The 57,145-nt window shown below is 66.8% G+C and carries 52 protein-coding genes (1 of these 52 cut by a window edge); 26 read left to right on the forward strand and 26 right to left on the reverse strand.

Going from position 1 to position 57,145, the window contains the following annotated elements:
- The 8 genes from Q8K49_RS05340 to Q8K49_RS05375 form a co-directional block, all read left to right on the forward strand.
- Positions 1-225 (forward strand): OmpA family protein (locus tag Q8K49_RS05340; protein WP_305304621.1); only part of this gene is annotated, 225 nt, incomplete at its 5' end.
- Positions 226-384: 159 nt separating this feature from the next.
- Positions 385-1,296, forward strand: coding sequence for a sugar nucleotide-binding protein (locus Q8K49_RS05345; protein WP_305304623.1), 912 nt, complete (start codon positions 385-387; stop codon positions 1,294-1,296).
- Positions 1,296-2,333: a hypothetical protein gene (locus tag Q8K49_RS05350; protein ID WP_305304624.1), complete on the forward strand. Its 1,038-nt coding sequence runs from the start codon at positions 1,296-1,298 to the stop codon at positions 2,331-2,333. The genes Q8K49_RS05345 and Q8K49_RS05350 overlap by 1 nt, the downstream gene beginning before the upstream one ends.
- The gene (locus Q8K49_RS05355) at positions 2,320-4,284 is read left to right on the forward strand and encodes an SLBB domain-containing protein (RefSeq protein ID WP_305304626.1); all 1,965 of its coding nucleotides are present in this window, start codon (positions 2,320-2,322) and stop codon (positions 4,282-4,284) included. The genes Q8K49_RS05350 and Q8K49_RS05355 overlap by 14 nt, the downstream gene beginning before the upstream one ends.
- Complete coding sequence (locus Q8K49_RS05360; protein WP_305304627.1) at positions 4,281-5,384, forward strand: hypothetical protein; 1,104 nt, start codon at positions 4,281-4,283, stop codon at positions 5,382-5,384. Before Q8K49_RS05355 ends, Q8K49_RS05360 begins: the two co-directional genes overlap by 4 nt.
- Positions 5,381-6,331, forward strand: a complete 951-nt coding sequence (locus tag Q8K49_RS05365) for a glycosyltransferase family 2 protein (RefSeq protein WP_305304628.1) — start codon at positions 5,381-5,383, stop codon at positions 6,329-6,331. The genes Q8K49_RS05360 and Q8K49_RS05365 overlap by 4 nt, the downstream gene beginning before the upstream one ends.
- Positions 6,332-6,374: 43 nt before the next feature.
- The gene (locus tag Q8K49_RS05370; RefSeq protein WP_305305161.1) at positions 6,375-6,752 is read left to right on the forward strand and encodes a GtrA family protein; all 378 of its coding nucleotides are present in this window, start codon (positions 6,375-6,377) and stop codon (positions 6,750-6,752) included.
- Entirely contained in the window at positions 6,749-8,089 is a 1,341-nt protein-coding gene (locus tag Q8K49_RS05375) for a hypothetical protein (protein WP_305304629.1), read from the forward strand. Before Q8K49_RS05370 ends, Q8K49_RS05375 begins: the two co-directional genes overlap by 4 nt.
- 14 nt (positions 8,090-8,103) lie before the next feature.
- On the opposite strand, the gene Q8K49_RS05380 is transcribed toward Q8K49_RS05375, so the two are convergent.
- The 9 genes from Q8K49_RS05380 to Q8K49_RS05420 form a co-directional block, all read right to left on the reverse strand.
- On the reverse strand, positions 8,104-9,081 hold the full coding sequence (locus Q8K49_RS05380; RefSeq protein WP_305304630.1) for an NAD(P)-dependent oxidoreductase: 978 nt from the start codon (positions 9,079-9,081) through the stop codon (positions 8,104-8,106).
- Positions 9,082-9,083: 2 nt separating this feature from the next.
- A complete protein-coding gene (gene rfbH / locus Q8K49_RS05385; RefSeq protein WP_305304631.1) occupies positions 9,084-10,421 on the reverse strand; it encodes a lipopolysaccharide biosynthesis protein RfbH in 1,338 nt (445 codons plus the stop codon).
- Positions 10,422-10,436: 15 nt separating this feature from the next.
- On the reverse strand, positions 10,437-11,510 hold the full coding sequence (rfbG, locus tag Q8K49_RS05390; RefSeq protein ID WP_305304633.1) for a CDP-glucose 4,6-dehydratase: 1,074 nt from the start codon (positions 11,508-11,510) through the stop codon (positions 10,437-10,439).
- Entirely contained in the window at positions 11,507-12,274 is a 768-nt protein-coding gene (gene rfbF, locus Q8K49_RS05395) for a glucose-1-phosphate cytidylyltransferase (RefSeq protein ID WP_370867744.1), read from the reverse strand. Before rfbF ends, rfbG begins: the two co-directional genes overlap by 4 nt.
- Positions 12,275-12,300: 26 nt before the next feature.
- Positions 12,301-14,058: a thiamine pyrophosphate-binding protein gene (locus tag Q8K49_RS05400; RefSeq protein ID WP_305304635.1), complete on the reverse strand. Its 1,758-nt coding sequence runs from the start codon at positions 14,056-14,058 to the stop codon at positions 12,301-12,303.
- Positions 14,055-15,134 carry a 3-dehydroquinate synthase family protein gene (locus tag Q8K49_RS05405; RefSeq protein ID WP_305304637.1) on the reverse strand — a complete coding sequence of 360 codons (1,080 nt, stop codon included), beginning with the start codon at positions 15,132-15,134 and terminating at the stop codon, positions 14,055-14,057. Before Q8K49_RS05405 ends, Q8K49_RS05400 begins: the two co-directional genes overlap by 4 nt.
- Positions 15,118-15,834, reverse strand: a complete 717-nt coding sequence (locus Q8K49_RS05410) for an SDR family oxidoreductase (RefSeq protein WP_305304639.1) — start codon at positions 15,832-15,834, stop codon at positions 15,118-15,120. The genes Q8K49_RS05405 and Q8K49_RS05410 overlap by 17 nt, the downstream gene beginning before the upstream one ends.
- A 57-nt stretch (positions 15,835-15,891) precedes the next feature.
- Positions 15,892-16,677 carry an aldolase/citrate lyase family protein gene (locus tag Q8K49_RS05415; RefSeq protein ID WP_305304640.1) on the reverse strand — a complete coding sequence of 262 codons (786 nt, stop codon included), beginning with the start codon at positions 16,675-16,677 and terminating at the stop codon, positions 15,892-15,894.
- A gap of 231 nt (positions 16,678-16,908) precedes the next feature.
- The gene (locus Q8K49_RS05420) at positions 16,909-21,426 is read right to left on the reverse strand and encodes a M10 family metallopeptidase C-terminal domain-containing protein (RefSeq protein ID WP_305304642.1); all 4,518 of its coding nucleotides are present in this window, start codon (positions 21,424-21,426) and stop codon (positions 16,909-16,911) included.
- A gap of 259 nt (positions 21,427-21,685) precedes the next feature.
- Between Q8K49_RS05420 and Q8K49_RS05425 the strand changes: the two genes are divergently transcribed.
- Positions 21,686-22,693: a M48 family metallopeptidase gene (locus Q8K49_RS05425; protein WP_305304643.1), complete on the forward strand. Its 1,008-nt coding sequence runs from the start codon at positions 21,686-21,688 to the stop codon at positions 22,691-22,693.
- Here the strand turns inward: Q8K49_RS05425 and Q8K49_RS05430 are convergent.
- Entirely contained in the window at positions 22,653-23,258 is a 606-nt protein-coding gene (locus Q8K49_RS05430; protein WP_305304644.1) for a hypothetical protein, read from the reverse strand. The two genes, Q8K49_RS05425 and Q8K49_RS05430, sit on opposite strands and share 41 nt — an antisense overlap.
- A 74-nt stretch (positions 23,259-23,332) precedes the next feature.
- On the opposite strand from Q8K49_RS05430, the gene Q8K49_RS05435 reads away from it, so the two are divergent.
- From Q8K49_RS05435 to Q8K49_RS05445, 3 genes are all read left to right on the forward strand, one after another.
- Complete coding sequence (locus Q8K49_RS05435; protein ID WP_370867733.1) at positions 23,333-24,982, forward strand: alpha-glucosidase; 1,650 nt, start codon at positions 23,333-23,335, stop codon at positions 24,980-24,982.
- Between the two features lie 854 nt (positions 24,983-25,836).
- Complete coding sequence (locus tag Q8K49_RS05440; RefSeq protein ID WP_305304648.1) at positions 25,837-26,859, forward strand: UbiA family prenyltransferase; 1,023 nt, start codon at positions 25,837-25,839, stop codon at positions 26,857-26,859.
- Positions 26,847-27,779 (forward strand): DUF3298 and DUF4163 domain-containing protein, encoded by a 933-nt coding sequence (locus Q8K49_RS05445; RefSeq protein WP_305304649.1) that lies wholly within the window; start codon positions 26,847-26,849, stop codon positions 27,777-27,779. The genes Q8K49_RS05440 and Q8K49_RS05445 overlap by 13 nt, the downstream gene beginning before the upstream one ends.
- Before the next feature lie 22 nt (positions 27,780-27,801).
- Here the strand turns inward: Q8K49_RS05445 and Q8K49_RS05450 are convergent, their stop codons facing one another.
- Genes Q8K49_RS05450 through Q8K49_RS05460 form a run of 3 tightly spaced genes read right to left on the reverse strand, consistent with a single transcriptional unit; the run spans position 27,802 to position 29,379 of the window.
- A complete protein-coding gene (locus Q8K49_RS05450; RefSeq protein ID WP_305304650.1) occupies positions 27,802-28,746 on the reverse strand; it encodes an alpha/beta fold hydrolase in 945 nt (314 codons plus the stop codon).
- Positions 28,747-28,777: 31 nt separating this feature from the next.
- Positions 28,778-28,975: a helix-turn-helix transcriptional regulator gene (locus tag Q8K49_RS05455; RefSeq protein WP_305304651.1), complete on the reverse strand. Its 198-nt coding sequence runs from the start codon at positions 28,973-28,975 to the stop codon at positions 28,778-28,780.
- Positions 28,975-29,379, reverse strand: a complete 405-nt coding sequence (locus Q8K49_RS05460) for a hypothetical protein (protein ID WP_305304652.1) — start codon at positions 29,377-29,379, stop codon at positions 28,975-28,977. The genes Q8K49_RS05455 and Q8K49_RS05460 overlap by 1 nt, the downstream gene beginning before the upstream one ends.
- A 107-nt stretch (positions 29,380-29,486) precedes the next feature.
- Here Q8K49_RS05460 and Q8K49_RS05465 point away from each other — a divergent pair, with 107 nt between their 5' ends.
- From Q8K49_RS05465 to Q8K49_RS05485, 5 genes are all read left to right on the forward strand, one after another.
- On the forward strand, positions 29,487-30,419 hold the full coding sequence (locus Q8K49_RS05465) for an IS1595 family transposase (RefSeq protein WP_305304653.1): 933 nt from the start codon (positions 29,487-29,489) through the stop codon (positions 30,417-30,419).
- A 168-nt stretch (positions 30,420-30,587) separates the two neighbouring features.
- Positions 30,588-31,346: a hypothetical protein gene (locus tag Q8K49_RS05470; RefSeq protein ID WP_305304654.1), complete on the forward strand. Its 759-nt coding sequence runs from the start codon at positions 30,588-30,590 to the stop codon at positions 31,344-31,346.
- A 323-nt stretch (positions 31,347-31,669) separates the two neighbouring features.
- On the forward strand, positions 31,670-32,644 hold the full coding sequence (locus tag Q8K49_RS05475; protein ID WP_305304655.1) for a fatty acid desaturase family protein: 975 nt from the start codon (positions 31,670-31,672) through the stop codon (positions 32,642-32,644).
- A gap of 214 nt (positions 32,645-32,858) precedes the next feature.
- Positions 32,859-33,107 carry a hypothetical protein gene (locus Q8K49_RS05480; RefSeq protein WP_305304656.1) on the forward strand — a complete coding sequence of 83 codons (249 nt, stop codon included), beginning with the start codon at positions 32,859-32,861 and terminating at the stop codon, positions 33,105-33,107.
- A gap of 92 nt (positions 33,108-33,199) precedes the next feature.
- Complete coding sequence (locus tag Q8K49_RS05485) at positions 33,200-34,045, forward strand: neutral zinc metallopeptidase (protein WP_305304657.1); 846 nt, start codon at positions 33,200-33,202, stop codon at positions 34,043-34,045.
- Here Q8K49_RS05485 and Q8K49_RS05490 read toward each other — a convergent pair.
- The 4 genes from Q8K49_RS05490 to Q8K49_RS05505 all read right to left on the reverse strand — a co-directional run bounded on the left by Q8K49_RS05490 (position 34,042) and on the right by Q8K49_RS05505 (position 39,569).
- Entirely contained in the window at positions 34,042-34,998 is a 957-nt protein-coding gene (locus tag Q8K49_RS05490) for a pepsin/retropepsin-like aspartic protease family protein (RefSeq protein WP_305304658.1), read from the reverse strand. The two genes, Q8K49_RS05485 and Q8K49_RS05490, sit on opposite strands and share 4 nt — an antisense overlap.
- A gap of 45 nt (positions 34,999-35,043) precedes the next feature.
- Complete coding sequence (locus tag Q8K49_RS05495) at positions 35,044-36,030, reverse strand: protein-L-isoaspartate O-methyltransferase (RefSeq protein ID WP_305304659.1); 987 nt, start codon at positions 36,028-36,030, stop codon at positions 35,044-35,046.
- Complete coding sequence (locus Q8K49_RS05500) at positions 36,027-38,543, reverse strand: hypothetical protein (protein ID WP_305304660.1); 2,517 nt, start codon at positions 38,541-38,543, stop codon at positions 36,027-36,029. The genes Q8K49_RS05495 and Q8K49_RS05500 overlap by 4 nt, the downstream gene beginning before the upstream one ends.
- 204 nt (positions 38,544-38,747) lie before the next feature.
- Positions 38,748-39,569, reverse strand: coding sequence for an LD-carboxypeptidase (locus Q8K49_RS05505; RefSeq protein ID WP_305304661.1), 822 nt, complete (start codon positions 39,567-39,569; stop codon positions 38,748-38,750).
- Positions 39,570-39,637: 68 nt separating this feature from the next.
- Here Q8K49_RS05505 and murC point away from each other — a divergent pair, with 68 nt between their 5' ends.
- Together murC and Q8K49_RS05515 are read left to right on the forward strand one after the other, a co-directional pair.
- Complete coding sequence (gene murC / locus Q8K49_RS05510) at positions 39,638-41,047, forward strand: UDP-N-acetylmuramate--L-alanine ligase (protein ID WP_305304662.1); 1,410 nt, start codon at positions 39,638-39,640, stop codon at positions 41,045-41,047.
- A gap of 89 nt (positions 41,048-41,136) precedes the next feature.
- Complete coding sequence (locus tag Q8K49_RS05515; protein ID WP_305304663.1) at positions 41,137-42,756, forward strand: ATP-binding protein; 1,620 nt, start codon at positions 41,137-41,139, stop codon at positions 42,754-42,756.
- Positions 42,757-42,939: 183 nt separating this feature from the next.
- Here the strand turns inward: Q8K49_RS05515 and Q8K49_RS05520 are convergent, their stop codons facing one another.
- The 6 genes from Q8K49_RS05520 to Q8K49_RS05545 all read right to left on the reverse strand — a co-directional run bounded on the left by Q8K49_RS05520 (position 42,940) and on the right by Q8K49_RS05545 (position 46,417).
- Positions 42,940-43,566: a DUF4126 domain-containing protein gene (locus Q8K49_RS05520; RefSeq protein ID WP_305304665.1), complete on the reverse strand. Its 627-nt coding sequence runs from the start codon at positions 43,564-43,566 to the stop codon at positions 42,940-42,942.
- 122 nt (positions 43,567-43,688) lie between these two features.
- Positions 43,689-43,976, reverse strand: a complete 288-nt coding sequence (locus Q8K49_RS05525) for a GNAT family N-acetyltransferase (RefSeq protein WP_305304666.1) — start codon at positions 43,974-43,976, stop codon at positions 43,689-43,691.
- 114 nt (positions 43,977-44,090) lie between these two features.
- The gene (locus Q8K49_RS05530) at positions 44,091-44,510 is read right to left on the reverse strand and encodes a hypothetical protein (RefSeq protein WP_305304668.1); all 420 of its coding nucleotides are present in this window, start codon (positions 44,508-44,510) and stop codon (positions 44,091-44,093) included.
- Between the two features lie 12 nt (positions 44,511-44,522).
- On the reverse strand, positions 44,523-45,179 hold the full coding sequence (locus tag Q8K49_RS05535; protein ID WP_305304670.1) for a hypothetical protein: 657 nt from the start codon (positions 45,177-45,179) through the stop codon (positions 44,523-44,525).
- 71 nt (positions 45,180-45,250) lie between these two features.
- The gene (folB, locus tag Q8K49_RS05540) at positions 45,251-45,643 is read right to left on the reverse strand and encodes a dihydroneopterin aldolase (RefSeq protein ID WP_305304671.1); all 393 of its coding nucleotides are present in this window, start codon (positions 45,641-45,643) and stop codon (positions 45,251-45,253) included.
- A 3-nt stretch (positions 45,644-45,646) separates the two neighbouring features.
- A complete protein-coding gene (locus tag Q8K49_RS05545; protein ID WP_305304672.1) occupies positions 45,647-46,417 on the reverse strand; it encodes an SDR family oxidoreductase in 771 nt (256 codons plus the stop codon).
- A gap of 152 nt (positions 46,418-46,569) precedes the next feature.
- Here Q8K49_RS05545 and Q8K49_RS05550 point away from each other — a divergent pair, with 152 nt between their 5' ends.
- The 3 genes from Q8K49_RS05550 to uvrC are packed head-to-tail and all read left to right on the forward strand — an operon-like array spanning position 46,570 to position 49,408.
- Positions 46,570-47,043, forward strand: coding sequence for an NUDIX domain-containing protein (locus Q8K49_RS05550; RefSeq protein ID WP_305304673.1), 474 nt, complete (start codon positions 46,570-46,572; stop codon positions 47,041-47,043).
- A 9-nt stretch (positions 47,044-47,052) separates the two neighbouring features.
- The gene (locus Q8K49_RS05555) at positions 47,053-47,499 is read left to right on the forward strand and encodes a DMT family transporter (protein WP_305304675.1); all 447 of its coding nucleotides are present in this window, start codon (positions 47,053-47,055) and stop codon (positions 47,497-47,499) included.
- 16 nt (positions 47,500-47,515) lie between these two features.
- Positions 47,516-49,408 (forward strand): excinuclease ABC subunit UvrC, encoded by a 1,893-nt coding sequence (gene uvrC / locus Q8K49_RS05560; RefSeq protein WP_305304676.1) that lies wholly within the window; start codon positions 47,516-47,518, stop codon positions 49,406-49,408.
- A 94-nt stretch (positions 49,409-49,502) separates the two neighbouring features.
- On the opposite strand, the gene Q8K49_RS05565 is transcribed toward uvrC, so the two are convergent.
- Positions 49,503-52,412, reverse strand: coding sequence for a PAS domain S-box protein (locus tag Q8K49_RS05565; protein ID WP_305304677.1), 2,910 nt, complete (start codon positions 52,410-52,412; stop codon positions 49,503-49,505).
- Positions 52,413-52,495: 83 nt separating this feature from the next.
- Between Q8K49_RS05565 and Q8K49_RS05570 the strand changes: the two genes are divergently transcribed.
- The 4 genes from Q8K49_RS05570 to pgsA are packed head-to-tail and all read left to right on the forward strand — an operon-like array spanning position 52,496 to position 54,525.
- Positions 52,496-53,131, forward strand: a complete 636-nt coding sequence (locus tag Q8K49_RS05570; protein ID WP_305304679.1) for a carbonic anhydrase — start codon at positions 52,496-52,498, stop codon at positions 53,129-53,131.
- A 37-nt stretch (positions 53,132-53,168) separates the two neighbouring features.
- Entirely contained in the window at positions 53,169-53,414 is a 246-nt protein-coding gene (locus Q8K49_RS14825) for a type II toxin-antitoxin system Phd/YefM family antitoxin (RefSeq protein ID WP_370867734.1), read from the forward strand.
- Positions 53,414-53,893 carry a PIN domain-containing protein gene (locus Q8K49_RS05575; protein WP_305304680.1) on the forward strand — a complete coding sequence of 160 codons (480 nt, stop codon included), beginning with the start codon at positions 53,414-53,416 and terminating at the stop codon, positions 53,891-53,893. Before Q8K49_RS14825 ends, Q8K49_RS05575 begins: the two co-directional genes overlap by 1 nt.
- Positions 53,890-54,525, forward strand: coding sequence for a CDP-diacylglycerol--glycerol-3-phosphate 3-phosphatidyltransferase (pgsA, locus tag Q8K49_RS05580; protein ID WP_305304682.1), 636 nt, complete (start codon positions 53,890-53,892; stop codon positions 54,523-54,525). Before Q8K49_RS05575 ends, pgsA begins: the two co-directional genes overlap by 4 nt.
- A gap of 73 nt (positions 54,526-54,598) precedes the next feature.
- Here the strand turns inward: pgsA and Q8K49_RS05585 are convergent, their stop codons facing one another.
- The gene (locus Q8K49_RS05585; RefSeq protein WP_305304683.1) at positions 54,599-56,677 is read right to left on the reverse strand and encodes a S46 family peptidase; all 2,079 of its coding nucleotides are present in this window, start codon (positions 56,675-56,677) and stop codon (positions 54,599-54,601) included.
- 193 nt (positions 56,678-56,870) lie between these two features.
- Positions 56,871-57,145, reverse strand: the end of a protein-coding gene (locus Q8K49_RS05590; protein ID WP_305304685.1) for a S46 family peptidase. The gene runs 1,795 nt beyond the window's last position; the window shows 275 of its 2,070 coding nt (coding positions 1,796-2,070); the start codon falls outside the window, past its right edge; the stop codon is at positions 56,871-56,873.

Genomic DNA, 57,145 nt, shown 5'->3' on the forward strand with positions numbered 1-57,145 from the left:
ATCCTGGTCGTCGGTCACGCCGACACCTCCGGCTCGGCGGACTACAACATCGGCCTGTCGAACCGCCGCGCGCGGACCGTGGCTGATGCTCTGGTCGCCCAGGGCGTCAACGGCGGCGTGATCTCGCTGGACGGCAAGGGCGAAACCGCCCTGGCCCGCCCGACCGCAGACGGCGTGCGCGAGCCGCTCAACCGTCGCGCCACCATCGGCATCAACTTCCGCTAAACCCGGAAGGCCGAAGGCCCGCAACACAGAGCCGCCGCCTTCCGAAAGGGAGGCGGCGGTTTTGCCTTGGGGGAGAGGCTCGTTCGCCGCTGGCGAGTGTTCCTTGCCGACCTGCCGTTTGCTAGAGGTCTGGCGGCGGCGTCCGTCCCGGAGGAAGTATTGAGCAGGATCCCGATCCTCGTCACGGGCGGCGGCGGTATGCTCGGCTCAGCCATCGCCGAAATCGCGGCGGCCAGTCCTCATTTCGTCCCTCACGCCCTTTCGCGTCAGGACCTTGATGTTCGCGATGAGGCGGCGGTGATGAAGCTCGCCGATCTCGTCGGCGGCGGGTGGATCGTTCACTGCGCCGCCATGGTGGATGTAAAGCGCTGCGCCGCCGACCCCGCGGCGGCGCGAGCCGTCATTGTCGATGGGACCCGGAACATCGCGGCCCTTGCGCGGACCTCGGGCGCCCGACTGTTGTTTCCCCAGTCGTTCCTGATCTATGGCAGCGGCGACGGACTGATTGATGAGGCCGCTCCACCCGATCCGCTGTCGCTTTACGGGGCCCTGAAGGCGGAAGCCGAGACCGTCGTTCTCGGGACCCTCGAGGACCCGCTGGTGATCCGCATGGCGGGGTTCTTCGGAGGCGGCCCGCTCGACAAGAATTTCGTGGGACGGATCATTCCTGCCATGCACCGGGCGATGTCGAAAGGCGACGCCGTCTTTCCCGTCGGTGATCGCGTCTGGCAGCCGACCTGGACAAGGGATCTGGCGGAGAACACCCTGCACCTGATGCGCCTGAACGCCGACGGCTGTTATCAAATGGCCTCGCATGGGGAGGCGGCCTTTCACGAAGTGGCGGCCGAAATCGCCGCGGCTCTGGGTTGGGATGGGCGGCTTCGTGTGGAACCTGTCGCGGCCGCCCTCGTGGCGCACGAGGAGACCGGCCCTGAAAGGCGACCTGACAGGGCCGTCATGGCGTGCGAACGTCTGCGTCGAGAAGGCCGCGACCTGCAACGCGACTGGCGTGCGACCCTCAACGCCTATCTGACCCATCCCCATTTCGACCAGTATCGCCCCGGAGTCTGATGTCCCCCCTCCTGACCCCGCTTGCCTCTCCGTTTTTCGAGGCCCGAAACCGCACGGTCATGTCCGCCATGACGCGCGGTTTCGCGGATCACGATCACTGCGCCACGCCGGAGATCGCCGACTACTACCGTCGCCGGGCCGAAGGCGGCGTGGGACTGATATTGACCGAGGGCGTGGTCATTCACCCGACCGCCGACGGCTACAAGGACGTTCCGCGGATCGCCACCGCGCAACAGGCGGACAGTTGGCGTCCCGTCGTGGAGGCGGTTCACGAGGCCGGCGCGAAGATCGCCTGCCAGCTGTGGCACTGTGGACGAATTTCCCATTCCGATTTCACGGATGGACATGTGCCCGTCAGCTCAACCGCGCGCGCCGCGGAAGGCGTCAATCGCCAGAACGACAAACCCTATGGCGTCCCCCGGGCGCTCACCGCCGATGAGATGCCGGAGGTCTACGGCCATTTCGTTGATGCCGCGCAGCGGGCGCTGTCCGTCGGTTTCGACGCGGTGGAGCTGCATCTCGGCCACGGCTATCTGGCGGACCAGTTTCTGGATTCGCGGGTCAACGACCGGACGGACCGCTACGGCGGCTCGGTCGAAAACCGCTGCCGGTTCGTACTGGAACTGCTGGATCGGGTGTTCGCCGAGGTCGAGCCGAGCCGGGTTATGGCGCGAATTTCCCCATCCCGATGGATGGGCGGCCCCTACGACTGGCCGGACCTTGACGAGATGCTGGCCTACCTGATCCCCGAGATGTGGGGCCGGGGTCTCAGAATCCTGGATATCAGCTGCGCCCAAGCTGACTATTTCGCCACCTCGGGCCGTATCGTCCGCTCGGTGCGACCGAGCTGGAACGGTGTCTTGCTGGGCGGCGCGTCACTCAGCCAGAATGACGCGGAAGCAGAAGTTCGCAGCGGCTGTCTGGATATGGTTACGTGGGGCCGATCGTTCCTGGCCAATGCCGACTTGACCAGCAGGATTGAACATGGCGCGGCCTGGCGGCCCTTCGAAAACGAGATGCGAAATGTCCTTGCCTGATCGCACCTTTGGCGGATCGAGCGATTCCGTCCCGGCCGCCTGTCCCCGGACGCGGGGGAGAATTTTCGGTCGCGCCCTGCTGTTCGCGCTTCTGGGCGCCCTGATAGGATTCTCGGCGCCGGCTCAGGCTCAGGACCCCCTGGGCGATATGATGGGCGGAAATCCGCCAGTCCGGGACACGCAGCCCTCTCCGGATGAGGACTGGAGTGACGGGTTCAGTGAGCCGGTGGAGCCGGAGCCGGTCTACCGGCCTGTGGTGATCGAATCGGAGCGGACCGTTCGGCCCGCCGACGACCGTCGTGACGCAGATCGCGTCCGGCCCCGTCAAAGGCCTCCCGCCCAGCCGGGAGAATTCGAGCGTTTCGTCGCCGCCGTGCTGGGGTATCCGCTTCCCCGTTTCGGCTCGACTCTTGTCGGCGACACGCGCGCCTTTGCACCATCGACCAATGCGACGGTACCGCCCGATTACCGGATCAACGCCGGGGACACCGTCTCCCTCGGCCTGACCGGCTCGGTCGAAGGCGCGCTGCAACTGACGGTCGACAGCAACGGCCGGATTTTCATTCCCCGCATCGGCGCGGTGAACGTCGGCGGTGTCCGATACGGGGAGCTGGAAGGCGTGCTGCGCGGGGCGGTGGGGCGCGAGTTCCGCGAGTTCAACGTATCGGTCTCGGTCGGCGAACTCCGCGGACTGCGCGTCTACGTCACGGGCTTCGTCGCAAGCCCTGGCGCCTACACCGTGTCCAGCCTGTCGACCGTCGTGAACGCCGTTCTCGCGGCGGGGGGACCCAACGCTTCAGGCAGTTTCCGCAATATTTCGCTCCAGCGGAACGGCCGGACTATGACGACGCTGGACCTCTATGATCTGCTGCTCAACGGCGACAAGAGCAGCGACGTCGTCCTTCAAAATGAGGACGTAATCTTCATTGGTCCGGTGGGCGATCAGGTCGCCGTCACCGGCAGTGTCAACAACCGCGGCATCTTTGAAACGGCGCCGGGCGAAAGCCTCGCGGACCTGTTGCGCTACGCGGGCGGACCCAGTTCGGTCGCGGATCGGGATCGCCTGCTGGTCGCCAATGTCTCGAATATCAACGAATCCGGCTGGGAAAGCCTGACCTGGTCCGACGCCGTGACGACGGCGCCTGAAGCCGGGGGGATTGTCCGTGTCCTTCCCGCCGTCGGCCTCACACAGCCGCTCGAACGGCAGGCTGTGCTGGTGACCATCGAGGGCGAGGTCGAACGGCCCGGCAACTACTATCTTCGTCCGGGCTCAACCATGGCCGACCTCCTCACCCAGGCCGGCGCCTTTTCCCCGCGCGCCTACCTCTACGGCACCCGGGTTCTGCGGGATTCGATCCGCGTCCAGCAGGAAGAGGGCTTTGCGCAGGCCATTTCCAGCCTTGAGCTGTCGCTTGCCGCCGCCCCGATCACCGACCGCCGCTCCCGGCCCGCCTCGGAAGCCCAGGAAGATCAGGGTTTCGCCCGCGCGATCATCGAGCAGCTCCGGACCCGGCGTCCTGACGGCCGGATCATCCTCGACATCGGCGCTGACGGCGCGGGTTTGCCAATGGCGCTGCTGCTGGAGAATAACGACCGGATTTTGATCCCGCCGCGACCCGTCACCGTCGGCGTGTTCGGCGCGGTGTTCCAGCCGGGCTCTTTCGCCGAAGCCCCCGGAGACCGGATCGGCGACTATCTCGCCAAGGCCGGCGGACCGACGCGGATCGCCGACCAGCCAGGTCTGTTCGTGGTGCGCGCGAACGGATCGGTCATCTCGCGACAGCAACGCGGTCGCGACAATGTTCTCAACGACTACGCCATGCCGGGAGACATCATCTTCGTACCCGTCCAGACTCGCGGGAACAGCCTGCTGGATCGCGTCATCGAGGTCGCGACCGCCATCTACCAGGTTTCGCTCGGCGCGGTCGGCCTGAAGGTCCTGACCAAGTGATCCCCGACTCCTGGACGTCCTCCGCGCGGGGGATCGCGCAGAACCGGGCCCTGCGGCGCGCCCTCTATGCCGCGGTGGCGCTGGCGGCCGTGCTTCTGTGTCTGTTCCCCCGCCCCCATGTCGCGCGGGTGAAAATTCTGCCGCAGGGCAGCAACAGCGGCTCCGGCGCCCTGATCTCCGCCTTGGGCGGGGGCGGCGTACAGAATTTCGCAGCCGTTCTGGGCGCCCAGAAGACCAACTATCTGATCATCGGCCGGAGCCACGACGTTCAGCAGGACGTCGTGGAACGCCTTGATCTGGTCGATGTCTGGAACAGCGCCGATCAGTCCGCCGCTGAGCGGAAGCTCGGCAAGATGGTCGATATCCAGTTGCTGACAGGCGGCGTGCTCGAAGTGACCGCGCGGGACACCGACCCTGCCTTCGCCCAACGCCTCGTCGAAGGTTTCACCGCAGCCATCAAGGCGCGGCTGGCGGGGCTGGGTCTCGAGCTGGTCCAGACCAAACGCGAGATTGTGAAGGCCCGACTGGCCGAGGCGAACACCGCCCTGGAAACCGCCGAACGCGACCTGAACGCCTTCCGGATTCAGAACAACCTGCCTTCGCCCGAGGCCGAACTCGGCGCGGCCGTGAGCACGCGCCTCACGCTCGACGCCCAAATTCGCGGCAAGGAAGTCGAGATTGAAACGGCCCGTCAGTTCCAGACCGACAACAGCATACGGGTCCGCACGCTGGTCAGCGAGCTCATGGCGCTGCGTCGCCAGCGCGCCGAGGCAGACCAGGCCAGCAACGGTGAAAACGCCCTCGCCCTCTCATCTCAGACCGCGGAATATGTCCGCCTCTATCGGGAGCAGCAGTTCGCGGAGACCATCGTCCTCGTCTATCGCCGCTTCTTCGAGGAGGTGAGCGTCGAGGCCCTGTCCGCGGAGAGCAACGTCCAGATCATCGAACGCCCGCACGTCGATCCCGACCGCCACTTCAACCTGTCCGGCATCGCCCTGTTGCTGCTGACCCTGCTGGCGGCCGCCTTTACCGAGATCTATGCCCCGATGACCGGATTGACCCGCCGCCTGCGGAGGCCGGGCCCACAGGACCCGCGATGACCCGGTCGGCCGCCGCAGCGGAGCAGGTCAAGCCCGAGGTCTCGGTCGTCATCCCCTGCTTCAACGAAGAGGACAATGTCGTCGCCATCGCCGGGGCGGTCACGGCTGAGCTGGCGGCGCTGAAGGCGGCATACGAAATCATCTTCATCGACAACGCCTCGACCGACGACACCGTCGAACGGATCATGGTCCTGTGCGCGGCCGACGCCCGGATCAAGCTGATCGTCAACAATCGCAACTACGGCCAGATGCGGTCGCCGACCCACGGCATCTATCAGGCAACCGGGCGGGGCGTGATCGCCATGTGCGCCGACTTCCAGGATCCCCCTGCCTTGATCGGTCGTTTCGTGGCCCGCTGGCGCGAGGGCGCTTCGATCGTCCTGGGCGTGCGCGCCAGCGAGAAGACCTCCGTCGGCCTGGGCCTCGCGCGCCGGTTCGCCTATCGCTTCCTCGGACAGTTCGCCGACTATCAGGTCATTCCCGGCGCGACAGGGTTCGGCATCTATGACCGGCGCGTCGTCGACACCCTGGCGCAATGGCGTGAACCGGAACCCTTCTTCCGCGGCATGCTGGTCGAGAGCGGCTTTCCCATCGAGGTCATTCCCTACGATCGGCCGCTCCGCGCCGCCGGGCGGTCCAAGAACAATTTCGCCACCCTGTTCAGCTTCGCCCTCTCCGGCCTGGCCAGTTCATCCCGGAACCTGCTTCGTCTGCCGTTCTACGCAGCGGCGGTGATGCTCGGCCTGTCCGGGTTGACGGTCGTCGGCCTCCTCCGGGCCTGGATCACCAGCGCCGGCGTCGGGCTGTGGCTGATCGCCCTTCTGGTCGAGCTGACCGCTCTCGCGAGCTTCATCTTCCTCGGCCTCATGGGCGAGCAGATCCGGCTCATCGCCGAGCGCGGACGCAACACGCCGCTCGTCGTCGAAAAGGCGCGGGTCAATTTCTAGAGCCGATCCGTTCCGTCGCGCCGCCGCCGGCTGGCGGACCGGGCTGCGGCGCTTTGATCAGTTCTGGGCCTATGTCCGCGTCGGCGTGCTCAATGCGGCCTTCGGCTACGGCGTCTACGCCCTGCTCCTGTTCGTCGGGGTCAATCTGTTCGCCGCACAGATCATCGCCCACCTGCTCGGCATGACCTTCAACTACTTCATGTTTCGTCGGCATGTCTTCCGCGACTCCCGCGCCGCCGTGGCCCCCTATATCGCCGCCTACGCCGTCAACTACGCCCTGAGCCTGGCCACATTGGCGGGGCTGAATCGGGTGTTGGCCTCCGACTATCTCGCCGGCTTCCTGTCGATCGTGCTCGTCGCCATGGTCAATTTCGTCGTGCTGAAATTCCTCGTCTTCCTGCCAAAGTCGGCCGGCCAATGACCGCGACGAGGACGAGCGGCCGCCACTGGAGCTTCGGATTCGAAGTCCTGCTCGCACTCGTCGTCGTCGGCAGCGTCGTCTGGGCCGTCTGGCGGCTGACCCAGGACGGGCTCCTGCCGCAGCCGTTCTTCTGGGTCGTATCCGACACCCTCATGGACTGGCACAACCCCGCATACTGGGCGCACAACTCGGGGGCCTACGAGGTCTGGCGGTCGGTCTATCCGCCGCTGTCGTTTGTCTTCCTCAAGGTCTTCAGCACCGGCGCCTGCTACGTCAACGACCCCTTCGCGGGCCGCGACTGTGATCGCTGGGGCCAGATTTCACTGGTCGGATTCTACCTGCTGAACGCAGTCCTTCTGTACCGGCATTTCCGCTCGATCGATCCCCGCACGGCGGTCGTTCGCACCCTCGTCCTCGTCGTCGGCATGCCGATGCTGTTCGGCCTCGAGCGCGGCAATCTGATCATTCCCTGCTTCACGGCCTTCATCCTCGGCCACAGCCGGCTGTTGAAGTCGGCCCGCGCGCGCTGGCTGGCCCAGGCGTTCGCCATCAACTTCAAACCCTATCTGATCCTGACCCTCATTCCCTTCCTGGTCCGCCGGCGCTGGCGCTGGTTTGAGGGGGCCGGGATCGCGACCCTGGCGGTCTATCTGGTCACCCTCGTCCTGATCGGCGGCGGCACCCCGATGGAAATCGCCCGGCACACAGGCGAGCTCGCTGCCCTCCAGGTGGGCTCGACATGGTCGGACCTGTACTACGCCACCTCCTGGGCGCCGCTCGTGCGGTTCCTGAACTCAGACTTCCCCGTCATGGAATACGTGGGATCGCGGCCAGTCGAAATTCTGATCCTGAGCCTGCCCTTGCTGACCATGTTCGGACAGATCGGCGTGGCGGTCGCCGTCGGGGCCGCATGGATCAAGCGGGCGGCTGTGCCGATGCAGTGGATGAACGGCGCCATCTGCGCCCTGATCCTGAGCAGTTCCCAGCCCAGCGCCTATGCCCAGATATTCATGCTCTTCTTCGTCTTCATGGAGCCGTGGAAGGGGTCGACCCGGATCATGATGCTGGTCTGCGCCTACGCCCTTAGCCTCGTCGGCGACTACACCCTGTTCGACATTCCCCAGCTGCCGATGGAATCCTGGTTGAGCGGGCGCGAAGTTCTGCCGTCCGTCGGCGTCGCACTCGGCCAGTTTATTCGTCCGGCACTGGTCCTGCTGATCCAGTTCGGATTTGTCGGGCTGATCCTGCAGCGGGTGTTGCGGCCTGCGCCGGACTCTGCCGGCCCAATCGAGGAGACCGACGCCTCACAACAGCCGGGACCGCTGACCGCGTCCTGACGGCTCGCAGCCGATCAGCGCCCGCAGAGGCTGGCGATCGAGTCCGAGACGATCGCCTCAATGCCGATTGGCGTGAGTCCGAGGCCCCGGGCCGCGGCCTGATAATCGGCGCCATCGCCGACATACCGGCTGACCGGCGCCTCGGGATCCTGCCGCCGGACAATACGGGCCGGATCCAGTTCCAGCTGTGCGCACACCATCCGGGCCAGATCGCCGATCTCGACGACCTCCACACCGGCGCTGTCGAACGGCCGCGACGGACCCGGCGCCGCTGACTGCGCCTGCCCGACCAGCAACGCCATCAGCTCTTCGACATGGACATATGAGCGGAGCACCGGGCCTTGAGCCCGGATCGGGATGTCGCCACCCGCCAGCGCCGACCGGATCAGGGATGAGAGTGCATAGAGGTCCAGCTTGTTGCCGTACGGTCCGCCGACATTGAAGACCCGGCATATCGTCAGCGGAGCTAAGTTGGTTCCGCACCAGTCGGCGAGTGCGACCTCGTGCAGACCCTTCGTGTGACCATAGGGCTCATCGGCCAGCGACGGCGGCGTTCCGTTCGGCCCGTATACTGCTCCGGAAGACGCGAAAATCAGCCGCGGCCGGTCCGCGCGCGAGATCAGACGCAGAGCCGCCCGATGCAGCGCTTCGCTCTGCGCCACATAGTCGGCGGTCGACAGGTCGACGGTTCGTTCCTTTCCGAGAGCCGCGAAATGGGCGACTGTCCAGCCCTCTCCCGTCAGAGGCGCCGCGTCGGCGAGCGCCTCCAGATCCAGGGTCGTCCCGCCCTCAAGCACAAGGCGGCCCGGTTTTGATGCAAACGCCCTCAGCCGCCCGTTTTTCGGGCTCAGACCCGCGCGCGCGGCCATCTCCACGAGGGCCTTACCCAGCCACCCCGTCGCGCCCGTCACCGCCAGCCGGGTCGCCGGAGGACTGAGGGCGCGCTCGAAGACCGTCTGAACGGCCCGGCGATGCTCGGGAAGGCGATCCAAGATCAGACCCGCGCCGGCCGGTCACGCAGGAACTGCCGGATCATGTCGCAGGCATGGGTCAAATGATCCTCCGTCAGGCCGGGATACAGGCCGATCCAGAAGGTGGACGTCATCACCTTGTCCGACCGGGTCAGGTCGCCGGACACCCGCCACAGGCGGTTCTTCATATACGGCTGACGGATCAGGTTGCCGCCGAACAGAAGACGCGTCGCCACCTTCTTCTGGTTGAGGAACTGGACCAGATCGTCACGCAGCCCCTCTTCGTCGCTGCGCAGGGTTAGCGGGAAGCCGAACCACGACGGCTCCGATCGGGGCGTCGCCTCGGGCAGGATCAGCTGATCCTCCAGGTCCATCAGGCTGGTTTTCAGGAACTCAAAATTGGCGTTCCGGACACGGATGAAATCCTCCAGCCGGTCGAACTGGGCCAGTCCCACCGCCGCCTGCATGTCCGTGATTTTCAGATTATAGCCGAGGTTCGAATAGGTATATTTGTGGTCATAGCCGCGCGGCAGGTCGCCCAGCTTCCACTTGAACCGCTTGTTGCAGGTGTTGTCCTCGCCGGGCGCGCAATAGCAGTCCCGACCCCAGTCGCGGACCGACTCGATCAGCCGCTTCAGGTCGCCGCGATCCGTCCAGACCGCGCCGCCTTCGCCCATGGTGATGTGGTGGGCGGGATAGAAACTGACTGTGCCGATGTCCCCGAAGGTGCCGACCAGCTGCCCGTCATAGCGGGCGCCCAGGGCGTCGCAGCTATCCTCGATCACATAGAGATCATGCTTCCTGGCCACCCGCATGACCTCGCCGAGATCGAACGGATTGCCGAGGGTGTGGGCCAGAATGATGGCGCGCGTCTTGTCCGTCATGGCCGCCTCGATCCCGGCCGGATCGATGTTGTAGGTGGGCAGGTCCACATCGACGAAGACCGGCACCAGCCCGTTCTGGATGGACGGGTTGACGGTCGTCGGGAAACCCGTGGCGCAGGTGATGACCTCGTCACCCGGCTTCAACGCCTTGCCCCCGAGCATCGGCGAGCAGAGCGCCGAGGTCGCGGCGAGGTTGGCCGAAGAACCGGAATTGACCGTCAGGGCAAACCGCACTCCGAGATACTCCGCCAGCCGGGCCTCAAAGGCGGTGTTGAACCGGCCGGTCGTCAGCCACAGGTCGAGAGAGGAATCGATCAGGTTCCGAAGCTCGGGAGCGCCGACGACCTTTCCGGACACCGGCACCGGCGAGGCGCCGGCCACGAAGGGCGCCGGGGCGTAGGCCAGATCGGCATACTGGCCGGCCAGCGCCATCATCTGCGCCCTGAGGGCCGCCAGTTGATCCGTCTTACTGAGCATTCGAAAACCTCGCCATCAGGCGGAAACATAGTCCGAGAGTTGTTGTTCGCAGACGGCTTGCATGTCGTCCCCCGCCCGGTGCGCGCGATACCAGGCCGCCGTCTTCGCAAGCGTGGTCGCGAGAGACCATCGCGGCCGCCAGCCCAGATCCGTCCGTGCTTTCGTGTGATCCAGGGTGAGCAGCGTCGCCTCGTGCACCGCGTCCGGATCCTGCCGCACCTCATAGCCGGCCTGCTCGCCCCAGGCCGCGACCAGCCCGGCGGCGATGTCGCCGACCGCGACATTGCCCTCCGCGTCGGGACCGAAATTCCACGCCGGCGGGCTTGCAGCCGGCGTCCGGCAGATATGTTCGACCGCCAGCAGATAGCCGCAGCAGGGTTCAAGGACGTGCTGCCACGGCCTGACAGCGTCGGGATTGCGCAGGATGGCGAGGCGCCCTGCCGCAAACGCCTGCATCAGGTCGGGCACGAGCCGGTCCGGCGACCAGTCGCCACCGCCGACGACATTGCCGGCCCGGGCCGAGGCGACGGCCGGGCTTCCGGCCTTGGAGAAATACGACCACCAGTAAGACTGGGTGACCAGTTCGGCGCAGGCCTTGGAGTTGCTGTAGGGGTCGCGGCCGCCCAGACGATCGGTCTCGCGGTAGGGGGCGGTCTGCTCCAGATTCTCATAGCATTTGTCGGTCGTGACGATCAGCGCGCCCTCGACCCCCGGCGTGCGCCGGACAAGATCCAGCACATGGGCGGCGCCCATGACATTGGTCGACCAGGTCTCGAGCGGGTCCTCATAGGAACGCCGCACCAGCGGCTGGGCCGCCAGATGCAGCACGATGTCGGGCTGAAAGTCCCGAAACGCCCGCTCCAGCGCCGGCAGATCCCGGATGTCGCCGATAATCGAGCGGCAGACCTCGCCGATCCTCGCTGTCTCGAACAGGCTCGGCTCGGTCGAGGGCGAGAGGCTGTAGCCGCACACCTCGGCGCCGAGCGACCGCAGCCACAGGGTCAGCCATCCGCCCTTGAATCCCGTGTGACCCGTCAGGAAGACGCGGCGACCGCCCCAGAACGCCTCGGCCGGCAGGGCGTCCGTCACCAGGATTTCCAGGGCGCGCCCGCGGCCCACATCTCTTCGAGATGGTCCTTGTCCCGAAGCGTATCCATCGGCTGCCAGAAGCCGTCGTGGCGAAAGGCCATCAGTTCGCCTTCCGCCGCGAGCGTCTCAAGCGGGCCTTTCTCGAAGACGGTGTCATCCCCCTCGATCAGGTCGAGCACCGAGGGCGCGAGGACGAAATAGCCGCCGTTGATGTAGCCCGCCTCATTGTGCGGCTTTTCGACGAACCGGGTGACCGCGTCGCCGTCCATATCCAGCGCCCCGAACCGCGCCAGCGGGGTGGTCGCCGTGACCGTCGCCTTCCTTCCGTGACCCTCGTGGAAGGTGATCAACCGCCCGATATCCACGTCGGAGACGCCGTCGCCATAGGTCATGCAGAAGTACGGATCGTTGCGGACGTAGCTGGCGATCCGCCCGACCCGGCCGCCGGTCAAGGTGTCCTGACCGGTGTCCACCAAGGTGACCCGCCACGGCTCGACATTGCTCTGGTGAATGGTGACGGCCCCGCTTTCAAGGTCCACCGTCAGGTCGGCGTTCTGGTAGGAATAGTTGAGAAAATACTCTTTGATCTTGTGGCCCAGATAGCCGCAACAGATCACGAAGTCATTCACGCCATAGTGGCTGTAGCTCTTCATGATGTGCCACAGGAGCGGGCGGCCGCCGATCTCGACCATGGGCTTGGGTCGGACCGCCGTTTCCTCGGCGATCCGGGTTCCTTTGCCCCCGGCAAGTATGACGGCCTTTATGGTGTTCGGCTTCAAGGCGTGTCCTTTCAGGCCGGCAGGTAGGCGCCGATGCGCGCGAGAGTTTCGTCGGGCAGTGGCGGCGTCATCCGGTGCAGCGGATTTGACACCATGCCGCCGCCTTCCACCATGCGGCTGGTGATGCGGGGGAAATAGGTCTGCTGCGGGTCCACCGGCACGATGAAGGCCTGAACGCCCCGGTCGTTGAAGCGATCAAGGAACGCCGGATCGGACTCGAAGCCGTCAGCCAGGGTCATACAGGGCACGTCCCAGACGTCGAACAGCCGGGACCAGTCGGGCAGACCCAGCCCCGTGGCGCGATCACAGCCGACATACCGGCCCTGGAAATAGTTCACCTGCACCGACCGGATCGAGGCGTAGCCGTTGTCGTCGAAGATGAAGATCTTCAGGTCCAGATCATTCACGGCCGCCGTGCCGATCTCCTGCAGGTTCTGGGAGAAGCCCCCGTCGCCTTCCACAAGAATGGTGCGGCGTCCGGAGGCGATGGCGGCCCCGATCGCGCCGCTCAGCCCGTACCCCATGGACGCCAGCCCCTTGTTGGTGACCATCCGCTGACCGGATTGCATTTCGAAAGCCTGCATCATCACCGTGAACGCCCCGCCGCTGCTGCAGGGGATGATGATGTCATCGGGCGTGCTCAGCGCGCCGAGCGTCGTCGCCACAACATATGGCGACAGGAAGCCCGGCCCGGTCGTGTTCGCCTCAAGCAGCGGCACGTCTCGCCGAACCTGCCGGCAATAGGTCAGCCATCCGCCATGCGCGCCCAGATCCCGTTCGAGCAGCGCTTCCAGCAAGGCGTTGGCGTCAGCGTAGATCGGCCAGGCCGTGCGCGGGTGGCCCTTGGTCAGTTCCCTGTCATCGATATCGACATGGACGACCTCGCCGGTCGGCACGAACTCCTGCCAGTTGAACCCGCTTTGCTGGTAGCCCAGACGCGTGCCCAGGGCGACCAGCAGATCGGATTGCTGGACGATCAGATTGGCCGAACGTTGGCCCCAGGTGTTGGCCCGCCCGACATACATGGGGTGGTCGCGGCCGATCCGGTCCGCCCCGTTCCACGTCGTCGCGACCGGAATGCCGGCGGCCTCCAGGGCGCCTCCCAGCCGCTGCCCCGCGTGGTGATCGACGCCGCCCCCAAGAAGGAAGAGCGGGCGCTGGCTCTGCCGAACCTTCGTCGCAAGCGCATCAATATCCGCAGACTTGATCTCCGGCGCGGGCGGCGGCGCCTGCACCAGGCCGCGCAGGGCGGCCGGGTCCACCTCTCGGCCCTGGATGTCGAGCGGCAACTCAAGGAACACCGGCCCGCGCCGCCCGTGGCTTCCGGCCTGGGCGCGCTCGACGAAGGCGCGCTGGTCCAGCACCTCTTCGATGGTCGAGGCGTGGGCGGTGATCGACTTCACGATCGAAACGCCGTCGATCTCCTGGATGCCGCGTTGCCGGACCTCGCCACGGCTCAGATCGGGCGTCTTGACCTGCCCGCCCAGCACCAGCAACTCCCGGCTTTCCAGCCAGGCCCCGGCGACGGCTGTCACCAGATTGGTCAGCCCGGGTCCCGCCGTGACCAGAGCCAGGGCGCGTCGGCCATCCCCGACAGCGTTGAAATATTCGACAGCCACCCCCGCCGCCACCTCATGCACGGTGGCGATGCAGGTCATCTTCCGGCTGCAGCTGTCGAGGAGGTGCATGATATTGCCGCCCCCGACGTAGAAGCAGTGGGTGTAGCCCAGCTCAACCAGCCAATCGACGATCTGATCGCTGTATTTCATGAGGCGTACCAGACTTTCATATGGGCGAACGCGCGCTCGACAAGGGCTTCGGTTTCAGGGCTTCGGCTCAGGGCGATCCGCTCCACACCGCCCTCGGGTAGCGGCAGCACGACGGCGAAGGTGTCGGCTGTGTGCTTCTTGTCCCCCCGAAACGCCACCATCAACCTGTCGGGCGACAGATCGGCGACCAACGGTCCGAGGTCGGGTTTCTCAAGCAGCAGGCCGTGGATGTGGGATTCAAACCGCGCCGTCGGGCTCTCGTCAGCCTCGACCCGCCCCAACGAACGGGACATGGCGCCGGCCGCCATCATTCCCAGCCCCACCGCGATCCCGTGCGACAGCCGGAAATCCGAAGCGGACTCGATCGCATGACCGAACGTATGCCCGTAGTTGAGAAGCAGCCGCTCCGCCTGATCGAACTCATCGATCTCCAGAAACCACTTCTTGGACGCCAGACTGAGGGCGATCACCTCGCTCAGTTCCGCGGGCCGGGCCGCAACGCCCGGCTCCAGCGCCAGATAGGCCTCAAACGCCTCAGGAGAGCGGGCGAAGCAGATCTTGGCCGCCTCGCACAGGCCGGCGATCCGCTGGTCCGCCGACAGGGTCTCGCACAGACCGGGATCGATCAGGATCGTCTGTGGGGGATGGAAGGTGCCGACGAGATTCTTGTACGGTCCGACGTTGATGGATGATTTTCCGCCGATGCAGCTGTCGACCATGGCGAGCAGGGTCGTCGGCGCATAGTCCCACTTCAGGCCCCGCATATAGATGGAGGCGACAAATCCCGCGACATCCTGAACGATGCCGCCCCCCACCGCGATCAGCCGGGTACGGCGCGACGCGCCGGCCTCCCGCAGGGCCAGAATCACGCGCGGAATCTCGTCCAGGCTCTTGGTGGTTTCGAGCGCGGGCAGGCAGATCACGGGAACGCCGCGTCCCTCGAACCGGTCGGCGAAATATGCGTCGCACAGGACGACGATGTCCCCGCCCCGCTCAACCACCTGTTCCAGCGACCCCGCCTGGATGCGTGCGGTATAGGTCCCGCTCGCCGCCCTGATCTCAAACGAGGCGGACATTGCTGAACCCCAGATCGGCTGTGATGGACTGGCCGGTGACCACGGTATTCTGATCCGAACACAGGAAACCGACCAGCCGCGCGATCCCGTCGGGCGTCGGAAGTGCATTGAACGGCGTCGCCCTCGCCACCCGCTCAACCTGTTCGGGCGCGAGCGCCGCATGGGTCATCGGTGTATCGAGAACCCCCGGCAGCACCGCATTGATCAGATGGCCGTCCGCGGCCAGATCGACGCTCGCTGACCGCACGAAGCCGCCGAGGGCGGCCTTGGTCATCGTATAGGAGAGTTTGGACTGTCGGGCCCGCTCCTGCCAGATCGAGCTGACTACGCAGAGGCGCGCCCCGGCGGGGCTGAGCAGGTTCGCAGCCAGCAACTCATTCAAACTACGGGCGATGTACAGGCAGTTGGCCTCATAGAGTTGCGCGCTCGCGGTCGCGTCGAAATCCATCACGCTGTCCTGCCGGTTCGCGCCCTGCGCCCAGCAGACGGCGTCAAACGGCCCGCGCAACCCGAAGTCAGCTGTCGAAATGCCGGCCCCGGCTGGATCGTACTGCACCCAGGCCCGGTCAGCGGTGTCGGGACGCTGCGACCGGGACACCGCCGTCACAGACCAACCCAGGGCGCGGGCCCTGTCGCCAATCGCCTGCCCGATCGCTCCGGAACCGCCGAACAGCAGAAGGCGCCAGCGAGACGTGTTCAACTCAGCGGGTTCCAGGTCGATCTCTCCCTCGAGCAAGGCGGCGTCCGATCGTCGCCGTCAGCCCGCGATCCGCTCCCGATCATTCGAGGCGAGGCGGCGCTCAATCATCGTGATCCGCGCGGCGTCTTCCTCGGCGATCAAGCCGTAGTAGTCGCGCTTGTTCTTCAGCCAGGCCAGTTCGAACAGCACCGCAGTCTCAATCCCTACGGCGACGTTCGGCCGGGTGACAGCCTCGCCGTCGAAAATGACCTTTCTGGTCTCGAAGCGATCCAGCCGGACGGCGCGTATTTCACGAAGGGCAGGCAGACTGCCCGTCGATACCGACCCGCCGACCACCAGCTCCAGATCAAGGTCCCGCGCCACCTGCGCCACCTGAAGAGCCGCATCCGTGACCCCCCGCGTATCGATGTCGCCTCGGGGCAGGCCACAGGAGAGGGTAAAGTCGACCCTGCCGAAGACGATCCCGTCCAGATGGCCCTTGGCGTCCCGCGCCATCACGTCGAGGTTCCGCAGGGTCGTTTCGGTTTCGAGATTGAAGAGGAACGAGGTCTCGGACTGATCTTCGGCGTTGTACGTCTTGTCCTTCGCCTCGATGAATTTCGACAGCGCGTAGGGCGTCTCCACCATGGGCGCGATGACGTAGTCGACCCCGTACAGGCGGCTTGCCAACAGATCGCTCACGGCCTCGCAGCCCCCGATCTTGAGCGCGACCTTCAGGTCAGCCTTGCGCGCGATCTCCAGGAGCCGGAGAAACTCGTCGGGCCGGGCGCCCTCGGCCTCGAACTCAGCCTTTACGGCGACCACCCCATGGTCCCCGCGGCCGCGCCGGAGCAACTCAAGCATATCGCGCTCAACGAGATTCAACGGTAATCCTCACACTGGTCGTAGCGATTTCACGCGGCCACCAGATGCCTACGCGCTGATTGCGCACGACATTGCTGGCGGACATTCAACAGTCAGCGGCACAGGTCAACCCAATACAATCCTTGCCGGGTCTGCTGCCATCCTCCGGAACAAGCCCGGACCGCGGAAATCGCATGGTCCAGGCCGCCTGCAAACTCCGCGGGACGCTCCTTACCCCCAGACATCATTCCTGGATGGCGAGGCGATCCCGGACCAGTCGTCGGCCAGTGTCAGGCTGTCTCCGGAGACGCCAAGGTGCAGCGGGTTTTCGTGGGCCATGGTCATCAGCAGTTCGCGGGTGAGCTCCAGCTCCGTGATGGACGACAGACCGGTGTCGAAGTCGCCTGTCGAGGCCGGCATGACAGGCGGCAGGTCGTCGAACTTGCCGGTAAAGACGAACCCGTCGTCCATGGCTGGCAGAACCTGGGGCGAGCCCCCGTCGTTCACCGTCGCGAACAGATAGCCATCGTCCGCCGGCAAGTCGGCGAACACGGAGAGGGTCTGCGCCATGTCGCCGTCGCGCGGCGCGAAGTCAGTCGCCGTCAGCCAGTCGCGCACCAGAGCCGGGAACCCGTCGTCGATGCCGGACAACGTCTGGGGTCCGTCCATCCCGGCCTTGTCGCCGGTGGTGCCGGGTAGAATCTCGGGTCCGGTGACAGTCTTGTCAGCAGCCAGCGCCGGCAGAACCTGCGGCGCGGCCGGGGCCGCGGCGGGCAGAGCGACCGTCGAGCCGTCGCTAAAGCGCAGGGTCTCGATCCCGCTCAACAGGTCCGATCCGTCTCGCCCGGTGACCGCGTCCGTCACCCGGTACCCGCCAACGACCGCCGTGATGGTGTAGTCAGCCGCCAGGCCCCGCAACTCCACGAGATCCGTTCCCGTGCCACCGTCGATGACGTCGTCGCCGCCATTGCCCTTGATGATGTCGTTGTCGTCGCCGCCTGACAGGAAATCAGCCCCCTCGCCGCCGACCAGCAGGTCGTCGCCGCCGCGGCCCTCGAAGGTCACCGGCGCCAGAATACCCAGCGCCACAATGGCGTTGGCACCGGCGCTGCCATAGGCCAGCCGGGCCCCGCCGCCGGCTTCGACCGAGCCGTCGAACTGCACGTTCTCGATCGAGTTAACGCTGATCGCCACCGCGCCGGCGGAGCCGCCGTTGATGGTCAGGTCGATACTGGCCCCGCCGCCGCGGAGGATGATGGTATCCGTGCCCGCGCCGCCGTACACTTGGGTCGAGCCGCCCGGCTCGCCGACGGCGAACAGGAAGGCGTCGTCGCCATCTTCGCCCAACAGAATGTCCGAACCGCCGTCGCCCGAGATGACATCATTGCCGGTCCCGCCATAAATCCAGTCAGCCCCGAGGCCGCCGAGCAGATGGTCCGCGCCAATGCCGCCTTCGATGGTGTCGTTGCCATCCGCGCCGTTGATGTTGTCGTTGCCGTCGCCGCCCCGCAGGGTGTCGGCTCCTGATCCGCCGATCAGCAGGTCGTCTCCGCCCCGACCCTCGAAGGTCACCCCCGCGAGAATGCCCAGCGCCACGATCGCATTGTTGGCCTCGTTGCCATAGGCCAGCCGCGCGCCGCCGCCGGAGTCTACCGAGCCGTCGAACTGGACGTTCTCGATCGAGTTGACGCTGATCGCCACCCCGCCCGCCGAGCCGCCGTTGGTGGTCAGGTCGATGCTCGCCCCACCACCGCGCAGGATGACCGTATCCGTTCCCGCGCCGCCAAACGCCTGGGTCGAGCCGCCCGGCTCGCCCACGGCGAACAGGAAGGCGTCATCGCCGTCGTCGCCGTGCAGCACATCCGAGCCGCCGTCGCCCGAAATCACGTCATTGCCGACGCCGCCGTGCACCGTGTCGTTGCCGAGACCTGCCGCGAGGGCGTCATCGCCGTCCCCGCCGTCGATGACATCATCCCCTGCGAGGCCGTTGATCACGTCCGCACCGGGAGTACCGTTCAGCGTGTCAGCCCCGGACGTGCCGTTGATCACACCACCCGTCAGGGGCGCGCCCGCCGCATCGAACAGCCCGTCGGCGAACTGCAACCGCTCAACGTTGCTAACGGTGTCGGTCCCGTCCGGACCGGCCACCGTGGTCACGCCGCCCGAGGCGCTAATGGTGTAGGCCGCGCGGTTGCCGGAATAGACAGCCGTATCCGTACCGTCTCCGCCGTTGATCGTGTCGTTGCCGCTGCCGCCGGTCAGGGTGTCGTTGTCCGCGCCGCCGTTCAGCGTGTCAGCCCCGGTTCCGCCGTTGAGCCGGTCGGCGCCGGCGTCCCCGTTCAGGGTCGAGCCGAGCAGCGTGATCGGCACGGGAGTCTGGCTGGGGCTGGAGACATTCAGCCGGTAGGTCCCTCCCGCCGCCGGGGGACCGGAAGTGAAGGTCGCACCGACATTGGTCAGCCACTGTGCGACCTGGACATAGTAGGTCCCGGCGGTAGCGAAGGTGTGGGTCAACATCGAATCTGTGGCCGAGCCGCCGTCTGAAGCACTATCGTCATTGTTGGCCAGCTCGTCGCCCGCGGCGGTCATCAGACGCAGGGTGCTGTCAAAGCTCGCGTTGTCGATATCGAAGGTCACCGTCTCGCCTGCGGTCACGGTGATGGCGTAGTATTCGACGCCGCCGTGGGTCGTGGCCACCACGGTCGCGTGCGGGATGGTGGTCGAACTGGCGACGGTCGAGTCGGCGCGCAGATCGAAGGCGCCGGTCAGGGAAACCGCCGTGGCGATGCTGCCGTTGGCCGAGCTCTGGGCCTTGACGACATCCGGAGCTCCGCCGCTCTCGCCGGGCGCGCCGGCGTAGAGTTCGTCGCCGCCGCCGCCGCCGCTGAGAGTGTCGATGTCGCCGCCGCCGCGCAGGACATTGGCGTTCGCATCGCCCGTCAGGGTGTCGGCATAGGCGGTTCCGGTCACATTCTCGACGCCGGACAGGGTATCGACGCCGCCGCCGCCGCCGGAGGAACCGGTAGTCAGGTTGACGGTCACCCCGGCCCCCGCCCCGACATAGTCGGCCGTGTCGTTGCCGGCTCCGCCGTTGAGCGCATCATTGCCCAAGGCGCCGATCAGGATGTCGTCGCCGTCGCCGCCGTTCAGCGTGTCATTGCCGGAGCCGCCGTTCAGATTGTCATTCCCGGCCAGGCCATCGATGGTGTCGACGCCGCCCAGACCGCCGATAACGTCCGCCAGCGCCGTCCCGGTAATGGTCTCATCGGTGATGTCGCCGCCGACCACCAGGCCGCCCGTCGGGGTCGCCGCTATGGTCTGGTCCGTGAACTGCAGGGACTCGACATTGGTCACGGTCACATTCTGGCCGTTGCCGACGACCGTGCCGGTCTGTCCGGTCCAGGTGATGGTGTAGGCGGCGCGCGCGCCCGAGAACACGACCGTATCGATCCCGAGACCGCCGTCTACCACATCCGTACCGGCGTTCGGGGTGAAGCGGTTATTGGCCGAGTTGCCGCGGAAGGTGTCCGAACCGCTACCGCCTATGGCGTTCTCGATCACCGCACCGATGGCGATCGAGACGTTGCCGATCAGGCCGCCGACGCTGGAGAAGGATCCTTGGCGCAGGTCGATGATCTGGCCGTTGTTGGAATAGCCCGAGAAATCGAACGTGTCCGTTCCCCCGGCGTCCCAGGCGCAGAAGATCAGGGCGCTGAGCGCGGTGTTTGCGTTGAACCACACCTGGCCGGCGTTCGAGTTGAAGCCGTAGGTGGTGTCGCCCGTACGGGTCGACATGTTGGCGCCGTACAGGCGCTGGGCCGCCGAGATGTCGTCCAGCAAGGGCGCGGACGCATAGCGCCTCGACCCCGCGCCGTTGGTGCGGAAATCGGCGCCGGTATTCACCTCGTTGAAGTAGCTCATCACCGAATACTGGAGAGAGTCCTCGTAATAGATGGCGCTGCCGGCATAGGTGATGCCGCCGCCGGCGCTGGCGTTGTAGGGTGCCGGGTGGCTCAGGCCGATGGCGTGGCCGATCTCATGCAGCAGCGTCAGTTGGCCGTAGCCCTGTTGAACCGGCGTGGCGTTGTTGGACAGCGAACTGTTGATCCACACATCGCCCTGGGTCTGACTGGAGCCGGTCGCGCCGGGCATGCCGCCGGGCAGATAGGCGAAGGCTGCCGCGCCCTCCTGACCGGAACTGTAGTTGCCAAGCAGGATGGTGGCGTTGTTCGAAAACTCGCTGCCGGCGTTCTGCACGCGCTGGAAGGTGACGTTCGCCACATCAGACCAGGCGGCGAACGCCAGAACGCCCGCGGCGATCTGTGCGGCGTTGAACTGCGAAAAGCCGGCTGTATCGGTCGGCATGGTCGTGATCGAGTCACGGAAGGCGTAGGTCACGGTCGCGGCTGTGCCGAGTGCCGTGGCCCAGCTCTGGTTCGCGCGGGTGATCTGGGCGCCGGCGTCGGTTGAGCTCAGCGAAGGCTTCCCGTTTGGACCGAACACGCCGCGATCATCGGCGTTCAGGCCGAAGAGCGGCCCGCCGGCGCCTTCGGTCGTCGGGCCATGGAAGCGCGCGCAGCAGGCGCACACCTGATAGCTGGCGATGGCCCCGAACGAGGCGTTCTCCACCGGCTCCACCGCCTCGCCGACACCTGCGAACCGCTGGGTCTGGCCTGTAAAACCTTCAAACGCCTCAAGAGAGGCGCTGGAGTCGCCGCTGGAGCGGTTGCTGATCAAGTCGAAGAACATGGGGCCACCGTCGTCGATGAACTATTGGAGACGACCACCGTAACGCTACCTGCCGAAACGACAAGCTTAATGCAATCATGGTGTAATAAACATTCCGGGATACACTTAGAGGTTGTCGCACGTTTCACGCTGTTATTCCTTGGTCGCGGGTCGGGTCGTCCTCTATCGTATGGTGATACGTCCCTGAACTCCCGCGGGACGCAACGTTCATCCCCGTTTCAGACTTGGCACGCCAGGGACCCCGACGCATGGTGCGGCCATGTTGAACCGCCCCCCCGCCCTCGTCGCGGCCTTCCTGCTCCTGACCACAGCCCTGTCCGCATGCGGCTCAAAGCTTCCTGTGGCGCTGGCGGGTCTGGAGATTGCGGCCCCTGCGGAGCAGCGGCTGATCGCCTTGACGGATCTGGACCAGCGGGTCGCGCGGGTCGGCTATCGCCTTTCAGGGGCCAATGCAGAGCTCTGCCCGGCGGTGCGGAATTCGGCCGGCTGGCTGCTGCACGCCGCGAGCCAGTACAGCCCCGAACTGCGCCCCTACGCCGAGACCCGGTTCGGACTGGACGGAGACCTGCCCGGCCTGCTGGCGGTTCCGCAAGGGTCCGCGGCCGACCTTGCCGGCCTGCGCCGGGGCGATCTTCTTCTCAGCGTCAACGGCGAAGCCCTGACGCGTGGCGCCCCCCGCCGGGCGGCGGCCTATGAAGGCGTTGAGGCCAATATCCAGCGGTTGGACCTCGCCCTGGCCGCCGGGCCGATCGAGATCGGGTTCCGCCGGGACGGAAACGACCACACCGCCCGGATCACGCCGCAACGCGCCTGCGGCTACGACGTCCAGCTGGATCCATCCGACGAACTCAACGCCAGGGCGGACGGGAAACGCCTGTTCATCACCACCGCCATGGCCGGTTTCACCGCGACCGACGACGAGCTCGCCCTCGTGCTCGGGCATGAACTGGCTCACCACGTCCTCAGACACCGGGGCTGGCATGAGGCCGAGACGCGGGGCCGCCAGACCCAGACCGTGCCGGCCCTGTCCGGCACGGCGGGCGGGGCCGAGCGGCAGGCGGATCGCGTCGGCCTTTATCTCGCTGCCCGGGCCGGGTTCGACAGTTCAATCGGTCCCGCCTTCTGGCGGCGGTTCGGAGCCTTCGACTGGCGCGTCCGCTATCCGCAGTGGGGACACCCCTCGGCCGAGGCCCGCGCCCGCGCCCTGGAACAGGTTCAGGCTGAGATCAGCGACCGCCGGGCGTCGGGACAGCCGCTGGTTCCGTGACGCCGGCCGGCGTCGCCTCGGGGACGACCCGGTCCTCCCGCCACGCCGCCTGCGGATTAAGCGCCGCGGTCGCTTCCAGAAACGTGCCCGGCTTCATCGACGGCTCGGCGGCCGTCTGCAGTCCGGCCACGCGGGCCAGATCGGCGATGAAGGTGATGCAGTTGCGCCGCCGCAGGTCATACATCCAGCCTTCCGGAGTGTTCCACCAGTCGGCACGGGCCCGCACTGCGCGATAATCCGCGTCGCTGACCGTCAGTCTCAGATAGGGTTTGCCTTCCCCGACATAGCGGGGGTTCGGAAGCTCGACCACGCCGTCCCCGCGGGCGAACAACAGATGCGGTCCGGGATTGCGGGCGGTGAAACCGGCGGCCCAGTCCACGGTCTCGCCCGTCTCGTCCAATGTGCCTGTGGCCTGCAAAAAGGCATGGGGGAAGAGCAGATTTCCGTCCCGCACCCTCGCTCCGGGATGAGCGTAGAAGGTCAGGGTCACCTCGGCCCAGGCCGATCCCGCGATCAGGGCCAGCAGCAACCCCAGCAGTCCGGCTCGCCTCATCGTATCGATCATCCTTCGGGCTCCGCCATCCGTCCACCTATCGCCCGGCGATCGGGCGTTGCAAAGTCCCGACGCATCCCCCGGCGATGTATCGCATCAGAAGGCCGCGTGTGACCGACAAGGTTCCAGACCCGCCAACCGTTTCCTCTGCCGACTGGTGGCGGGGCGCCGTCATCTATCAGGTCTATCCGCGCAGCTTCGCCGATGCGAACGGCGACGGCGTCGGCGACCTGGCGGGGATCACGGAGCACCTCGACCACATCGCCTCGCTCGGCGTCGACGCGGTCTGGCTCAGCCCCTTCTTCACCTCGCCGATGAAGGATTTCGGCTATGACGTCGCCGACTATTGCGACGTCGATCCGGTCTTCGGAACCCTGGCCGATTTCGACCGCCTGATCGCCCGAGCGCATGCGCTGGGCCTCCGGATCATCACCGATCTCGTCCTGGCCCACACCTCTGACCAGCACGGCTGGTTCAAGGACAGCCGCCAGTCCCGCACGAACGCCAGGGCCCACTGGTACGTCTGGGCTGATGCGAAATCCGACGGCTCCCCGCCGAACAACTGGCAGTCCGTCTTCGCCGGCCCCGCCTGGACCTGGGACGCCCGCCGCGGCCAGTACTACATGCATAATTTCCTGCCGGAACAGCCGCAGCTGAACCTGCACAGCATCGAGGTCCAGGACGCCCTGCTGGACGCCGCCCGCTTCTGGCTCGATCGCGGCGTCGACGGCTTCCGCTTCGACGCCATCAATTTCGCCATGCATGACCCTGGGCTCCGCGACAATCCGCCGGCGCCCCCCGGCGGCAAACGCACCCGGCCGTTTGATTTCCAGTCCAAGGTCCACAACCAGTCCCAGCCGCAAATCCCCGACTTCCTCGCCCGCGTCCGCGCCCTGATGGACCTCTACCCCGGCCGGTTCAGCGTCGCCGAGGTCGTCGGCGACGCCGCCGAACCCGAGATGCAGGCCTTCACCGCCGACGACCGCCACCTGAACAGCGCCTACGGCTTCGCCTATCTCTATGCCGACGCCCTGACCCCCGGTCTGGTGCGCCGCGCCAATGCGGCGTGGGATGGACGTCCCGGCCAGGGCTGGCCCTCCTGGGCCTTCAGCAACCACGACGCCCCGCGCGCCGTCTCGCGCTGGAGCGAGGGGCGCGACCCCGACCGCTTCGCCCGCATGGCCATGCTCCTGCTGATGGCCCTGCGCGGCAACGTCTTCGTCTACCAGGGCGAGGAGCTGGGCCTGCCGCAGGCTGACGTCCCCTTCGACCGGCTGGTCGATCCCGAAGCCATCGCCAACTGGCCCGAGACTCTCGGCCGGGACGGCGCCCGCACCCCCATGCCGTGGCGGGCCGATGCGCCCCACGCCGGCTTCTCCACCGTCGAGCCGTGGCTGCCGGTCGATCCCCGCCATCCGCCGCTGGCCGTCGATAGTCAGAACGCTGATCCGGCCTCCATGCTCAATCTGACCCGCCGCCTGATCGCCCTGCGCAAGACCGAACCGGCCCTTCGCCTCGGATCCTTGCGCTTCCTCGAGGCCCCCGCGCCGATCCTCGCCTTTGAGCGTACCGACGGCGAAGACGCCCTGATCTGTGTCTTCAACCTCGGGCGCCAGATTGTGCAGTGGGTTCCGGACAGCGGCTTGGCCCCCCTGGAGTCGGTCCATCTCGACGGCGCCCGGCCGGACGAACTGCCGCCCCTGTCCGGCCTGATCGCGCGACGGCTTTCGATATGAGATCTTCGCCACCACGGTCCTCACACTAGGGCTATCGTCATTCCGGGCGAAGGCGAGCGAAGCGAGCCGTAGACCCGGAACCCAGCGGCGCGCGATAGCGCGAACCTGTGGCGGGCACGGACGGCTGAACCATTTCGCCTGTGGCGCCGCTGGGTTCCGGCCTTCGCCGGCATGACGATAGCAGTTGGGGGCGGCTTGGACTGCTCACAATCCGCCGATCGTCAGCATATTCCGCGCCGCCAACCCTCTGATTCCGTTCCGCTTCCAAAAAATACAGCGTCCCCAGCCCGCCATAGAAAGCCCCGCTTCCATAATCCTCCCCGTTCCGTCGCAGGGAAGGGCGCAGGGCCTTGCGATCTTGTCGCGGCGGAAACGGGATGAGCGGGAGGGGGTTGACCTCAACGCACAGCGGATCGCAGAGCGCCCTCGGGCCTCAAGCGGCGAGCGTAGGCCGCCACAGCCCGGCCTCAAGTCGCGAGCCCCCGTGGGGCGAGCATAGGCCGAGCGTCAAGGGCGACGGGCAGGGAACCCGCGCCGTTCCGGGGTGGAGGAACGGGCGGCGGAGCCGCCCGGACGAACGGTTCGCAAGGCTCCGACCTGCCCGCCGGAGGCCATGTCGGCAAGGCGTCAACAGCGCCGCTGGTCCTGAGGGAGTTCACCACTGCCTTTCAGGCCGACAGCTCCCGGTCAGACATTCCGTGCGGAGCGACGTCGCGAAGCCGAAACACAGTCTCCCAACGGTCTCCGGGCTTCGCGCCCGGCGCTCCGCCGGCCCTTCCCATCTCAACCGCTTCGCCCGAAGCGGCGATGACGCACGTCTTCACCCCTACTCTCCGAAAGGCTATCTCCGGTCCATGACTTCCGCCCCGCTTCCCGACGCCCTGACGAACTGGGTCGACCGTCACGCGCCGGAAGGCCTCAAGCCGTGGCTCAAGCTCGGCCGGTTCGACCGCCCGATCGGCATCTGGCTGCTGCTGCTGCCGGGCTGGCACGGTATCGCCCTCGCGCTCGCCCAGTACCGCAGAACGCCAGACCTGTATGACGTCTGGCTGTTCCTCGGCTTCGCCCTCGGCGCCTGTCTGATGCGGGCGGCGGGCTGCGCCTTCAACGACATCGTCGACCGCGACATCGACGCGAAGGTGGCGCGCACGGCTCTGCGGCCCATTCCCTCCGGCCGGATTTCGGTGAAACAGGCCTGGGCCTTCGTGGTGGGATGCAGCCTGATCAGCCTGCTGATCCTGCTGACCCTGAACCTGACCGCCGTCCTGCTCGGCGTGGCTTCCTTGGCCCTCGTCGCCGTCTATCCCTTCATGAAGCGCATCACCTGGTGGCCTCAGGCCTGGCTGGGCCTGACCTTCAACTGGGGCGTCCTGATGGGGTTTACGGCCGCAACAGGCGGGCTCTTCACAGGTGGCTGGCTGATCGTGTGGTCGCTTCAGGCCCAAGGCGATCTCATAGGAATGTCGCGGGATATGGCCGAGCACGGCCACATTACCCTCCCCGCCCTCCTCCTCTATCTCGGAGCCGTCTTCTGGACCCTCGGCTACGACACCATCTACGCCCTGCAGGACATCGAGGACGACGCCATGGTCGGGGTCAAATCCTCGGCCCGCCGCCTCGGCGCCAACGTCCAGCGCGGCGTCGGCGTCTTCTATGGGGTGACCGTGCTTCTGACCGTCGCCGCCGGCCTGACCGCCGGCCTCGGCCCCTTCTTCTACGTCGCCCTGCTGCCCTTCGCCGCCCATCTGTTCCGTCAGGCGAGGGACGTCCGCCCCGACAACCCCGCCCTGGCCCTGCGACTGTTCCGCTCGAACCGCGACGCGGGCTTCATTCTGCTTTCCGCCATCATTCTCGGCGCTGTATCATGGCCGTTCTGAAGGAGACCCGCATGCCCGTCCCCGCCAAGGCCGCGTCGTCACCCTCGGGCTTGACCCGGGCGCGCGCCCTGATGCTGACCGCCGTCCTCGCGGCCGGCCTGTCCGCCTGCAACCGCGACCGCGAGCCCCCGCCCCGCGATGCCCCCGCCACGCCGGGTCAGACGGCGGCCATCACCCCGGCCGACGCGGCCGCGCCGATGAATTTCGTGTCCAAGACCCCTTACGCCGACGTCCGCCTGACCCTGCCCGACGCTATCCGTCCCCAGACCGATCTTCACGCCCGCCTCTATGCCGAGGAGGTGCGACAGCTGCGCCAGTTCACCGAAGGCGCCCAGGGCGAGCTGACCGAGGCCGGGGCCGACACCGACCGGCCCAAGTTCGAGAAGACCATCACCGTCACCGCCGCCCTCGAGACCGGCAAGCTGTTCAGCCTCAAACGGGTCGATTTCGACTATTCGGGCGGCGCCCATCCGAACACCCTGACCAGCGGCATCCTGTGGGACAAGGCGCTGAAGCGGCGGCTCGGCCTCGCCGACCTGTTCCGCAAGAACGCCGACCTGACCATCCTCGACCAGGCCCTGTGCTCGGCCATCAACGCCGCCAAGCGGGCCCGCGTGCCCGACAGCGCCTCGGTCCCCCTCGGCGGACCTCCCGGCGCGTCGTGCCCCCGCGCCGCCGACACCGCCTTCGTCCTCGCCCCCGGAACCGTGAACGGCAAGGCCGCCGGCCTGATCTTCTTCATCGGGGCGTATCAGGTGGGGCCCTACGCCGAGGGCGGTTATGAGATCGCCATTCCCGTCACCGGCTTCCGCTCGCTGCTGGCCGTCGCCTATGCCGACGACTTCGCCGGCCAGTTGCTCAAGACCGGCGACGTGACCCCGGTCGCCGCCCCGGCCCCGATCCCGACGGCGACCCTCTGAAGCGCGCCCTCGCCGACCGGTCTCAGTCCGTTAGGAACCGGTCGACGATTTCGGCCAGCCGCTCGGGCTGATCGGCCATTATGAAATGCCGGCTGTCATCCACGCGGATCAGCCGCGCGCCCGGCAGGGTGGCGTATTCCCGGCCCCAGAGCGCGTCCGCCCCCGCCGCCGGCGCTCCGCCGTCCACGTCCGAGGCGTAGATCGCCCACACGGGTGTCGTCATCGCCGCCAGACCCGGCCTCAGATCGGTGGTCATGACCTCGCGGATCGCCGCCGCCATCGCCTGCCGGTCAGAGGCCATCGACCATTCGACCATGGCCGCCCGCGTCGCCGGATCGCGGGCCAGGCCGATGGCCGTCTGGCCCTGCTGGGCGCGGAAGCCCGCCTCGTCCGCCGCCAGGATTCCCGCCGCCGCCCGGTCCGCGAACGGCCGGGCGGCGTCCGGCGTCACCCCCGGTCCGAACATGGCGCTGAAGAACGGCAGGCTGTCGACGCTCATCACCCGCCCGACCAGATCCGGATACCGCTGGGCCAGCAGCAAGGCCGTCATGCCGCCCATCGAATGGCCGATCACCGCCGGCCGCTCCAGACCGGACTCGCGGACATACCGCGCCAGTTCATCCGCCATCGGCTGGACGAACGGTCCGTCGCCGTGCGTCCACGGCTCGCCCGCGAACCCGGCCAGTTGCACCAGATGCACCCGATGCGTCGCCTTCAGCCGCTCCGCCTCGGCCCGCCACACTTCTCGAGACGAGGCGAAGCCCGGGATCAGAATGACGTCGGGCCCGGACCCGACCACCTCGACCGACAGCCGGTCGGAGCGGAAGGCGGTCGACGAGGCCTGCGCCAATGGCGCGGCGTCCGCCGACGTGGCCAGGATCAGGCTCCCTGCGACCGCGAATGACGCGGAGGCCAGCAACAATGCGCCCAGGGTCGAACGCCCGGCGAAGTGACGGAGGTGCAGCATGACGGTTTCCTTTGAGCGACGCCTGACGAGGTCAGCCGTGCGGGTTTTCGAAGATGTCTTCCACCGGCCGCGCGAACAGCACGGCGATGCGATAGGCGAGGTCCAGCGAGGGATCGTGCTTCTCGGTCTCCAGCGCATTCACGGCCTGCCGTGACACGCCCAGCGCCTGCCCCAGCCGTTCCTGCGTCCAGCCGCGCTCGACGCGCAGCAGCTTAAGCCGGTTCTTCATCAGTTCGACGACTTCACAAACGGCGCGATCAGACCGAAACAGGCCCAGAACAGCGGATAGATCATCCAGGCCGGGATGTGCGGCGCGGCGGCGTAGCTCTCGCCGAACCCCCAGACGCTGGCCAGGGCCATGGCGGCCCCCGCTGCGAGGATGAACTGTTTGGCGACGACGGCGCGGACGAACTCGTCCGACTCGCGCATCAGCGACAACGTCGCCCATATCTGTCCGACCACCGGGGCCGAGACCGTCAGGGCGAGGGCCCAGGCCGCAACCGGCGAGGCGATATCGTCAAAGGCGCCGAAGATGGCGGCGACATTGACCGCCACATAGCCGGACATGAAGGCCACGGTCCGGAAGACGTAGCGCTTGTGCGCGGACGAGGTGGATTTTCCGAGAGCGAGCATGGAAGGCGTTCCTGACTTTGTGTTACGCAAACCTTACACCATGAAAATGTCATGTCAACCGGGGATTATCCCTTTGACATACCACGCCCATGATGTAGGGTGTGGCTATGAACCTCACCGATCCGATCTTCACCGACGCCGACGCGGCCCGCGCCCACCTTGAGAACCTTCAATGGGCGAACGGTCGGAACTGCCCGCATTGCGGCAACGTGGACAACTCGGTGCTGCTGACCGGCAAGAGCACTCGCCCCGGCCTCTACAAGTGTCGCGACTGCCGCAAGCCGTTCTCGGTGACGGTCGGCACCCTGTTTGAGCGTTCGCATGTGCCGCTGAACAAGTGGGTTCTGGCGACCTATCTGCTGTCCGCTTCAAAGAAAGGCATGAGCAGCCACCAGCTGTCCCGTATGCTGGACGTGACCTACAAGACGGCGTGGTTCATGGCGCACCGCATTCGCGAAGCCATGCGCGACGACACGCCGTTCCCCATGGGCGGCAACGGCACGATGGTTGAGGCCGACGAGACGTTCTTTGGCCGTGAGAAGGGCGCGCTTCCGGGCCGCAAAGGCGCTCGCCAGAAGAACAAGGTGCTGTCCCTCGTTGACCGCGAAACGGGCCGCGCCAAGTCCTTCGTGGTGTCCAACTTCAAGATGGAAACCCTCGCCCCCATCCTGACCGCCAACATTGCGCGTGAGGCCGTCCTGATGACGGACGAAGCCCACCACTACAAAGCCGTTGGCCGTACCTTCGCGGGCCACGAGAGCGTCAACCATAGCCAAGTCGAGTACGTCCGAAAGGACCAGCCGGCCATCCACACCAACACGGTCGAGGGCTACTATTCGATCTTCAAGCGCGGCATGCGCGGCGTCTATCAGCACTGCGGCGTCCAGCACCTGCACCGATATGTCGCCGAGTTCGACTCCCGCTATTCCAACCGCTCGGGTGTCGGTACGGATGACACCGCGCGCTCCGACAAGGCCCTGTCCATGATCGGCGGAAAGCGCCTGACCTATCGGCGGTCTAACGGCCTTCAAGCCGCCTAAGACGAAGCCTTACCACTCGCGCTCGCGCTGGAGGCCGAAGCCTTAGCGGGCTTGGCCTTGGCGGGACTCACCTTAGGCTTCGGCGGCATGCTCAGCATCCGCCTCAGAGCGGCATCACGGCGCGCCACCGTCTCCGCTTCTGGGTAGGTGTCATCTTGAGCGCGATCGGTGTTTGCCATGGCTGAGGATAACACGGCTGACGTGTTCGTTGAAACCACGGGCAGCACAGTCATAACAATGGGCGGCGGCAAGAAATCCGGCACCGTCTGGCTCCGGCACACGACAGCAGAGGGTTTGCCGAACTTCAGAACAACGCTCGAACCCGATCGTGTCCGCAGCCTGCACAGAATGCTAGGCAACGCCTTGGCGCAGAGCGGGATATCTCCCGATCGTCTTCGGGATGACAGTGGTCTGAAGGTGCCTGGGGACAGCGTCGAAGGGGCCAAGACCGTCGAGTATTTTGGGCAGCACTACGATCCTGCGATCCTGGAGGCGCTCGGGGTTTTGATGGTTCGTGTGAACCTTCTCGACCAGAACCTTGTTGCCCTGTTGGCATCTCTAACCGGGATGAACAAAGAGCAGGCCGGTGCGGCTTATCACGCCACGATGAATATGAAGGCGCGTATAGACCTTATCTGTGCAGTCGCGGCCAAAGCAGGCCTGAGTGAACGAGTGAATGGTGAAGTTGCGGATGCTTTGGAAAGAGCAAAGAAAATTACCGGTCGACGGAACGATCTAGTACATGGGTCTTGGCTCTTTCGCAAAGGAAAGCTGAGAGCAGAGATTTACAGGCCAAATAACAAAACGCCTGTTACGGAAATAACGGTCACACAGAAGCTGATTGTAGAGATCGCGGAGAGTTATCAAACCGCATCAATATTACTTTTGACCCTCTCTCAGCAGGTACAAAGGGAGCGCGGCTCGTAACACCGCTTCTATTCCAACTTGGATGCCGTCTGGTACCTGAAAACCGACCGCGCGATATAGCGCGGACTCCCCTGCCTCAATCATGGCCTGTGTAATCTCGACTTGATCCCCCACGGCAGATTGTAAGGGGAACCTTACGTTCCCCTCGCTGTCCGGCCCGTCACGCGGGGCCATGTCTACATCCTGCGTCTGGTATGTCAAAGGGATAATCCCCTGTCAACCTGACTTTTTGTTGGGTTCGCATGGCCAGGGAGCTTGCGTACCTGTACCGCCGAACGACAGGCAGCGCTTCCGATCGGCTCCGTCAGGGGGTATCGTAAGCCATGCCCGCCGCGCCCCGCATCCGACCGCCCGACCTGTTCACGCCCGATGACTGGGCGCCGTTCCAGACGCGCTCGCCCTGGATGGGCCCCCTGCTGGTCGCCCACTGCTGGGCCGTCATCGCCGCCGCGGTCGCGGTGGGCGTGATCTGGCCGATCCTGATCCCCCTGAGTGTCGCGATCATCGGCACCCGGCAACTGGGTCTGGCGATCCTTATGCATGAGGCCGCGCACGGCGGCCTGTCCTCGAACCGGCGGCTGAACGAATTCCTCGGCCACTGGCTGTGCGCGGTTCCTATCGGCGCCTCGCTGACCGCCTATCGCCCCTACCACCTGTCCCACCACAAATACGCCCAGCAACCCGAGGACCCGGACCTGGTCCTGTCGGCCCCCTTCCCGGTCACCCGCTCCTCCCTGCGCCGCAAGATCGTCCGCGACCTGACCGGCCAGACTTTTTTCAAGCAACGGATCCTGTTCGCCTTCAAGGCCTTCGCCTCGAAGCGCGACGAAGACCCGCGCTCAAGCAGCGCGAAGCGCGATAGCGCCACCGAGTATGCCGAGGGCGCGGTGGTCACCGGCCGCAGCATCGCCCCCTTCCTGCTGTTCAACGCCGCCCTGCTGCTCGGGGCGACGCTGGCCGGCGTCTGGTGGGCGTATTTCGCCCTCTGGCTGCTGCCCATGGCGACCTGGTTCCCCATGGTCACCCGGCTGAGAAACATCGCCGAACATGCCTGTGTCGAGGGCTCGTCTGCGGACCCCTTCCGCGCCGCCCGCACCACTCGCGCCTCCTGGTGGGAGCGCGCCCTCATCGCCCCCTACTGGGTCAATTTCCACGCCGAGCACCACCTGTTCATGCACGTCCCCTGCTGGAAGCTCCCCGCCCTGCACCGGGCGGTACGGGCGCGACCGCAAGGCGAGCGGATGGAGGTTGCCCGGGGCTATCTCGCGGTTCTGGCCGAGGCTTCCGCCAAGGCGTGATCTCGGACCCCATAGCTTTCATCCTCGCCACCAGCCACGCTTGGAGGTCGAGAGCACAGGCGCCATCTTCCATCGCATGACCGCCCTCCGCGCGCTCCTCGCCCTGGCCGTTCTCGCCGCCCCGACCGCGGCGCAGGCTCAGACCTGGCAGCCTCACCCCGGCGCGCCCGCCGTAAACCAACACCGCTATCAAGCCGGCCAACACCGATTCGAAATGGACCGTCTCCGCGCCCAGGCCGAACAACGCGAGGCCTTCGCGCGCCAGCTGGAGATCGAGACCCGCCTCAACCGCCAGCGGATCGAGGCCGCACGTCTGCCCGAGCCGATCCTGCCCCCGACCTCCCGCGCCCTGCGCTCACCTGAGGAAGAGCGGGTCCTGCGCCAGTCGGCCTCCGGACGTCGCGCAGCCGCTGCGTCGGAGGTGGGTCAGATCAATGCGTGGCTGGATCGCCCTCGCGACTGACCGGCGAACAGAGTTCGCCTTTCAGGCTGCATCCCTTCCCCTCGTCCTGCGTTCCGGCCTAGCTTGGGTATCTGGGCTGAGGGAGAACGAACATGCGGTGGCAGGGTGGACGGCGCGGCGGAAATATCGACGACCGGCGCGGCATGGGCGGCGGCGCGATGATCGGAGGCGGGCTAGGCACCGTCGTTCTGGCCGCGATCGGCTATTTCGTCTTCGGCATTGATCCCCAGACCACAACCCAGCTGGCCAGCCAGTTTGGCGGCGCCGGCGTATCCGAGGGCAAGGCCGGCAGCCCGTCAGACCAGGCCGGCGCCTTCGTCGATGTCGTCGGGACCAATATCGACGATGTCTGGAAGACCAGGATCCAGGGTTATCAGCCGCCGACCGTGACCCTCTACGAGCAGGGCACGTCGACGGGCTGCGGCTTCGGCCAGGCGGCGATGGGACCGTTCTACTGCCCGACAGATCGTCATGTGTACCTCGACCTGTCCTTCTGGCAGCAGCTTGAGACCCAGCTGGGCGCGTCCAGCGCCGACTTCGCCCGCGCCTATGTGATCGCCCACGAATACGGCCATCACGTCCAGACCCTGACCGGGGTTTCGCAGCAGGTGCAGTCGGCGCAGCAGCGCGCTTCCGGCCAGGCCGAAGCCAACCGCTATTCGGTCGCGCTGGAGCTTCAGGCCGACTGCTATGCGGGGGTCTGGGCCCGCAACGCCACCACCGTGTCGAACGGCGAGGTTGCCCTGGAGTCCGGCGATCTGGAGGCCGGTATGCAGACCGCATCGGCCATCGGAGACGATACGCTGCAACGGCGCCAAGGCGGCTCGGTGCAGCCTGACGGCTTCACCCACGGCTCCTCGGCCCAGCGGGTCGAATGGCTGCGGCGCGGTTATGAATCGGGCGACCCGGCGGCCTGCGACACCTTCCAGGGTCTTTAAGAGTCAGCCCCCACCGTCAGGTCCAGCGGACGAGACACGAACAGCGTGCCGGCGCCGAGGTCCATGGCCAGGCGCCGGCCGTTGAACGCCTCCATCCCGACGAGCCCGCCGGGAAAATTCGGCAGAGGCGGTTGATCGAACACGCCGACGGAGACGCGCCGGTACAGGTGATCGGCGAAGGTCACCGTTCGCGCCTCGACCGTGGCCGAACGCAGCGCGCCGCCCAACACCAGACTGACACCGCTACCCTGCGGCCGTCCGTCCATCAGGCCCACGCCAGTCGCCGCCTCGCGGCTCAGCCCCAGCAGGGCCGAAGCCCCGGTATCGACCACGGCCTGCACCGGCGATCCCTCGACCGTCAACTCCGTGACCAGCGACCCGCCCTGGCGTCGCACCATCGCCCGGGCCAGATCGGGCGGTAGGACGAAGGCCTCGCGCCGCAACAGCCGTGCATGTCGCCGGGCCGGATCCAGCGCCAGCACCGCCTCGCCCAACACGTCCTGCCCCAGGATCAGCGGGGTCTGCAGCCTGTCCTCCGACGCCAGCGGTCCCAGATCGAGCACCGCCGCCCGCAAACCTCGAATGGTCAGTCCGGGCAGGTCGACGGCCAGCGTCGTTCCGCGTCCGACCTGCGCCCTGCCGCCGACGCCATAGGCCACCAGCGGCATGTCGAACAGTGACCGACCTGCCGAAGGCAGCGCCGCGATCAGCGCCCGGTCGATCACCGAATACTGGGCTCCGCTGTCGATCAGGGCGACCACTTCGAGGCCGCCGAGTTTGACTTTCACGGTCGGGACCAGCGCATTTCGCGCATAGGCCAGCCAGGGCGTGGCGCCGCTTTCGACAAAGGTCAGCGTCGGCTTCGGCCACAGCAAGGTCTCACGCGCCCACCAGGCCCCACCGACGACGGCGGCCAGTCCTGCACTGCGGATCAGAAGCGAGCGGCGGTTCATGCCCGCCGAAGATGGCGTTTGCCTGCCGCCCGCGCCAGCCTCGCCTCAAGCCGCAGGTCGCGCCCGGTTCTGCATCGCCCCGGTCATGGGAATGAAAAAGACCCCGACGTCGCGGCGGCTGTGCACCCGGCCCTGCTCGTCGCGGGTATAGACGTACAGCACCTGTCCGCGCCGGAACGGCTGGCCGATCGGGATGATCAGCTTGCCGCCGGGCTTGAGCTGTCGGAACAGCTCGGGCGGCGCGTACTGGGCCACGCAGGTCAGCATGATGGTGTCGAACCCGCCCTCGACCTCGGGCCAGCCGAAATAGCCGTCGCCGACGCGGGAATGGACATTGTCATAGCCCAGCGGCGCAAAAATCTTCCCCACCGCCTCACCCACGGGCTGGATGATTTCGATGGTGTAGGCGTCGCGTACGATCCGGCTCAGCAGGCTGGACTGGAAGCCCGAGCCGGTGCCGATCTCCAGCGTCACATCCCCCGGCTTCGGCACGGCCAGCTGGCTCATATAGGCTTGGCCCAGATAGTCGGACAGGACGCTGCCGTGGCCGATGGCCCAGGGCTTGGGATTGTCCTCATAGGCCTGATACGCCGTCGAGGCGGCGGCGGCGTAGGCATAGTGGAAATAGTCGCGCGGCACGCTCTCGAACGCCGCCAGCACGGCCGGATCGGCCGAGCCGAACTTGCCTTCCAGATAGGCCTTGATCCGCGCCATGGCCGCCGGCTTGCGCGACTGGATGTCGGCGAACTGCGCCTCGCTGATCGTCGGGTTGCGGCCCGAGGCGGCCATGACCTCGCGGAAGACATCGAAGGTCCAGGGCCGGGCGGGCGCGCGCACCGTGGCCGAAATCGCGCTTTGGCCTGCGGCTGTCGCCGCGGCCGGCCCAGATCCGGCCGGTCCCGCAGCGGGACCGGCGCCGCCGACGCCGGTTGGGTTCATCCGCTCGCGGATGGTCTTCATCGTCGCGTCGTCGCAGCCGGCGAGCGGCAGGGTTCCGGCGACGGCGGCCAGCAGGGTGCGTCGGTTGATCATGCGGGTTGCTCAATCGCTGGAAAGGGTTCGAGGCGCTCAGACGCGCCCGTGTCTGGAACAGGCGACGGCGCGCGACGGCTGAGGCGCGCGCCGACCGGCAGGACGAGGAAGGCCACGGTGTAAAGCACCGCCGCCGCGACCAGCAGCGACGAGAAGCCGATGTCCCGGCTCATCAGACCCGCCAGCGGCGTGGCCACCACCGAGAAGGCGCCGTTCAAACCCCAAGCCCAGGGCAGCATCCGCCCGTCGCCGATCTGCGTCAGGCCCAGCGGGAATGGCAGCCCCAGCGCCAGCGACACCGGGGCGGCGGCCAGCAGCACCCACATCGCCCGCACAGCGACGGGCTGGTCCAGCGTTCCCATCATGAATTCCTCGGCCCCGATCCGCATCGCCGCGATCCAGCCGAGGACCACCAACAGACCGATGGCCGAGGCCAGCTTGGGTCTGGACCGGATGTGCTCGGCGATCAGACTGCCCAGTCCCGAGAAGATCAGCATGGCTGTCAGCACCAGGGCGAAGGCCGACGAATAGTCGTTGAGATAGAAGGCCGCCTTGTCGATCAGCAGGATTTCGATCAGCAGGAAGCCCAGCCCGAGGGCCGGAAAGTAAAGCACCGGCCAGACCCGGCGCGGCTCGGCCACGCCATTCGTCCGTCGGCGGAACAACATCGGCGCCATCAGCACCAGCACGGCGATCACCGCCGCCTGCGCCAGCACCGCGACATTCACCAGCGCCCCGATCTCGGCCTGGGGCAGAACCTCCAGCCGCCGGATCAGGGTCGAGAGGTTCTGTAGCTTCAGCGAGGAATAGAAGGCCGGGCGGTCCAGCGTCGCCGGCCGGATGTTGAACGCTTGCGACGAGGCCGTGGGCTGACCCGTCAACACCGCCCGCGCTTCATTGGCGATGGCGTCATTGGGGCCGTCCGAGATCACCTCTCCCGTGGTGAAGGACACCGACGGCAGGTCGTTGAACACCCCCGCCCGCGCCGCTGTTACGTCCATGCCCGGATGCCAGGACACGTCGAACGACCGCGCCTCGGCGAAGGCCTTCAACGCCGCGACATCCCCCGCGGACCAGGGCGTCGGCGAGATCAGGATGCGGGCGTTCCAGGCCGAACGATAGACCAGCACATGGCGCGACGGATCGGCGATCCCGGCCCGAAGCAGCGCCTCGCGCCCTGTCGCCATGACCCGCAGGGCATAGACGGGGAAGTCGCGGATCGAGACCGAGACCGAGACCATGCCGCCGGGCTTGAGCGCACCCAGATAGGCGGACAGGGCCTCGACCGTCACCCCCGTAGCATTGGCCGGGGCGGCGTCGACGAAGTCCGCCGAGACCTCAACGACATCATATGCGTTCGGCCCGGCCCGCCACGCCGCCGCGATCGGCCCGCCGTCCAGCAGATTCAGACGGGGATCGACCGTCAGGGCCGGCGACGGCCCCAGTCCGTGACGCAGGGCGCTGTGCAGCACCGGCTCGCCCTCGACCGCATCCGCATGACGCGCGCCGAGCGCCATCGCCTCGGCCCCCCGATAGCCGCCCGACAACCCGACCAGCAGCACATCCGCGCCCGGCCGCAACACATAGGGCGCCGCCGACAGGGCGCTGGGGGCGTAGGCGGCGTCCACCGGACCCGGCTTCGGCAGGGAGGCGATCCGGGCGCCGTCCCTGTACAGTCCATAGGTCGCCGGTGGTCCCGCCACGCCCAGCATCCCGGCGTTGTTGGAGATGTCGGCGTCGACGCGCTCAGTGAAATTCTCCAGCAGCAGATAGTGGCCGCGCGGCTGTTTCAGTTCTGCCACCACCCGCGCGCCGGGTGTGTTCATCGGCGCATAGACCGACTTGAACTCCGAGATCGCCGGGGCCGGACCGAGGAACAGGATCGCCTCGGCCCCGACCAGCGCGGCCCCGGCCAGACCTGCACCGAGCCAGTTCAGCCGGCCGGGCTGAAACAGGGTCGCCAGCGCGAGCGGCACGATCAGGATCGGCGCGAGCAGAAACGGGTGGACCACGAACATCAGGCCCAGCGCGAGGGCCGAGCCCAGGCCGGCGCCGATCAGGTCATAGCCATAGACCCGCCCGATCTCGCGCGGATTCAGCACGAAGATCAGCGAGATGTAGAGGCCGGCCAGGAAGAAGAACGGCAACAGGGCCGCATAATACAGGCCGATATTGCGCACCTGTTCGACCCAGGTCGTCGGGTTTTGCAGCTGCAGCGGATTGAAGGCGTTGGCGGTCACCCATTGATAGCCCACCGCCGCCGCCAGGGTCATCGCCGCCGGCAACACCGTTCGCAACAGCCGGCCATGCCGCTCGACCGTGTCGCGAAACAGGGCGGTGACCACGCCGGACAGGGCAAAACCGGCCATAACAATGGAGATGATCCAGTAGCCATACTCGGACCATTTCGCGACGGCGAAATACCGGGTCAGGGCGTTCTCGATCCCGACCACACCCAGCGCGATCAGGAACAGCGGCATCAGCGCCGCGCGGGTCTTCGCTGCGGGGTTCACGCCGTGCGGTCCGGTTTGAATTGCCGATGGTTGGCGGTCCGGTCAGCGCCCCCCGACGCCGTCCAGACCGCCACCGCGGACGCCCTATCCCCAAGGCTCCGCGAACTCATGGTTAACAACCACTTAAGCCCCATCCAAATGCATCTGGCGCGGCAACCGCCGGAGAGTCGACAGGCTTCGCCGTTTGCGCGAACCGATCGAGGCTCACCTGTGGCCGAAGGGGACCACCTTGTTGTGGCGGTCGTGGCCGATATCGGCCGTTCCCAGATACGGAATTCCCGACCGTTCGCACCAGTAGCGGCAGATCTCTTCCGCGGTCAGGCCGAAGTCGGGATCATTCTCGACAATGTCCGACACCCGCCCCATCCGGATGCCCGCCACCTTGCGGATCGAGGCCTGACCGGTCAGGTGGAACATCATCCGGTCGATCCGGTACAGCGGCTCTGACACATCCTCCAGCATCAGGACATGGCCGGTCAGGTCGGGTTCCAGCGCCGTCCCCACGAGCGCGTCCAGAATGCTGAGATTGAAACCCACCGCCGGACGCGGATCATCGGCCAGCGACGGCTCCCACGACGTCGGATCGCCCGACCGCAGCCAGTTCAGCGCCCGCCAGGCCGTGGCGTCGTTCCGCACCGCGTCGGAGGCCATTGGTCCGTGCGCCACATGCGGGAACCCGGCCCTGTAGAGCAGGGCCAGAATGCTGCCGGCGTCCGAATAGCCCAGATACCGCTTCTTGCGCGCTGCCGCCGTCAGCCGCGGCAGCACCGCCTCGGCGATGCGGCAGGCGCCGTAGCCGCCGCGCGCGAACCAGACTGCGTCCAGCCGCGGATCATTGGCGTATTCGACGAAGGCCGCGGCCCGGCTGGCGTCGTCGCCGCCGAAATGCCCGTGCTTGCCGAAGCTGGCCGGGTGGAAGGCCGCCGTAACCGAGCCGTCCGGAAAATTGGTCGCGAACCAGGCCAGAACGGCCTCGGCGCGCGCCTTGTTGAAGCGCGAACTGGCGTTGACGATGCCGATCTTCATGCTGAGCCGCTGGCCTCCAGCCTCGCCCGTGCTAGTCAGGCCGCCGGACATTCCCCGGTTTCGCCCTCATGAATCAAGACGACTATTTCTTCTGCGGCATCGGCGGGTCCGGAATGCTCCCGCTGGCGATGATCGTCCAGGCGCGCGGCGGCCGTATCGAGGGCTCCGACCGCTCCCGCGATCAGGGCCGCACGCCGGAAAAATTCGCATGGCTTGAAGCGCACGGCGTCACCCTGCATCCGCAGGACGGCTCGGGCGTCACACGCGCGGACCAGACGGTGGTGGCCACCGGCGCCATCGAGGACACGGTGCCGGATATCAGCGCGGCGAAACGCGCCGGAGCTCGAATCGTCACCCGGCCTGAGCTTCTCAGCCAACTTTTCAACGCCGCCCCGGTCTCCATCGGCGTGGCGGGCACCAGCGGCAAGTCCACCATCACCGGCATGATCGCCTGGATCCTGCACCGGGCGGGCCACGAACCCACCGTCATGAACGGCGCGGTGATGAAGAATTTCGCCGACGCGGACCATCCGTTCGCCAGCGCCCTGATCGGAGGTCCTGACCTGTTCGTGTCGGAGGTCGATGAGTCCGACGGCTCCATCGCCCGCTACGATCCCACGGTCGCCGTGGTCTCCAACATCTCGCTGGACCACAAGTCGATGGAGGAGTTGCGCGACCTGTTCGGCGGCTTCACCGGCCGCGCGGCGAAGGCTGTCCTGAACCTCGACAATCTCGAGACCCAGGCGCTCGCCCAGACCCTGCCAGCCGACAAGGTGATCACCTTCGCTCTGGGTGAAGAGCCGGCCACACTGAACGCCCACGATCTCGAGCCTTTGCCAACTGGCATGCGCTTCACCCTGACAGAGCTTGATGGGACGAAGCACGCGGTGACCCTGAACGTCCCCGGCGCCCACAATGTCGCCAACGCTCTCGCGGCGCTCGGTGCGGTCCGCGCCGTCGGCGTGCCGCTGACCGACGCCGTCGCCGCCCTGGAAACCTTCGCCGGCATCCGCCGCCGTATGGAGGTCGTCGGAACCGCGAACGACATCACCATCATCGACGACTTCGCCCACAACCCGGACAAGATCGCCGCCACCCTGAAGACCCTGCACGCCTTCGACGGCCGGCTGCTGATCCTGTTCCAGCCGCACGGCTTCGGTCCGCTGCGGCTGATGCAGACCGAGTTCATCGACGGATTTGCCGGCCTGATGCGCGAGGATGACGTCCTGCTGATGCCCGAGCCCGTCTATTTCGGCGGCACGACCGACCGGTCCGTCGGCAGCGAGGACATCGCCGCAGGCGTCCGGGCCGCCGGCCGCACGGCCGAGGCCCTGGCCACCCGCGAGGCTTGCGGTGATCGGCTGATGGAACTGGCCCGCCCCGGCGACCGGATCATTGTCATGGGCGCCCGGGACGACACCCTGTCAGTCTTCGCAGTGGCGCTTCTCGATCGGCTTTCTTGTCCGCTTACAGATTGATATTCAAGAGAATATCTTGAAACATTCACGCCCGGAAAAGCTGGCGTTAAGGGCTGACATCTATCCCGGCGGTCAGGCGGGAGTTGTACATGGCCAGGATCGGTGACTTTGCGAGTGAGGCGGCGCCAATCGGCCCGGACACGCCCGGCGCGGATGTTTTCGACCGTTTCCAGAGTGAGCCGGACACCCTCGTCATCGCCGTCATCGACGGCGACAGCCGCCCTGTCGGCCTGATCGAGCGCAACGCGTTCACCCTCAAAATGGCCGCTGAGTTCGGGCGTGCCCTGTACGCCAAGCGTCCGGCCGCCGCCTTCATGGACGCTGCGCCCCGGATCCTCGACGCCGACGCCGACGCCGAGACCCTGTTCCAGTCCATGGACGCCGCCAATCTGGGTGGTCTGTTGAACGGTTTCGTGGTCACCTCCAGAGGTCGTTACGTCGGCGTCGGCGCCGGGGTGCATGTGTTGCAGGCCGGAAGCGCGATCCACCGGCGGCGCGCCGACGCCATGAGCGCCCTTGCCCGCGATCTCGCCAGAGCGGAGGCCGAGGCCCGCGCCTCCAGCCGGGCCAAGTCAGAATTTCTGGCCGTCATGAGCCATGAGATTCGCACGCCGCTGAACGGGGTTCTGGGCGTCGCAGCCCTGATGGAGCGAGAACTCACCCAGGAGGCCATGCGGCCCTACGCCCGCACTATTCTCGACTCCGGCCAGAGCCTGCTGCGCCTGCTGACGGACGCCCTGGACATGTCGCGGGCGGAGGCCGGCCTGATGACGTTCGAAACGGCGCCAGTCGATCTCGCCGCTCTCGCCGCGGACCTCAAGGCCCTGTGGAGCCCTCGCGCCCAGGAAAAGAACCTGATTCTGACGGTCACCCACGACACGGCCGGTCGCGACTGGGTGGCCGGCGACGAGATGCGGCTCAAACAGCTGTTCAACAACCTGATTGGAAACGCCCTGAAATTCACCCAGGCCGGAGAGGTCGCGGTCCACATCACCAGCCACGACATGGACGGCCAGATCGCCCTCAGCGCCACGGTGGACGACAGCGGTCCTGGCGTGCCGGAAGGGTTGGTCGGGAGCATCTTCGACCCGTTCAACACCGGCCACGCCGGCCGCGAGGGCGCGGGCGCCGGCCTCGGTCTGGCGATCTGCCGCCAGATTGTGGAACTGATGAACGGCGCCATCGCGGTCGAGCGATCACCGCAGGGCGGGGCGCGGTTCCGGTTCACCCTGACCCTGCCCGCCGCAAGTCGCGAGATGCGGGCGGCGGCCATGCAGATGGCCGAACCCACCGCCCACACGACCCTGCATGTCCTCATCGTGGACGACAACGCCACCAATCGCTTCGTCGCCGGCAAGGTGCTTGAACTGTTCGGTTGCAGCGCTGAAGCCGTCGAAGGCGGACAGGAAGCGATCGAACGGGTCAAGGCCGGCGCATTCGACCTGGTCCTGATGGACATCAAGATGCCCGTCATGGACGGAGTCCAGGCCACCCGACTGATCCGGGGTCTGTCAGGGCCCGTGGCCGACATCCCGATCCTGGCTCTGACGGCCAACGCCGATCCTCGCGATGAAGCGGAGTATTTGGCAGCCGGTATGAACGGCGTAGCGCAAAAACCCATCCAGCCTGACGCCCTGCTCAACGCCATCCGCCTGGTCATGGGCAGCCGACCGGTGTTCCATCAGACGGCCCTGACGGCAGCCGCTTGAGCCGCCGCACGATCGCGGGCCTGGCAGGCTGTTGAAAAAGTCGGACCGCGGAAGCGATTTGCCCGGAAATCTCCATTCATGGGAACGCCCACAAACGGACCTGTTGAATTCATTCAATTTTCTATTCGACAGATGGTGATTGGATCTCGTTCCGAGAGGGTCAAAACCTGGTTCAACAGCCCGCTAGGCCGGTTGGGCCTCACGCCAGGCGCGGACCCGCCGGGCCAGCCGGTAGATCACCACGATCAGGGCGATCACGACGATCGGGATCAGGATCGGCGCCAGGAAGGCGACGATCACGGTCAGGAAGGCCAGCACGTCCTCGACCAGCGAGACCAGCGGATTGCCCAGCCCGCCGGTGGTCGCCGTCGAGCCGACCCGCACCCCCGTCTGCGCCGCATTGAAGGCCAAGGCCGCCGGCGCCCCCACGATCAGGCCCGCGATCGCCGCCGCCGACGGATCGACGTTCCAGAACACGCTGCCCGCCGCCACCGCCCCCGCGATTGGCCGTGTGACATAGCCGATGGCGTTCAGCCCGTGGTCGATGGCCGGCACCTTGTCGCCTGCGAACTCGGCTACGGTCGCCGTCGCCAAGGCGGCGATCGCCGGCCAGGAGACCAGCCAGTCCATCTGGTCGATCAGGCGCACGCCGAACATTTCGAACTTGGCCGACAGCGCCAGCATCAGCAGCGGCAGGAAGGTGCGCAGTCCGGTCGCCGAGGCCAGGCCCAGCCCCAGCAGCGCCGGCAGCACCCAGGTCTGCATTGGCCCCGCGGCCGCGCTGATCGAGGACAGGTCGAGGTCGGGCATGGGGCGGCTCCGCGTCGTTCCTCACACAATGCGCGGGAAAGCCTCGGCGCTCCATCGGCTTTTTCGCTCGAGCCGCGTCGGGTCGAGAAGGCGGAGCCTTCTGACCGCGGCCAACAAAAATGTCAGGCCTTCACGTCGTCGAACTCGGGATGCCGCTTCAGCCAGGCGACGGCGTAGCTGCATCGCGGCGCCAGCTTCAGTCCTTCGGCCCGCGCGTGCCCGCCAAGGGCCTGCATGAACCGTCCCGCTGCGCCCGTTCCGCGCAGGGCCGGATCAGCCTCCACATGCAGGATCACCCGCGTCGTCCCCTCCACCGCATAGTCGGCGAAAACGGAGCGTAGCTTTCCCTCGGGATCGGCGAATCCCTGTTCGAACCGCTGGTCGGCGCGAACGTCGCGAATATCGGTCATGGGCGGCCTCGTCTGTGTCGGAGAGCGGACAGTCGGCCAACACGGAAATCAGCGGAGGCGTTCCCCGAAAACCGGTGAAACCTGGTTTCCGTCAGGAACCGTCGCTCCGGCGCCTCACGGCGCCCTGTCGCTCAGCAGCCGGAACAGGCCGATGATGCTCTTGATCGTGAACCAGACGGTCAGGAACAACAGCCCCAGCCCCAACAACAGCGCGAGGGGTATCAGGACGACGCCCATGTCGTTCACGGCGAAGAATGAGACCACGCAGATCGCGATGCCGATCCACAACAGGATGGTCCACCAGAACACCGACCAGAACAGGCCGATCTGGGCGTCGATATGGGTCCGCGACAGGCCGTCCGATCCGCCGCGCCCGGCATAGGCGACGATCAGGCCGACGATGACCAGCAGGTTCGCGCTGGGCAGGGACAGGATGTACAGGCCCCAGGCGATCAGCGCGGCCGGCCGGCCTTCGGATTCATGCCCGGTGGCGAAGCGCGGTTCCTTGGGGGCGTCGGGCAAAGCGTCAGCCATGGCGTCTCTCCGTCAGATCCACCAGCCGCGCGGATCGGCGATCGCACGGCCGGACTTCAGGGTCCAAACGCCCCAAGCCCCGCGAAGCACCATCCACAGGGCCAGGCCGAACAGGATCGGCACCCCCAGAGCGAACGGCGCGGCCAGCAGGATCACCCCGGCCACCGCCGCCACCGCCGCCGCCCACAGGGTGCGGCGCTGATAGATGAAGTGTGAGGCCGACAGGTCGTCTTCCGGCCCTGCCCGTCCGGTGACGGCGAACAGGCCGATCGCCGCCGACACGCCGACGGTCGGGACGGCGAACAGGATCAGGGCGTAGACGGCGTACAGACCCAGACCTCCGCCCGGGATCGCGGCGCCTTCGTCCCGCCGGCGTCGGCGCGACGAGAACTCGCGCGACGTCGCAAAGACCGAACTGGCCTCGACCGGCGCCGGCTCCGGCGGGAGGGGCTCGTCGTCGAGCGGATCCTCCTCAGGTTCGGGTTCGGCCTCGTACACAGGCGCCGGCTCGTGTTCGAACACAGGTTCGGGTTCCGGCTCGGGTTCAGGTTCGCGCCAGCGACCCTGTAGCGACGCCGGAGAGGCGAAGCCGATCAGGTCGTCGTCGTGGTCATCCCCAAGGTTGTCCAATGGGTCGTCCGTGGGGGGGAGATCGCCGGGTTCGGCCATCGGATATCCTTCAGTCCGGTCCAAGTAATGACCGCGCCGCGCTTTCGGCGCAACCGCACAGGCAAGCCGATTCAGCGCGCCAGCACGACCACGCAGCCGGCGGCGGCGGCGGCGTCCAGCGCGCCCGGCTTTTCGATCCGCACCGTGCACCGCCGCACGCGTCCGTCCTTCAGGCAGGCCGTGGCCAGTCGATCGGCGAAGGTCTCGACCAGGCCGACATGGCCTTCGGCTGTGATGGCGTGAGCCGCCGCGGCCACGGTCTCATAGTTGATGGTGTCAGCCAGACGCTCGACCGGCGCCGGCGTCAACTCCAGCGTGACATCGATGACCAGGGTCTGCAGACGCCCCTGTTCGTGGTCGTGCACTCCGATGCCCGCCTCGACGCTCAGGCCGCGCACGAACACGGTCAGGCCCTCACGGCGCGGGCCGTCAGCGGCGGGGAAGGGCAGGGGGGAAACGGTCAAGGCCTACTCCACAATGTCCGGGGTCTGCCACGCCAGGTGCTGGCCCCCGTCCACGGCGATCATCTGACCCGTCACCTGCCCGGCGTCCACCAGCCAGCGCACGGCCTCGGCGACGGCCTCGGGACTGCCGGCGCGTTGCAGCGGCGTGGCCCGCGCCTCGGCCTCGAACTCGCCCGCCGCCTGATGCACCGACGGCAGGGTCGGTCCGGGCCCCACGCCGTTGACGCGAATGCGCGGCGCCAAGGCCTGGGCCATGGTCCGGGTGGCGACCCACAGGGCGGATTTGGATAGACCGTACGAGAAGAAGCGCGGGTCCGGCTTCAACACCCGCTGGTCCAGAATATTGATGATGGCCGAGCCGTCCGGCGCCTGGGCCGCGAACACCTGGGCCAGCAGCACCGGCGCCCGCAGATTGACGTCCATATGCACCGCCCAGCTTTCGCCCGTGATGCTGTCCAGCCGGTCGTCGGAGAACACCGAGGCGTTGTTGACCAGCACCGACAAGGGCCCCAGCGGCTCAACAGCGCGGCCGATCAGTGCGTGGGTCGCGATGACGTCGGCGAGGTCGGCCGACAGGCAGACGGCGCACCGGCCCAAGGCCTTGATCTCGCCCGCGACGCCCGCGGCCTCGTCCGCCGAGGCGCGATGGTGGATCGCCACGTCGAATCCGGCGGCGGCCAGCTCGAGACAGATCGCCCGGCCGATGCGCTTCGCTCCGCCGGTGACAAGGGCGGCGCCGCGCCGTTCACCGTTACGGGCCGGGGCCTCAGTCAACCCGGCCGAACTCGAAATAGTTTATGGCGGCGAAGACGGCGACGAAGCCGAGGATGATGTAGAGGGCCAGCATGGAAACGCTCCTATAGCCCGCCCGCAATAAAGCCCTGCGCCCGGCTGTTCAAGAACGCACGACGGCTTATCGTCGTCCCATGACGACGTGGCGCACCCGGATCGAGCCCTACACCCGCCCGCTGTTCTTCGCCTGGTCGCGGATGACCCGCGGTATGACCCTCGGCGTGCGCGGCGTGGCGGTGGACGCCGACGGCCGGGTTTTGCTGGTGAAACACACCTATCTGCACGGCTGGTGGCTACCCGGCGGGGGCGTCGAGCGCGGTCAGTCCTGCGAGGACGCCCTGATCCGCGAGATGCGCGAGGAGGCCGGCGTCATCGTCGAGGGCACTCCGGCCCTGATCAGCGTCCACGCCAATGAGCGCCATTTCCGCGGCGACCATGTGCTGGTCTATCACATCGACCGCTTCGCCCTGACTGACCGCACCAGTCACGGCGAGATCGCGGAGGTGGGGTGGTTCGACCCGGACGTTCTGCCTGATGACACCCACCGCGCGACGCGTGACCGGCTGGCGGAAATCTTCGGCGGTGCGGACCGCGCGACAAGCTGGTAGCCAGAGCCCATGAACCCCGCCCTCTTCTCCATGATCGCCGTCGTCCTCGCGGGCGGCGCGACCGCCCTTCAGGCCCCGACCAACGCCAGGCTCATGGGCGCCGTCGGCTCGCCGGTGAACGCCGCCTTTGTCTCGTTCGCCGTCGGCACGGCGGCCCTGGGGATCGTCGCCATGATCCTGCAGGCGAAACCGGATGTCGCGGCGGCGCGGGTCCTGCCCTGGTACGTCTGGATCGGCGGCCTCTATGGCGCGATCTTCGTCGTCGCCGCGGCCTGGGGCGTACCGAGGCTCGGCGTCGCCCTGACCATCACCCTGATGGTCGCCGGACAGCTGCTGGTCGGTCTGATCCTCGATCATTTCGGCGCCTTTGGCGCGCCGCAGCACCCGATCAGCCTGGGCCGCGCCGCCGGCGTCGCCCTGGTTCTCGCTGGCGTGCTTATGGTCCGCCGCTTCTAGGCCTATATCGGTCCCGATGACCGAGGAGACCTCGCCAGCCGATTCGCCGACGACCGCCCTGGTCGCGGCCGACCTGATCCGCGACGAGGCGCGGCGGGCGCCGGACAAGCCGGGCGTCTATCGCATGTATGGCGAGGACGGGACCTGCCTCTATGTCGGCAAGGCGCGCTCCATCAAGAAGCGCATCCTCCAGTATGCGCAAGGACGGTTCCACACCCAACGCATCGGCCTGATGGTTTCCCTGACCCGGTCGATGGAGCTGGTCATCACAGCCTCCGAGACCGAGGCCCTGCTGCTCGAATCCAGCTTCATCAAACAGCTCAAGCCGCGCTTCAACGTGGTGCTGCGCGACGACAAGTCGTTCGCCGAACTGATGATCCGCAAGGACCACCGCGCCCCACAGGTCCGCAAGCATCGTGGGGCCCACACGACCCCCGGCGACTATTTCGGCCCCTTCGCCTCGACATGGGCGGTGAACCGGACGCTGAACACCCTGCAGAAGGCCTTCCTGCTGCGGTCATGCTCGGACAGCGTCTACGAGACCCGCACCCGGCCCTGCATGCTGCACCAGATCAAGCGCTGTTCGGCCCCCTGCACGGGCCTGATCTCGCTCGAGGACTATGGCGATCTGGTCGAGGAGGCCTCCCTGTTCCTGCGCGGCAAGTCCCGCGCCGTCATCGCCCGCCTGTCCGGCGAGATGAGCGCCGCCGCCGAGGCCATGGACTACGAACAGGCCGCCCGCGTCCGCGACCGTATCCGCGCCCTTTCCGCCATCTCGATGGAAAACTCCGTCAGCGCCGATAGCGTCGCCGAAGCCGACGTTTTCGCCCTGTTCTCCGAGGGCGGTCAGGCCTGCGTCCAGGTCTTCTTCTACCGCGGCGGCCAGAACTGGGGCGGCCGCGCCTATTTCCCGCGCGTCGACAAGACGGATGCCGACCCGGAAATCCTCGCCGCCTTCCTCGGCCAGTTTTATGAGGACAAGCCGATCCCGCGTCTGGTCCTGTCCAACGTCCGCCCGCACGAACTGGAGCTGCTGGAAGAGGCCTTCTCGATGAAGGCCGAACGAAAAGTCGAGATCGCCAACCCCCGGCGCGGCGACAAGCTCAGCCTCGTCGACCATGCCCTGACCAACGCCCGCGAGGCGCTGGGCCGCAAGATGGCCGAGGGGTCGGCCCAGGGTAAAATCCTCGACGAGGTCTGCGAGTCCTTCGGTCTGGACGCCCGGCCTGAGCGGATCGAGATTTACGACAACGCCCACATCCAGGGCACCAACGCCGTTGGCGGCATGGTGGTGGCCGGGCCCGAGGGCTTCCAGAAATCGCAGTACCGCAAGTTCAACATCCGCGGCGAGGACCTGACCCCCGGAGACGACTACGGCATGATGCGCGAGGTCATGCGCCGCCGCTTCGGACGGCTGGTCAAGGAAGAAGACGCCGGAGACGAGGTCGTCCGCCCCGACCTGCTGCTGATCGACGGCGGCACCGGCCAGCTGGCCGAGGTGCTGGCGGTGCTGGCCGACCTCGGACTGGACGACATCACCGCCGTCGGCGTGGCCAAGGGACCCGACCGCGACGCCGGCAAGGAGCATTTCTTCATGCCCGGCAAGCCACCCTTCATGCTGCCGCTGAAATCGCCCGCCCTCTATTACATCCAGCGCCTGCGTGACGAGGCCCACCGCTTCGCCAACGGCGCCCACCGCACCCGCCGTTCGATGGACATCAAGAAGAACCCGCTCGACGAGATCGAGGGCATCGGCCCGGGCCGCAAGAAGGCCCTGCTGCACGCCTTCGGCTCCGCCAAGGGCGTCGGCCGCGCCGCAGTGGTCGATCTGGTCAAGGTCGAGGGGATCAACCAGCCGATGGCCGAACGGATTTACGGGTTTTTCCATCCGGCGACGACGCATCGCTGAGCCCGTTTCCGGCCCACTTGCGGACTTTGGCCGGAGGTCATTTTCTGGAGGGTTCGCGGGTGTCATCCGCCGTGATGCAAAGCGGGCAAACGGTTCAGAGCAGGGCGGCGATGCTTTGGGCCAGGTCGGAGTTGCGGAACGGCTTCGAAAGAAGGGGGAGCTGGACATCAATCCCCGAATGCTCCGCAAAGCCCGATACGAGCAGCACGGGAAGGTCTGGCAGCCGGGTCCGCAACGTCGCCGCCAGGTCAACGCCGGTCATTCCCGGCATCAAATGGTCGGTGATGACGATGCTCGGACGCAGGCCGCCAGTGATCAAGGACAGGGCTTCTTCGGCAGAGCTGGCTTCCCGCACATCATAGCCCATGTCCACGAGCATATCGGCGGTGCTGGCCCGGACGAGGTCCTCGTCATCGACCAGCAGGACAGAACCTCTCTGCATGGGCTGCGTCCGTGTCGCAGGAGGCGCGTCCGGACTGGCCACGGCCTCCTCACTCCGGGGCAACCAGATTTCCACATTGGTGCCAAGCCCGGGGCGACTACGAATACGCAGGTCGCCGCCCAGCTGCTGGACCAGCCCATGCACCATTGAAAGGCCCAGTCCGGTGCCCTTGCCGACGCCTTTCGTGGAGAAGAAGGGCTCCGTTGCACGGGCCATGGTGGCTTCATCCATGCCCGCACCGGTATCCGCCACCGAAACACGGACATAGCGGCCGGGCCGTAGATTGCCGGCGCCGCCGGGCGACACTTCACCCAGCGCGGCTGTCAGGCGCAGAACGCCGACCTCGGCCATCGCGTCGCGCGCATTCACCGCCAGATTCAGCAGGGCCATTTCGAGTTGATTGGGATCGGCCTTCGCAGGCGGCAGTCCTGGTTCGATCTCCACCAGCACCTTGATCTGCGGCCCGATCGTACTCGAAACGAGATCCGCCATTCCGGCCATCAGCTCTCCGACGTCGACGGCCGTCGCCTGGAGCGGTTGCCGGCGAGCGAAGGCCAGCAGGCGCTGCACCAGCGTTCGGGCGCGTTCGGCGGATTGAAGCGCGCCGGCGATCAGGCGTTGCTCGCGCTCGCCGCCGACGCTCCGCCGCTCAAGCATGTCGAGCGCCCCCAGGATCGGGGTCAGCAGGTTGTTGAAGTCATGCGCGACCCCGCCGGTGAGTTGACCCATGGCCTCCATTTTCTGGGCATGGCGTAGCTGTTCCTCCGCCCGGGCCAGCCTCTCCTGCTCCCGGACCCGCTCGGTGACGTCGTAGACGAATTGATAGGCGCCCACCTGCCGCCCCTCGGCGTCACGCAGGACATTGTATTTCATCTCATAGGCGTGTCGGGCCCTGCCAGGATCGCCGAACTCGGCCGTCTCGGTGAACTCCTCGCCCCCCAATGCTCGCGCCCATATGGTCCGGACGGCCTCCTGGTGCTCGGGCTGATCATCGAGGACCCCGACGATCGATTGGCCCACCTGCGGTCTCACGCCGAAAATGCGCTCGAACTCGGTGGCGGCCGCCTTGTTGACCGCGAGCCAGCGGAAATCCATATCGACCACCTGCACGAAGGCGTCGGTTCCTTCGACGATATCCGCCAGCAGCTTGCGCTCGGCTAGGGCTTCGCTCACCCGCCTCTCAAGGTTTGTATTCAGTTCGCGCAGAGTGGCTTCGTCGCGTCGCTGGGCGGTGACATCGGTATGAACGCCCACCCATTCGAGAATCGACCCGTCGGCGGAGACCGTCGGGATCGCGCGGATCGAAAAAATGCCCCATGTCCGATCATGGCGGAGCAGCCGGTGTTCGAAGACGAACGGCTTGCGCCCGGCCACCGCTTCCCGCCAGGCGACCACCGTGCCGTCCACATCGTCCGGGTGGACCGCGTCCGACCAGCCGTAACCCTCGTAAGCTTCTCGCGTCTGCCCGGTCAGGGCGGACCACCCGGGCTGGTCCCCGGTCATCCGACCTTCGGCGTCGTTGGTCCACAGCACCCCTTCGACAGCCCGGACAGCCGCCTGGAACCGGCTATTGCTGTCTCGCAACATCGCCGCCGCCCCGACGCGTTCCACATGCGCCCACGACCGCTCGGTGACTTCCGTCAAAAGGGCCAGGTCGCTGTCCTTCCAGACCCGCGCCACCCTGTCGTGAATGGCCATGAGGGCCACAAGCCGCCCTTCCTTGACCAGCGGCATGCAGATCGTCGCCGTGATGCCGATCGACTGGAAGGTCGCGGCTTCCTCCGGGGCCAGCTCCTCCAGATTGTTGTTCACCACCAGCGGTCGACCGGTGCTCAGGTTCTCGACCGCCAGCTTGCCGAAGTCCGCCAGTTGATAGTGGCCGACGATGCTGGGAGAGCCGGGGGCGCTCCAGTCGCCTCGGATCGTAAATCCGTCCTCGTCGGGATCCATGTCGGCATAGGCGCAGCAGGACAGCCGCAGATGCTCCCCCAGCATTCTGGTCGCGTTGAGCAGTATGTCATCCGCCTCGGCCAGATTGGCGGTCGCCCGGTTGAGGTCGTCGAGGAAACGGAGCCGGGTCTGCTCTTCGGCGAGGCGCTCCGCGCCCTCCCGGAGTTCCGCCTCGGCCCGACGTCGCTCGGAGATGTCTCTGAGATAGCCGACGAAAAGGCGTTCGCCGCCCAGTTCGGCGTCGGTGATCGTCAGCTCGACGGGAAACTCACGCCCGTCGCGGTGGCGGGCATCGATCTCGATCCGCTGGCCAATGACATGGGCATCGCCGGTTTTCAGAAACCGGGCCATGCCCTGGTTGTGGGCGTCCCGCAGATGGTCCGGCACCACCATGTCCGCCATGGCCGCTCCCACCGCTTCGGCCTGCGACCAGCCGAACGTCTCCTCCGCGCCCCGATTCCACGCGCGGACGGCGCCCGTGACATCGATGACGATGACCGCGTCCAGCGCCGCATTGATGATGGGTTGAAGCGACTCAAGGCTCGTCACACATTCTCCCCACGGACTTGGCTTGTCGGATAACGCTTTTATCCTTCCGGCGTTGCCGACCAAGGATGCACCGCAGACGGTCCGGCGCGCTTGTGACCGTCTCGTCCCCTCTCCCCCAACGGGTTCTGAATGCCTATACCGACGCCATGACCGACGAATCCCGTGACGCCCTGCTCTCCGGCTATCGCCGCTTCCGCGAGGGCCACTGGCCCGAGGCCCGGGCCCAGTATGAGGCGCTCGCCGCTGAGGGCCAGAAGCCGCACACCCTCGTCGTCGCCTGTTCGGACAGCCGCGCCGATCCGGCCCTGATCTTCGACACCGCGCCGGGCCAGCTGTTCGTCGTCCGCAACGTCGCCAATCTGGTCCCGCCCTATGAGCCGGACGGCCACCTGCACGGCGTGTCAGCGGCTTTGGAGTTCGGGGTCAAGGTGCTGAACGTCTCGCGCATCATGATCATGGGTCACGCCCACTGCGGCGGGGTCAACGCCATGCTCCATGGCGCGCCCGCCGACTGTCAGGACTTCGTCGCTCCCTGGGTGGCGCAGGGCGCGCCGCTCGTGCGCCGCATCGCCGAGGCATGCGCGCCCGAAGAGGTTGAACAGCTGGCCGAAGAGGCGGTGGTCCGTCTGTCGCTCCAGAACCTGCGCACCTTCCCCTGGATCGCCGAGCGCGAAGCCGCGGGAACCCTGGCACTCAGCGGCGTCCATTTCGGCATCGCCGATGGGGTGCTGAGGTCGCTGCGCGAGGGCGAGGGCGAGGGCGAGTTCGTGTCGCTGGCCTAGGATTGCAAAAAGTAGTGAGATAGACTACTTGGTCTGGATGGACCGGTTCATATCCGCAACGGACGCCAATCGGGACTTTTCCAACCTGTTGGGCAAGGTCGCCGCCGGCGAGTCCTTTGTGGTCACATCTCACGGCAGGCCCGTTGCCCGGTTCACGCCCGTGAGGAAGGATGTGGTGGATCAGGAGGTTGTGGCCGCCCGCCGCGCCCACATCGCCGCCCTGAGGGTCAGACCTCCGAATCAGCCTCGACCCAGACTGTCGCGCGACGAATTCTACGACTGATGCGGTGTGCGCTGGACACCAATATTCTTGTGTACGCCGAGGGGGTGAACGGTCCGGATCGGCAGACTGCGGCGGCGAACCTGCTTGAACGCCTGGCTTGTGCCGACCTTATCCTGGCCACCCAGACCTTGGGCGAACTCTTCAGCGTTCTCAGGCGCAAGGGCGGATACAGCGGCGCAGAGGCCGTTGATCTGCTCGGACCCTGGCGGACCGGCTATCGCGTCGTCCCGACCTCGACGGCGCTGTTTGATCGGGCCGTGCGAAACGCGGCGTCCAGCGAGCTGCAAATCTGGGATTGCATCATCCTGGAAGCCGCCGCCGATGCGGGTTGCAGCCTCCTGCTTTCCGAAGACATGCAGGACGGCTTCGTCTACCGCGGGGTGACCGTCGCCAATCCGTTTGCGGAACGGCTTCACCCGCTGTTGGCTTCATTGCTCGACACCCTGTCTCAAGACCCCCCGGCCGGAGCGCCCACTTGACCCCCAATCCCCACGCCAACCCCATCCCCAACATCCTGACCGGCCTGCGGCTGGTTGCGGGGGTGATCATGTTCCTGATCCTGGCGGGGGCGGCGCCCCAGGGCATTCCGTTCCTGTCCGAATATCTGAGCCCCGACGACCAGTTTCGCTTCGGCCGGACGGCCTTCGTGATCTTCATGGTTGCGGCGTCGACCGACTGGGTCGATGGCTTTCTGGCCCGGCGCTGGCACGCCACGACCCGCTGGGGCGCCATCCTCGACCCCATTGCCGACAAGGTGCTGATCACCGGCGCCATCCTCGGCGTTCTGGCCTGGGGCGCCCTGCCGCAGATCGCCATCCCCTGCGGCCTGATCCTGTTCCGCGAGTTCGCCGTCTCGGCCCTGCGCGAGACCGTCGCCGGCAAGGTCAAACTGCCCGTCACCCTTCTGGCCAAGTGGAAGACGCTGCTGCAGATGGTGGCTCTGGGCGCGCTGCAACTGGTTTTGCTTTGGGACGGCTTCGGCCTGCCGCTGGAATGGCAGCCGCATTTCCAGACCTTCGCCTATGTCCTGATCTGGATCGCCGCCATCGTCACCCTGTGGACCGGCTGGCAGTATTTCGCCAAGGCCCAGCAGAAGATGAGCCAACTGTAGGGGAGTGGGGTGTGGGGTGTAGGGTCCAGGGGTGTCGACATTCCCCACACCTCATACCCCACACCCTGAGACATCAACGGACGCCCAGCTCCGCCACCAACCCGTCCATCCCGTAAACATCCCGCAGGGCCGTGGTCACCGCGCCGGTGGTCACGATCACCGAGCGGTTGACGTTGACGTCATAGCCATAGGCGTTGCGCTGGGTCAGGACGGTGGAGTCGAAATTGGCCCCCAGCATCTCGCCCGCGGCGTTGACCACCGGACTGCCTGACGAGCCGCCGATGGTGTCGGACGAAACCGCCATGTTCAGCACCGTGTCGCCGTCGATCCGCTCGCGCGCCGCCAGCAGCCTGGGCGCCACGTCGAACGGAGCCGAACCCGTCGCCCGGTCCCACAGGCCATCGAAGGTGGTGAAGGGGCCCCAGCGCTGACCCGGTACGTTCGTGCCCTCGATCCGGCCATAGGTCAGCCGCAGGGTGCCCGTCGCGTCCGGATAGACGGCGTCGCCATAGGCGGCGAAGCGGGCGGCGGCGAGCTGTTCCGAGGCTCGCGCGGTGGGCGCATCGACCCGCGTCTCCCAGTCGGAGCGCACCGCCCGCGTCTCATCCTGGATCGACAGCAGATACTGGATCATCGGGTCGTCCGAGGCCTCGATCGCCGCCAGCCCGCCCTCCCAGAGAGCCCGCCGCACGGCCGGGTCGGCCAGGGTCGTGCCCTCGACTAGCCGCGCCGAAAGCTGCTCCGGCGACTCCTGGCCCAGCAGGCCGCGGACGCGCGGATCATCGACCGTCAGCCATTCGCGGGTCTTGGACAGCCACCACTCCATGCGGACCTGCTCCAGGCCCGGATAGACCGGCCGCTCGGCGAACAGGCCGGACTGTACGGCGGCCAGCCGGCTGTCGGCGAATTCCGGCAGGCGTTCGGCGGACGGCTTGGCCCGCTCCTGCGCCCCGCGCACCAGCGTCCGCGCCCAGAGGAACAGCTGCGAGCCGCCCGCCACGGGCGTCGTCCCCATGCCGGTTCCGCCTTCCAGCAGGGCCATGGCGGGATAGAGTTCACGCGCGATGGGCTGCACGCCGGAGAGCACCGTCCATGGATCAGAGCCCGCCGCCGCGTCTGGGGCCTGTGCGCGCCGGCGGAAATCCGCCTCGCTCTCGGCCCGCGCGGCCATGAAGGCCGGATCGACAAGGGCCCGCATCCGGCCCAGGCCGCGCTTGTAGGTGTTCTCCAGACCGACGATCGGGTCCATGGCGATGAAGGCGTTCTCCTCGCTCTCCTCCGAGAACCGGATCAGCCGCCCGCGCAGTTCCGAGGCCAGCAGCTGGTCCATCGGCAGGACCACGTCGCGGATGGTGAACAGCTGGTCCTGGGTCAGCAGCCGCTGGGTTGCGCCGGGGCTGCCCGAAACGAACACCGGCGTACCCTCGACCGGCCGGGCGGCGTTCCACACGAAATGGGTCGGCGTCGCGGCCGGGGCGTCGTTCTCATACAGGCGGATGAAGGCCGCATCGATGGCGAAGCGGGGAAAGCTGAAATTATCCAGATCGCCGCCGAAGGTCGCCGCCCGGTCCTCGGGCGCGAAGGCCAGCCGGACGTCGGAGTATTTCTTGTAGGTATAGAGCTTGAACTGGCCGCCGCGATACAGGCTGACCACCTGACAGCGCTTGCCGGCGTCGCCGCCGCAGGCCTCCTGCTCAATCCGGCCCGCCTCTGCGTCGCGCGCCCGTGTGAAGGCCTGGCCTTCCAGCCCCGCGCCCGCCGCATGCATCCGCTCCGTGATGTCCGTGATGTCGGTCAGGATTTCCGCCGTGCCGCCCGGACATTTGACCTCTTCCTCGCGGCTGCGCGGGGTGAAGCCGGTCTCGGCGTAGTTCACGGCTTGCGTCGACAGATTGGCCACGCAGGTGGCGACGCAGTGGTTGTTGGTCATCACCAGCCCCTCGGCCGAGACGATCCCCGCCGAACAGCCGCCGAACTTGACCGAACTCAACCGCACCCGGTCGAGCCAGGCCTGGTCGATGCTGGTCCCCAGCGTCGCGTTGGCTCGCGCGATGGGGAAGTTGTCGAAGGTCCACATGCCTTCTTCGGCCTGCGCCGCGCTGCCTGCGGCGAGGGTGAGAAGGGCGGCGGCCAGGGCGGGGGTGAGGCGCATGTTCTTGTCTCCTCCCCATCGCCCGCGATGGGGAGGGGGACCACGAAGTGGTGGAGGGGCTGACGCCGTGCGCGGACCCCTCCGGTTGGTTCAGGATTTCACGCTAGCCCACGAAGCGCGGATGGGGAACCAGCCCCTCCACCGCTTCGCGGTCCCCCTCCCCATTGGCTTCGCCAACAGGGAGGAGACAGCTTTACCGAACCCCCAGCTCTTCCAGCAGGCGCGGGCTCGGATAGATGTTGCGGAACGCTTCCGTGATCGCCGCCGTCGAGACCGACACCGTCCGGTTCAGTTCGCCGTCATAGCCATAGGCGCCGCCCAGCGAGTGGATGTTGCCATCGAAGGCCGCGCCGATGACTTCCCCGGCGGCGTTGATCACGGGCGAGCCCGAGTTGCCGCCGATGATGTCGTTGGTCGAGGAGAAGTCATAGACCGTCTCCTTGTTGACCCGGCTTTCGTTGTCGATGA

It is taken from the genome of Brevundimonas sp., from assembly GCF_030682035.1.
Classification (GTDB): domain Bacteria; phylum Pseudomonadota; class Alphaproteobacteria; order Caulobacterales; family Caulobacteraceae; genus Brevundimonas.

What these genes read in the sequence shown, in the direction of transcription:
- Q8K49_RS05350 (WP_305304624.1), top strand. Translation starts at nt 1,296, where the DNA reads ATGTCCCCCCTCCTGACCCCGCTTGCCTCTCCGTTTTTCGAGGCCCGA.
- Q8K49_RS05355 (WP_305304626.1), top strand. Translation starts at nt 2,320, where the DNA reads ATGTCCTTGCCTGATCGCACCTTTGGCGGATCGAGCGATTCCGTCCCG.
- Q8K49_RS05365 (WP_305304628.1), top strand. Translation starts at nt 5,381, where the DNA reads ATGACCCGGTCGGCCGCCGCAGCGGAGCAGGTCAAGCCCGAGGTCTCG.
- Q8K49_RS05375 (WP_305304629.1), top strand. Translation starts at nt 6,749, where the DNA reads ATGACCGCGACGAGGACGAGCGGCCGCCACTGGAGCTTCGGATTCGAA.
- rfbH (WP_305304631.1), bottom strand. Translation starts at nt 10,421, where the DNA reads ATGCTCAGTAAGACGGATCAACTGGCGGCCCTCAGGGCGCAGATGATG.
- Q8K49_RS05400 (WP_305304635.1), bottom strand. Translation starts at nt 14,058, where the DNA reads ATGAAATACAGCGATCAGATCGTCGATTGGCTGGTTGAGCTGGGCTAC.
- Q8K49_RS05405 (WP_305304637.1), bottom strand. Translation starts at nt 15,134, where the DNA reads ATGTCCGCCTCGTTTGAGATCAGGGCGGCGAGCGGGACCTATACCGCA.
- Q8K49_RS05415 (WP_305304640.1), bottom strand. Translation starts at nt 16,677, where the DNA reads ATGCTTGAGTTGCTCCGGCGCGGCCGCGGGGACCATGGGGTGGTCGCC.
- Q8K49_RS05420 (WP_305304642.1), bottom strand. Translation starts at nt 21,426, where the DNA reads ATGTTCTTCGACTTGATCAGCAACCGCTCCAGCGGCGACTCCAGCGCC.
- Q8K49_RS05425 (WP_305304643.1), top strand. Translation starts at nt 21,686, where the DNA reads ATGTTGAACCGCCCCCCCGCCCTCGTCGCGGCCTTCCTGCTCCTGACC.
- Q8K49_RS05430 (WP_305304644.1), bottom strand. Translation starts at nt 23,258, where the DNA reads ATGATCGATACGATGAGGCGAGCCGGACTGCTGGGGTTGCTGCTGGCC.
- Q8K49_RS05435 (WP_370867733.1), top strand. Translation starts at nt 23,333, where the DNA reads ATGTATCGCATCAGAAGGCCGCGTGTGACCGACAAGGTTCCAGACCCG.
- Q8K49_RS05440 (WP_305304648.1), top strand. Translation starts at nt 25,837, where the DNA reads ATGACTTCCGCCCCGCTTCCCGACGCCCTGACGAACTGGGTCGACCGT.
- Q8K49_RS05445 (WP_305304649.1), top strand. Translation starts at nt 26,847, where the DNA reads ATGGCCGTTCTGAAGGAGACCCGCATGCCCGTCCCCGCCAAGGCCGCG.
- Q8K49_RS05450 (WP_305304650.1), bottom strand. Translation starts at nt 28,746, where the DNA reads ATGCTGCACCTCCGTCACTTCGCCGGGCGTTCGACCCTGGGCGCATTG.
- Q8K49_RS05455 (WP_305304651.1), bottom strand. Translation starts at nt 28,975, where the DNA reads ATGAAGAACCGGCTTAAGCTGCTGCGCGTCGAGCGCGGCTGGACGCAG.
- Q8K49_RS05460 (WP_305304652.1), bottom strand. Translation starts at nt 29,379, where the DNA reads ATGCTCGCTCTCGGAAAATCCACCTCGTCCGCGCACAAGCGCTACGTC.
- Q8K49_RS05465 (WP_305304653.1), top strand. Translation starts at nt 29,487, where the DNA reads ATGAACCTCACCGATCCGATCTTCACCGACGCCGACGCGGCCCGCGCC.
- Q8K49_RS05475 (WP_305304655.1), top strand. Translation starts at nt 31,670, where the DNA reads ATGCCCGCCGCGCCCCGCATCCGACCGCCCGACCTGTTCACGCCCGAT.
- Q8K49_RS05480 (WP_305304656.1), top strand. Translation starts at nt 32,859, where the DNA reads ATGGACCGTCTCCGCGCCCAGGCCGAACAACGCGAGGCCTTCGCGCGC.
- Q8K49_RS05485 (WP_305304657.1), top strand. Translation starts at nt 33,200, where the DNA reads ATGCGGTGGCAGGGTGGACGGCGCGGCGGAAATATCGACGACCGGCGC.
- Q8K49_RS05490 (WP_305304658.1), bottom strand. Translation starts at nt 34,998, where the DNA reads ATGAACCGCCGCTCGCTTCTGATCCGCAGTGCAGGACTGGCCGCCGTC.
- Q8K49_RS05495 (WP_305304659.1), bottom strand. Translation starts at nt 36,030, where the DNA reads ATGATCAACCGACGCACCCTGCTGGCCGCCGTCGCCGGAACCCTGCCG.
- Q8K49_RS05505 (WP_305304661.1), bottom strand. Translation starts at nt 39,569, where the DNA reads ATGAAGATCGGCATCGTCAACGCCAGTTCGCGCTTCAACAAGGCGCGC.
- murC (WP_305304662.1), top strand. Translation starts at nt 39,638, where the DNA reads ATGAATCAAGACGACTATTTCTTCTGCGGCATCGGCGGGTCCGGAATG.
- Q8K49_RS05515 (WP_305304663.1), top strand. Translation starts at nt 41,137, where the DNA reads ATGGCCAGGATCGGTGACTTTGCGAGTGAGGCGGCGCCAATCGGCCCG.
- Q8K49_RS05520 (WP_305304665.1), bottom strand. Translation starts at nt 43,566, where the DNA reads ATGCCCGACCTCGACCTGTCCTCGATCAGCGCGGCCGCGGGGCCAATG.
- Q8K49_RS05525 (WP_305304666.1), bottom strand. Translation starts at nt 43,976, where the DNA reads ATGACCGATATTCGCGACGTTCGCGCCGACCAGCGGTTCGAACAGGGA.
- Q8K49_RS05530 (WP_305304668.1), bottom strand. Translation starts at nt 44,510, where the DNA reads ATGGCTGACGCTTTGCCCGACGCCCCCAAGGAACCGCGCTTCGCCACC.
- Q8K49_RS05535 (WP_305304670.1), bottom strand. Translation starts at nt 45,179, where the DNA reads ATGGCCGAACCCGGCGATCTCCCCCCCACGGACGACCCATTGGACAAC.
- Q8K49_RS05550 (WP_305304673.1), top strand. Translation starts at nt 46,570, where the DNA reads ATGACGACGTGGCGCACCCGGATCGAGCCCTACACCCGCCCGCTGTTC.
- Q8K49_RS05555 (WP_305304675.1), top strand. Translation starts at nt 47,053, where the DNA reads ATGAACCCCGCCCTCTTCTCCATGATCGCCGTCGTCCTCGCGGGCGGC.
- uvrC (WP_305304676.1), top strand. Translation starts at nt 47,516, where the DNA reads ATGACCGAGGAGACCTCGCCAGCCGATTCGCCGACGACCGCCCTGGTC.
- Q8K49_RS05570 (WP_305304679.1), top strand. Translation starts at nt 52,496, where the DNA reads ATGACCGACGAATCCCGTGACGCCCTGCTCTCCGGCTATCGCCGCTTC.
- Q8K49_RS14825 (WP_370867734.1), top strand. Translation starts at nt 53,169, where the DNA reads ATGGACCGGTTCATATCCGCAACGGACGCCAATCGGGACTTTTCCAAC.
- Q8K49_RS05575 (WP_305304680.1), top strand. Translation starts at nt 53,414, where the DNA reads ATGCGGTGTGCGCTGGACACCAATATTCTTGTGTACGCCGAGGGGGTG.
- Q8K49_RS05585 (WP_305304683.1), bottom strand. Translation starts at nt 56,677, where the DNA reads ATGCGCCTCACCCCCGCCCTGGCCGCCGCCCTTCTCACCCTCGCCGCA.